The sequence below is a fragment of the Methylobacterium sp. M6A4_1b genome, from assembly GCF_053345175.1.
On the sequence record NZ_JBKEZQ010000005.1, the window covers coordinates 111,852 to 167,604 of the forward strand.

Genomic DNA, 55,753 nt, shown 5'->3' on the forward strand with positions numbered 1-55,753 from the left:
GCCACCGCCTCGACGAAGCGGATGGTGGCCTGGACGCCGATCGGAACGATCTCGACCATCGGCTGTCCGAAGGTCTTCTGGAGATGCAGACCGGCGGCGCGGGCGATCTCGGGATAGAGCACGACGTTGAAGTCGGCCGCGCCGAGGCGTCCGAGATCGGCCGGGGTCGCGCCGAGCGGGGCGGTCACGTTCACGTCGATGCCGAGCGCCCCGAGGATCTTGGTGATCTCGACGAGGTCGTCGCGATGGCGGAAGCCCAGCGCGGTCGGGCCGAGGACGTTGCAGAGGGGGCGGCGCCCCTCGCGGGGCGTCGGCGTGCCGCCGGCGAGCGCCCGGACGAGGCGGTAGAAGGTCTCCGAGGCGCCCCAGTTCTCCTTCTTCTGGTAAGCCGGGAGCTCCAGGGGAATCACCGGGATCGGCAGGGCGAGGGCGCGGGCGAGGCCGCCCGGATCGTCCTGGATCAGCTCGGCGGTGCAGGAGGCCCCGACGATCATCGCGTCCGGACGGAAGCGCTCGTAGGCTTGCGCCACGGCATCCTGGAAGATCGCGGCGGTGTCGGCGCCGAGGTCCCGGGCCTGGAAGGTGGTGTAGGTCACCGGCGGGCGGGCGTCACGCCGCTCGATCATGGTGAAGAGCAGGTCGGCGTAGGTGTCGCCCTGCGGGGCATGCAGCACGTAGTGCAGGCCCTTCATCGCGGTGGCGATCCGCATGGCCCCGATATGCGGCGGGCCCTCGTAGGTCCAGAGCGTCAGCTGCATCGCGTCAGACCTCCAGCCGGGTGCGGCGCTTCAGCGGGCGCGCGAAGAGTTCGGCGAGGTCCCCGGCCTGGTCGTAGCCCTGGATCGGGGTGAACAGCAGCTCGATCGACCACTTGGTCGCCAGACCCTCGGCTTCCAGCGGATTGGCGAGACCGAGGCCGCAGACCGTGAGGTCGGGCTTCTCCGCGCGGCAGCGGTCCATCTGCGCATCGAGGTTCTGGCCCTCCACCACCCGGGTGCCGGCGGGCAGGAGCGCAAGCTCGGGCGCATGGTGCTGGCGGTGCAGGTAGGGCGTGCCGACCTCGATCAGTTCGGCGCCCATCTCGCGCGAGAGGAACCGGGCGAGCGGCAGTTCGAGCTGCGAATCGGGGAAGAAGAACACCCGCTTGCCCGCGAGCCGCTCCCGGTAGAGGTCGAGGGCGACCGCGGCCCGGGCGCGCCCCGGAGCGGTGACGCGCGCGAAGCGCTCCGCCGGCACGTCGAAGGCCTCGGCGGCGGCGGCGAGCCAGCCGGTGGTGCCCTCCGAGCCGAGGGGGAACGGCGCGGCGATCCGCTTGGCGCCGCGCGCCTCGAGGGCACGGGCGGTCTCGGCCAGGAACGGCTGGGCGAGGAGGATTCGGGTGTTGCGCCCGACCGTCGGCAGGGACCCGGCGCGGCGCGCCGGCAGGAAGGCCACCTCTGCGATGCCGAGATCGGCGAACAGGCGGGCGAACTGGTCCTCGACGACGTCGGCCAGCGCCCCGACCACGAGGAGCGCGGGCGCGGCGGTCTCGGCTGCGGCGCTCTCGGCTGCCCGCGGCATTTCGGGGACGAGGGCGGCGAGGCAGGCATCCTCGCCCTGCGTGAAGGTGGTCTCGATGCCGCTGCCCGAGTAGCTCAGCACGCGCACGTCGGGATGAAAGCTCTGCGACAGGCGCTGGGCCGCGCGCGACAGGTCGAGCTTGATCACCTCCGAGGGGCAGGAGCCCACGAGGAACAGGAGGCGGATGTCGGGGCGACGCTCGATGAGGCGGCACACCACCCGGTCGAGCTCCTCGTTCGCGTCGACCAGGCCGGCGAGGTCGCGCTCGTCGAGGATCGCGGTGGCGAATCGCGGCTCGGCGAAGATCATCACCCCGGCGGCCGACTGGATGAGGTGCGCGCAGGTGCGCGAGCCGACGACGAGGAAGAAGGCGTCCTGGATCTTGCGGTGCAGCCAGACGATGCCGGTGAGCCCGCAGAACACCGCGCGCTGGCCGCGCTCCTGGCGGATGTCGCAGCCCGTCTCCAGAACGGGAGCCGTAAGATCGGGGATCGGGGCGTGGGCGTTCATCGCGCGGCCTCCGCGAGGAAGCCGGCCGGTACCGCCTGGAGCCGGGCGGCCCGGAGCTTGAGCACGAACTGAGCGGCGTTGACGGCGTAGGATGCGTAGGCCGCCAGCGCCAGGAGCATCAGCCCGCCGGTGTCGAGGGCGCCGGTCGCCAGCGCTACGAGGTAGGCGCTGTGCACGGCCAGCACCAGCATGCTGACCATGTCCTCCCAGTAGAAGGCCGGCGCGAACAGGTAGCGGCCGAACACGGCCTTCTCCCAGATCGAGCCCGTGACCATGATCGCGTAGAGGAGGAGGGTCTTGACCACCACGGAGGCGTTCGCCGCCGTCGCACCCTCGCCGGTCCACAGGGTGCGCAGGACGAGCCCGAGACTCACGGCGAACACGAGGAATTGAAGCGGGGCGAGAACGCCCTGGACGAGCGTCCAGCGGGTCGCATCGCGACGGGCGCGCTGCTCGGCGTCGTAGAGAGGCCGCCTTGGCTTGTCCGCGCTCCGGATCATCCTGTCCGCCCCCCTTTCGGAGCCCCTCGCGACGAGGTCGCCGGGTCTCATTGGAGCGAGGTTAGGAAGGCGGTCCACGAGTGTCAAGCCAGCTTTACGTCAAAAGCCGATGACACACGGAATGCAAAATAGTTATAGCGGCCGTATTGAAAAAGCGCATTTCGAGCGTATCGTGCAGCTTCGATGCAGGGAAAGCATAGCTGTCCCTCCCCGGCGCCGGGGTACCCAGGCGTGTACTCCGACGCCCCGGAATTCGACGCGAAAGATCGAACCGACACGAAGCCGTCAGACACATTGGGAGGGACCAATGGATGATGTGAGGCAATTCGGTGATCGATTGCGTTACGAACCATCCAGCCGGGATGTCGCAGACCTGTGCGAGGCTGGAATCAGTGCCCAGCTCGCGGTTTTCGGGCAGGCGATCCGCCTGCAGCGGGACCTCGCGCGCGTCGTCGAATCCGAGATCATTCCGCGTCTGATGCTGGCCCACCGGGTCGAGCCGGCGCCCGAACCCACGGACGTGCTGCCGAACGAGGAGCAGATCGCGGCCTTCACGGCGCTCATGCTCGATCCGGCCGGCGACGACCTGGAGGCTCGGCTCGCCGATCTGCTGGCGAGCGGCCTCGGGACAGACAGCCTCCTCCTCGATCTCCTCGCCCCGACGGCCCGCCATCTCGGCACGCTGTGGGAAGAGGACCTCTGCGACTTCGTCGAGGTCACGCGCGCCATGGGCCGGCTGCAGCGGATCATGCGGGAAGTCACCAGCCGTTTTCGCAACGAGCCGGAGGCTCCCCCCGTCGACCGGAAGATCCTGTTGCTGCCCTGCCCCGGAGATTCCCACAGGTTTGGCCTGACCGTGGTGGAGCAGTTCTTCCGCGAGGCAGGCTGGTCCGTGACCTGCACGGTCTCTCAGCCGGAGGAGGACAGCCTCCGGTGCGTCCGCGAGGAATGGTTCGACATCGTCGGCCTGTCCCTCGCCTGCGAGACCCTGTTCCCGGCCATGACCGAGACCGTGGCGGCCTTGCGCCGGAACTCCCGGAACGATGCGCTTCGGGTGATGGTTGGAGGTCCAGCCTTCGCGGCGAATCCCGACAGCTTCCGGCGCGTCGGAGCCGATGCGAGCGCCGGCGACGCCCGCTCGGCCCTGTCCGTCGCAGAATGCCTGCTTGATCTGCCAGTCAGACCCTGCTGAAAGACGTACCCGATCGCATTAGCCTCTCTCCGTTCCATCCTGCCCGACCACATCCAGACGTGGTGACCCGTGACCAGCCTGGCGCTTCCTGCCACGAGCCATGCGCTTGCGGCGTTTCAGAATTCCCTCGGCCCCCTCGACGCGCAAGCGGCGGGATTACTGGTGGCTGCCGCGACGGACCTGTCCCTGGTCATCGACGCCGAAGGCGTGATCCGGGAGGCCACCTTCGGCAGCGCCGACCTCGCGGATGAGGGCTGCGACAGCTGGCTGGGTCGTCCCTGGGTCGACACGGTGACGGTCGAGAGCCGCCCGAAGATCACCGCCCTTCTCAAGGATGCCGCCCCGAACGCGGTCACGCGCTGGCGCCAGGTGAATCACGTTTCACCGACCGGCATCGACCTGCCCGTCCGTTATGCCGCGATGCGGCTGGCCAAGGACGGACAGATCCTCGTCCTCGGCCGCAACCTGCGCGCGATGGCGTCGCTGCAGCGGACCCTGGCCGAGACGCAGCAGGCGCTGGAGCGCGATTACCTGCGCATGCGCGGAGCCGAGACCCGTTACCGCCTGCTCTTCCAGCTCGGCTCGGAGCCGGTCCTCGTGGTCGACGCCGCGACGCGTCGGGTCACCGAAGTGAACCCGGCCGCTTCCCGCCTCATCGGACGCGCCGAGAAGCGGATCGTCGGTCAGGACGCCGTCGACCTGTTCGACGCGGTCGGCGCCCGCGACCTCGAATCGCTGTTCGCGGGCCTCCGGGTGACCGGGCAGGCCGCCGATCTCGAAGCCAAGCTCGGGCACGGACGCGGCGCGGTGCGCGTCTCCGCCTCGCTCTTCCGGCAGGAGAACGCCACCAGCATCCTGCTGCGCCTCGCCTCGCCGGAGCTGGTGGAGACCGGCGCGGCACGCACCGGTGCCGGTGCCCTCGACGTCCTGCGGAACCTGCCGGAGGGCTTCGTCGTCACCGACCAGTCCCGGCGCGTGCTCATGGCCAACCCGGCCTTCCTCGATCTGGTGCAGCTCGCCACCGAGGAGCAGGTTCGCGGCCGGCCGCTCGACACCTGGATCGGGCGCGAGGAATCGGAGGCCGCGGCGCTGTTCGCGACGCTGGTCCAACACGGCTCCGTCCGCCACTTCCCGACCCATATCCGCGGCGCCTACGGCAACATCGAGGACGTGGAGGTCGCCGCCGTCTCGGTGACGGGCGGCAGTCAGCCCTGCATCGGCTTCACCCTTCGCGCCACCCCCCGGCGGGCGGCGGCCGTGTCCGGCGGTCGCGATTTGCCGCGCTCGGCCGAGCAGATGACCGAACTCGTCGGGCGCGTCTCGATGAAGAACCTCGTGCGCGAATCGACCGATCTCATCGAGCGCCTCTGCATCGAGGCCGCCCTGCGGATCACCCGCGACAACCGCGCCTCGGCCGCCGAGATGCTCGGCCTGAGCCGGCAGGGCCTCTACGCTAAGATGCATCGCTACGGCATCGGCGACCTCGACGCACGGGACGCCGCCGACGAGGCGTGAGGCGTCGCGCCTGATCACAGAGCGCGACACCCCCCTTCCCGGTCAGCAATATCGTTCCCGGCGCGTCCCGCCTCACGACAATGTTGTAAATCAAACTTGACACTCTGGGGTGTGAAAAACTAGCGTCGTCTCCATGGCAACGCCTGCACCCAGCGCCCTCGTCGAGCTCCTGAAGCCGATCACATGGTTCGCGCCGATGTGGGCCTTCACCTGTGGCGTCGTCTCCTCCGGGGCCTCGCCCTCCGGGCAGTGGCCGGTGATCGCCGCCGGCGTGATCCTGGCCGGTCCCCTGGTCTGCGCGACCTCGCAGGCGGTCAACGACTGGTACGATCGCCACGTCGACGCGATCAACGAGCCGCACCGGCCGATCCCGTCCGGCCGCATGCCGGGGCGGTGGGGTCTCTACGTCGCCTTCGGCTGGACCTTCCTGTCGCTCCTCGTCGCCGCGACCCTGGGCCCCTGGATTCTCGGCGCCGCCCTTTTCGGCCTGGTTCTGGCCTGGATCTACAGTGCGCCGCCGCTGCGCCTGAAGCGCAACGGCTGGTGGGGCAACACGGCGGTCGCGCTCTGCTACGAGGGCCTGCCCTGGTTCACCGGGGCCGCCGTGATGGCGGCGGCCGTACCGGACTGGCGGGTGCTCCTCGTGGCGCTGCTCTATTCGGTCGGCGCCCACGGCATCATGACCCTCAACGACTTCAAGTCGGTGGAGGGCGACGGCCGCACCGGGATCCGGTCCCTGCCCGTGCAGCTCGGCACCCTGGGAGCCGCCCGCCTCGCCTGCCTCGTCATGGCGGTGCCGCAGATCGCCGTCATCCTCGGCCTCTTCGCCTGGAACCGCCCCTGGCACGGCACGGTGATCGCTGCCCTGCTGCTCGGGCAGTTCGTTCTGATGCGCCGCCTCCTCGCCGCGCCCCGCGAGCGGGCCGCCTGGTACAACGGCACCGGCACCACCCTCTACGTGCTGGGCATGCTGGTGGCGGCCTTCGCCCTGCGGCCCCTCGTCCAGGGGGGGCTGTGATGCCGAACCCATCCTTCGGCTGGCTCGCCATCGTCCGGCTCGGCCTCGTGCAGACGGCGCTCGGCGCCGTTGTCGTCCTCATGACCTCGACCATCAACCGCGTGATGGTGGTGGAGCTCGCCCTCCCGGCGATCGTGCCGGGCGGACTCATCGCCCTGCACTACGCGGTGCAGGTGCTGCGCCCGCGCTGGGGCTACGGCTCCGACCGCACCGGCCGGCGCACGCCCTGGATCATCGGCGGCATGGCGGCCCTGTCGCTGGGGGGCTTCGGTGCGGCCGTGGCCACCGCTCTCGCCGAGACGCACCAGACCGCCGGCCTTGCTCTGGCGGTGCTCTCGTTTCTCACGGTCGGCATGGGCGCCGGCGCCGCCGGGACCTCGCTCCTCGTTCTCCTCGCCACCGGCGTCGACGCGCGCCGCCGCGGGGCCGCCGCCACCGTGGTCTGGGTGATGATGATCGCGGGCTTCGCCATCACCGCGCCCGTGGCCGGGCATTTCCTGGATCCCTTCTCGGGCGCGCGGCTGATCGCGGTGTCCGGCACGGTCTCCCTCGTCGCGTTCACCCTGGCCGCCCTGGCCCTGCGCGGCGTCGAGCCGGCATCGCGCCCGTCGTCGGGTTCCGAGGCGGCCGAGAAGCGTCCCTTCCGCGAGGTGCTGGCACGGGTCTGGGCCGAGCCCGAATCCCGGCGCTTCACGGTCTTCATCTTCATGGCGATGCTGGCCTACAGCGCGCAGGAACTGATCCTCGAACCCTTCGCCGGCCTCGTCTTCGCGATGACGCCGGGGGTGACCACCAAGCTCGCGGGCCTGCAGCACGGCGGCGTGCTCGCCGGCATGCTCACCGTGGCGGGCGTGACCATGGGCATCGGCGGTCCGGTGCTCGGCTCCCTCAAGGTCTGGACCACGCTGGGCTGCGTCGGCTCGGCCTTCGCGCTGCTCGCCATCGCCGGGGGCGGCCTCGCGGGCGCCGACTTCCCCCTGCGGGTGCCGGTCTTCGTCCTCGGTGTGTTCAACGGAATCTTCGCGGTGGCGGCCATCGGCTCGATGATGGCGCTGGCCGGGGCCGGCGGCGAGGCCGAGCGCGGCACTCGGATGGGTGTCTGGGGCGCGGCCCAGGGCGTGGCCTTCGGGGCCGGCGGCTTCCTCGGCACGGTCGCGGTGGACCTCGCCCGCCTCGTCACGACCCGGGTCGTCGACGCCTATGCCAGCGTCTTCGCCGCCGAGGCGCTGCTCTTCGTCTTCGCCGCCGCCCTCGCCCTGCGCATCGCCCACGCTCCGGCGACGCAGGTGCCGCGCGGCCGGCGCCGCCCTTCGTCGTTCGAGGCATCGCTTTCCACGAGGTGAGATCATGGCTGCCGTCCGGGACACCGAGCTCGAGACCTACGACGTCGTGGTAGTGGGCGGCGGCCCGGCGGGCGCGACGGCGGCCACCGACCTCGCGCGGAGCGGACGGCGCGTCCTGCTCCTCGACAAGCCCGGACGGATCAAGCCCTGCGGCGGCGCGATCCCGCCCCGCCTGATCCGCGACTTCGCCATCCCCGACCACCTCCTCGTCGCCCGCATCCGCTCGGCCCGCATGGTCTCGCCCAAGGACAAGCGGGTGGACATGCCGATCGGCGACGGTTTCGTCGGGATGGTCGACCGGGCCGATTTCGACCCGTGGCTGCGGGAGCGCGCCGTCGCGGCGGGCGCGGTGCTCCGGCCCGCCACTTTCCGCCACATCGAGCGCGACGCGGACGGCGCCTCCGTGCACTACCTCCAGGACGGCTTTCCCCGCGCGGCGCGGGCGCGCCTCGTCATCGGCGCCGACGGGGCGAGTTCGCCCGTCGGCCGGGCGGAGATCCCCGGCCACGCCGCGATGCGGCAGGTCTTCGCCTATCACGAGATCGTCCGGCTGCCCGAGACGGGAGCCCACGACGTCGAGGCCACCCGCTGCGACGTCTACTACCAGGGCAAGCTCTCGCCCGACTTCTACGCCTGGGTCTTCCCGCACGGGGACACGGTGAGCATCGGCACCGGCAGCGCCCGCAAGGGCTTCTCCCTGCGCGGCGCGATCCGGGCACTGCGCGCCTCCACCGGCCTCGAAGGCGGCGAGACCGTCCGGCGCGAGGGCGCCCCCCTCCCCCTGAAGCCGCTGCGCCGCTGGGACAACGGCCGCGACGTCCTCCTGACCGGGGACGCCGCCGGCATCGTGGCCCCGGCCTCGGGCGAAGGCATCTACTACGCCATGCTCGGCGGCCGCCTCGCCGCGGAGGCGGCCCAGACCTTCCTCGCGACGGGGCAGGCCCGGTCGCTCGCCGGGGCCCGACGCGACTTCATGCGCCTGCACGGACGGGTCTTCCTGATCCTGCGGATCATGCAGGCGGTCTGGTACCGCAACGACGGTCTGCGCGAGCGCTTCGTCTCGATCTGCCGGGACCGCGACGTGCAGCAGCTGACCTGGGATTCGTACATGAACAAGGAACTGGTCCGGGCCAAGCCCGCGGCCCATGCGCGGATCTTCTTCAAGGACCTCGCACACCTGTTCCGCTGGGTCTCGCCATGACCCTCGACGGGGCGGGCGGCTGGGGACCGGCCGGCGTCGCCGCGGTCGCGGCGATCCTCGTGGCGCTGGCGGGCGGGCTCCTGACCACCACTGGGCCCTGGTACCAGGCCCTGCGGCGCCCGTCCTGGAAGCCGCCGGACTGGGCCTTCGGCCCGGTCTGGACCACGATCTTCACGCTCACGGCGGTCTCGTCCGTGCTCGCCTGGAATGCCGATTCGAGCGCGTCGGCCCGCACCGCCCTGATGATCGCCTATGCGGTCAACGCCGTGCTCAACATCGCCTGGAGCGGCCTGTTCTTCCGCCTGCGCCGGCCCGACTGGGCCTTCGTCGAGGTGCTGTTCCTCTGGCTCTCGATCGGGGTGCTCATCATTGTCACAGGGCGCGTCCACGGGATGGCTGCCCTTCTCCTGCTGCCCTACCTCGTTTGGGTCGGGGTCGCCGCCTGCCTGAACCGAGCGATCGTCCGCCTCAATGGCCCGTTCCGGAGCGCGTGAGCGATGGAGGCATTCCTTGCCAGCGGTCACTTGGTCGATGCCATCCTGCTCCTCGTCGCGATCGAGGCGCTGGGGCTGATCCTGTGGAGCCGTCGCACGCAGGGCACTTGGCCACTCGCCCTCCTGTGCAACCTGACCTCCGGCGCGGCCCTGATGCTGGCGCTGCGCTCCGCCCTGACCGGCGCCGGCTGGACCGTGATCGCCGGATGCCTGGCCCTGGCCGGGCTCGCCCACGTCACCGAAATGGCCCTGCGCCTCGGCCGCCTTCGGGAAACCCACGACACGCGCGCCTGACCGCCCCCGATCCCACAGACCCGGAGAGACGCCATGGAATATCGCCGTACCGCTCTCCGTCTTGGGACCGGCCTCGTTCTCGGACTGGGCGCCCAGGGCGTCTCGGCCCAAGGTGTCGCGGCTCAGGACGCCGATTTGATCAAGCGCGGTGAATACCTCGCGACCGCCGGTGATTGCGTCGCCTGCCATACCGCGCCGGACGGCAAGCCCTTCGCCGGCAACTACGTGCTCAACACCCCGATCGGGAAGATCCGCACGCCGAACCTGACCCCGGACCCGGAGACCGGGCTCGGCAATTGGAGCGCCGACGACTTCTACCGGGCCTTCCACGAGGGCATCACCAAGGACGGTTCCTACCTTTACCCGGCCTTCCCCTTCGCCTGGTACACCAAGGTCACGCGCGCGGATTCCGACGCGATCTTCGCCTACCTGAAGTCGCTGCCGGCGGTGCATGAGCCGCGCAAGCCCTCCGAGATCCCGTTCCCCTTCAACATCCGCACCGCGCTCATCACCTGGCGGACCGCCTTCTTCACGGCCGGCGAGTTCCAGCCCGACCCGCAGGCGAGCGCCGAGGTCAACCGCGGCGGCTACCTCGTCGAGGGGCTCGGCCATTGCGGCATGTGCCACAACGCCAACAAGATCGTCGGCAACAGCGGCCTGGCCGGCAAGCTCGGCGGCGGCGTCATCGACGGCTGGTACGCGCCCAACATCACGCCCGACGACCACACCGGCATCGGCGGCTGGAGCGACGAACAGGTCGTGACCTACCTGAAGACCGGCGCCGCCCCCGGGAACCAGCCCGGCGTCGCGGCCGGCCCGATGCGCCAGACGATCGAGGAATCGCTGTCGAAGATGACCGACGCGGACCTGAAGGCGATGGTGGCCTACCTGCGCACGCAGAAGGCCAAGGAGAGCTACAAGGTCAAGGACATCCAGGCCTTCAATCAGGCCGACGCTCCCGGCGCCGCGACCTATCTCAGCTACTGCTCCTCCTGCCACAAGCCGGACGGCAAGGGCGTCGAGGGGGCGATCCCGGCGCTCGCGGGCAACACCTCGGTGCAGGCGCAGGGACCCGAGACGGTGATCCGGGTCATCCTCGGCGGCCTCTCGGCCCAGAACGGCTACGCACCGATGCCGGCCATCGGCGCCGGCATGACGGACCGGGAGGTGGCGGACGTCACCGACTACGTCCGCAACGCCTGGGGCAACGCCGCCCCGGTGATCAGCGAACGCGGCATCGTCGCCAGCGCGCGCAAGGCGACCGAGACCATGCTGGCCGGCACCGCGCCCTGTGCCGAGATCGCGCAGCCGGACATCGCCAAGGCGGTGGCCGATTCGGGCGCGGCGCAGAGCCTCGCCGGACTCGATCCCGAGAACTTCATCCCGACGGTGAACGCGCTGCTGCCGAAGATCAAGGCGGCCGTTCCGGACGCCAAGGGCGACGACATCGTCAACGGGCTGACCACGGCCTTCTGCAAGGCCGGCCGCAACGATACGCGCTACGACAAGGCCGGCTGGCACGCCGTGATCGGCAGCTTCGCCAGCATCACCTACTCGCAGCTGAAGAACCCCGAGCGGAAAGCCGCCGGCATGGGCACGACGCCGGCCCCCTGAGGGGCCGATACCGGGATCCGATCGCGCGGGCGCGCCCGCGCGGCACAACCCGTCGCTCGCCCTTTCGATCCGGCCTTGGCCAAGCCCGCAGGGAAGCCGGGGCCGACCTCGGCGGAAACGCCTCCGGATTCCGTTCGGTTCGGAATCGGGAGACCCGACGGTGGTCCGTGCCGGTTCGGCAGCGGCAAACACGACGCTTTTCGCCGAAAGCCCGCGCCGCGACCGGTCGGGCCGAAGTCCGGTCCGGTCCGGTCCGCAGGACAGCGTCGGGCCGCCCCCGCCGTTCCTTCGCAGCGGATCGCAGCGGCCCGGACCGACGCCACCCTCCGCGACGGCAGGACGGTTTTTCAAAGTTCGGCCAATCTCTTGCGACAGGACGGCGGGAAGCCCGGAGAAACCCGATCATTTCGTCGGGTTCACGGACTCGATCGGGGACGTCGGCATGACCTTGAGCAGGAGAGACGTTCTTGCCGCAGCATCGACGCTGGTCGGCATCACGGAGGCCGGGGCAGCGCCGGGAAAGGCCGCCACGCCGAGCAATCCGGAACCGGCGGCACGGGCGACGGCGCCGAACGGGCCGTCTTCCAACGGGTATCGCGCCGTCGACAACAACGCCTTCGTCAACTTGGCGGGACAGCGATGGCAGGCGCAGACCGGCGCGCCCAATGGAGTTTCCGTGAACGACGCCGAAATGGTGCGGTTCGCGGCCAGGACCGGCGAGCGGGCGAGCTTCGATCCGCCCCGGAAGATCCGTGCGGAACTCTGCGGCCAGCAACGCTACGCGAAGGGCGAACCCATCCGGTTCTCCGGAGCGGTCACGGTCGACCGGGCCAGCCGGATCACCGGTACGGACTGGTGTTCGTTCATCCAGATCCACCAGGCCGACCCGGTCCGGTCGAACGGCCAATTCGCCATGGCCTCGCCCCTGTTCGCGGTCGACCTGAGCCTGGATCGATCCGGCAAACCGGTCCTGCGTGCGCGGGGCGAGACCGGGAAGGGCGAGCAGCGGACGTTCTCGCCGATGCGGATCCTCGGATCGGCGCCGTTCGCCTTCGGCGTCGAGCACAGCTTCTCGCTGGAGGCGACCGACGGTCACGGCGATATGGGACGGATCCGGTTCCTGCTCGATGGACGGCCGGTCTGCGACTTCAGCGGACCGACGGGCTACGAGTACGTGGATCTGCTGAAGGACGCGCTTCCCGGGCGGCAGCAGCTGACCGGCTCCTATCTCAAGATGGGCATCTACGCCGGCAAGTTCAGCGGCAACACACCGCCGCCCGACGTGTTCGTGGCCTATACCTTCCGGCGCCTGAAGACCGGTTGACCGGTCGGGACGGCGCGCGATCTCGCCACGGCCCGCCCCCCGGATTCCAGTCTGCGCGACGCCGGATCAGCCGGCCGTGGTGATGATGAGCGGGCCGTTTCGGGTCGCCACCACCGTATGCTCGTACTGGACCGTGAACGCGTTCGGCCGGCTGTAGAGGGTCCAGGGGTCGTCGCCGTCCTCGGCGAACTCGGCGCCGAGGGAGAGGAAGGGCTCCACAGTGAAGACCAGACCCTCCGTCGCGATCCGCCGCTCGGAGGCGTCGGGCCAGGTGGCGATCTCAGTCGGCTCCTCGTGGAGGGAATGGCCGACGCCGTGGCTGGCGAGGTTGCGCACCAGGGTGTAGCCGTTTCGCCGCGCGAAGGCGCCGACCGCCTGACCGATGGCGGCGATCGGCTTGCCGGTGCCGACCTGGCGCAGGCCGGTCCACATGGCCCGCCGCCCGTCCTTGCACAGCCGCTCGACCGCACGGGTCACGGGCGGCACGGGGAAGGAGGCGCCGGTATCGGCGAAGTAGCCGTCCTTCTCCGCGGAGACGTCGATGTTGACGAGGTCGCCCGGGTTGATCCGGCGGGGACCCGGGATGCCGTGCGCGATCTCCTCGTTGACGCTGATGCAGGTGGCTCCGGGAAAGCCGTAGGCGAGTTCCGGCGCCGGGCGGGCGCCGGAGGCTTCCAGGAGCCGGCGCCCGATCGCATCGAGCTCCAGCGTGGTCATCCCGGGCTCGATCGCGCCCCCCATCGCCTCCAGCGTGTTGGCGACGATGCGCCCGATCCGCTTCAGGGCCGCCAGGTCGTCGTCGCCCGCTACCGTCATGTCGCTGTTCCTCAGGGGCCGCCCGGAGAGGCCGGCCGCTCGCGCGTGCTCACTCGTCGGAAATCCCATAGCCGACCTGCCGCGCCGGGACGAAGCCGCGTTCGTCCGGGGCGGTGCCGCGGCTTGCGGATCGCGCCGGATCGCGTCACCAGCACGTCGATGGTCCATCCCGCCCCCGTCGCCGCATCCGACCTGCCCATCGAGGCCGCCCTTCCGGCCCTGCGCGCGGCGCTTGCCGGCGGCCCCGCCGCCGTACTCGTCGCCCCCCCGGGTGCCGGCAAGACCACCCGTGTGCCCCTCGCCCTCCTCGACGCGCCCTGGCTGCGGCCGTCCGACAAGATCATCCTGCTGGAGCCGCGCCGCCTCGCGGCCCGGGGCGCCGCCGAGCGCATGGCCGCAACCCTCGGCGAGCGGGTCGGCGACACCGTCGGCCTGCGGGTCCGCCTCGGCTCGAAGATCTCGGGCCGCACCCGGATCGAGGTGGTCACCGAGGGCGTGTTCACCCGGATGATCCTCGACGATCCGGAGCTGACCGGCATCGGCGCGGTCCTCTTCGACGAGTTCCACGAGCGCTCCCTCGACGCGGATCTCGGCCTCGCCCTCGCCCTCGACGCGCAGGGCGCCCTGCGCGAGGACCTGCGCCTCCTCGTGATGTCGGCGACCCTCGACGGCGCCCGGGTCGCCGGCCTCCTCGGCGCGGCCCCGGTGATCGAGTCGGAGGGGCGCGCCTACCCGGTCGAGACGCGCTACTGGGACCGCGACCCGAACCGGCGGATCGAGGACGTGATGGGGGAGGCCATCCTGCGGGCCCTGCGCGCCGATCCCGGCTCGGTGCTGGCCTTCCTGCCGGGCCAGGGCGAGATCCGCCGGGTCGCGGCGCTGCTGGCGGACCGGGTCGACGACGCCACCGAGATCGCGCCGCTCTACGGCGCGCTGACGCCCGCCGAGCAGGACCGGGCCGTCGCACCCGCGCCGGCGGGCCGTCGCAAGGTGGTGCTCGCCACCAGCATCGCCGAGACCTCGCTGACCATCCAGGGCGTGCGCATCGTCGTCGATTCCGGCCTGTCGCGCGTGCCCGTCTACGAGCCCGGCCTCGGCCTGACCCGCCTCGTCACCGCACGGGCCTCGCGCGCCTCCGTCGACCAGCGCCGGGGACGCGCCGGCCGCACCGAGCCGGGGATCTGCCACCGCCTCTGGGCGGAGGCGGCCACCAACGCCCTCGAACCCTTCACCCGCCCGGAGATCCTGGCCGCCGATCTCGCGGGCCTGGTGCTCGACTGCGCCGCCTGGGGGGTCTCCGAACCCGCGACGCTCGCCTTCCTCGACGCCCCCCCCGCCCCCGCCCTGGCCGAAGCGCGGGCGATGCTGCGCGACCTCGGCGCGATCGAGGCGGACGGGCGCCTCACCGAGACCGGCCGCGCCCTGCGCGCCCTGCCCCTGCCACAGCGCCTCGCCCGCATGGTCGTCGGCGCGGCGGGATACGGCATGGCCCGGGCGGCGGCCGATCTCGCGGCGGTGCTGGTCGAGCGCGGACTCGGCGGAGACGACACCGACGTCACGCAGCGGGCGGAGCGCTTCGCCCGCGACCGCGCCCAGCGGGCCGCTGACATGCGCCGCCTCGCCCAGGGCTGGGCGCGGCAGGCGGAGGGCTTCGCCGCGCAGCGCGCGGGCGCGCCGGCCGGGCTCGACATGAGCGAAGCCGGCCCGCTCCTCGCCCTCGCCTATCCCGACCGCGTCGCGCGCGCCCGGGGCCGCGACGGCGAGTTCGTGATGGCCAACGGACGGGCCGGGCGGGTCGACGGGGCCTCCGCCCTGGCCCGCGCGCCGTTCCTCGTGGTCGCGGAGATCACCGGCACCGCCGCTCAGGGGCGCATCCTCGCGGCGGCCCCGATCACCCTGGACGCGATCGAGGCCCTGTTCGGACCGACGATCGAGGCGACGACGCAGGTCGCCTTCGACCGGACCGCGCGCGCCCTGCGTGCCCGGTCCCTGCGGCGCCTCAAGACCCTGACCCTGGGAGAGCGCACCCTGCCGGTTCCGGCGGACCTCGCCTCGGCGGAGATCCTGGCGCGGGGCGTCGCCGAGATCGGCCTCCCGGCCCTGCCCTGGACACCGGCCCTGACCCAGTGGCGCGCCCGCCTGCGCTTCCTGCGCGAAGCCGATCCCGAGACTTGGCCGGACCTTTCCGACGCCCGCCTTCTCGACACGATCGCGGCATGGCTGGCGCCCGAGATCGTCGGGCGCACCAGCCTCGACGCCATCGGCGCCGACGACCTGACGCGTGCCCTTCAGGCGCTGCTGCCCTGGAACCTGCGCGCCCGGCTCGACACGGAGGCGCCGACCCATGTCGAGGTGCCCACCGGTTCGCGGATCGCCCTCGACTACGAGGCCGAGGGAGGGCCGGTGCTCGCCGTGCGGGTGCAGGAGCTGTTCGGGCTCGAACGCCACCCGAGCATCGCCGCCGGGCGCATCCCGCTGGTCCTGCACCTGCTCTCGCCGGCCTCCCGGCCGATCCAGATCACCCGCGACCTGCCGGGGTTCTGGCGCGGATCATGGAGCGCCGTGCGCTCGGAGATGCGCGGGCGCTACCCACGCCATCCCTGGCCGGAGGATCCGGTCGCGGAACCGCCGACCCGGCGCGTGAAGCCGAGGGGCACGTGATGCCGCGTCTGCGGGCCGTCCTCGCGCTCTACGACCCGCGCGGGCGGCTCGCGGCGCCGGCCTACCGGCACCGCCTGATCCGGACGCTCCTCCTCGGTTTCGGGCTGCTCTGCCTCGGCATCTGGCTCGCGAGCCTCGGCCTGCGCTGGGCCGGCTTTCTCGCCGTCGCCGGCATCCTGCCGGTGACGGCCGCGATCGCGATCCAGACGATCCGGCGCCTGCACGACCGGGATCGCAGCGGCGGCTGGCTCGCGGTCTATGTCGTGGCGGAGGCCGTCAGCGTGCTGCCCCTGGAGCGGGCCGTGGACACCCATCCCCTCCCCGTCATCGGCCTGGTGCTGGCGATGCTCGGCTTCTTCGTGTGGTTCTTCGTCGAGACGGTCGTCCGATCCGGGAGCCCCGGCGCCAACCGCTACGGCCCGGACCCCCGGGAGCCGTGAGCGCTCAGGCCGCGCGGCGGGCGGCGAGGACGATGCGGGCAGCGCTTCGGCTCGGCGGCTCGTCGTCGGGCAGGCGCATCAGGCCGTCGATGCGGGCGAGTGCGGCCACCTGCGCGTCCCGCGCCGGCTCCCCGGCGAGCAGCGGTGCGACGGCGTCGGCGAGGCGCGGAGCGGTGCACTCGGCCTGGATGAACTCGGGCATGGCGTTCTGGCCGAGGATCAGGTTCGGCAGGACGATCGTGGGCACCTGGATGAGGCGGCGGGCGACCGCCTCCTCGATCCGCGAGACCTTGTAGGCGACCACCATCGGCACGCCGGCCAGGGCGAGTTCGAGCGTCACCGTTCCGGAGGCGGCGAGGGCCGCCCGCGCCCGGCGGAAGGTGGCGTACTTGGCCGCCTCGCCGTGGACGAGAGTGACCGGGCTGTCCCAGCCGAGGGCGAGGCGCTCGATCAGGGCCCTGTGCCGGGTGACGGCCGGCAGGACCGCCTCGATCGGTCCGAAACGCGTCGTGAGCCGGGCCAGGGTGGCCCCGAAGACCGGCATCAGGCGCTCGATCTCGGAGCGGCGCGAACCGGGCAGGATCACCAGCACCGGGCGCCCGGCCATGCGGGCCTCGGCCTCGGCGCCGCTCGGCCGAAGCTCTGCGAGTCGCTCGATCAGCGGGTGGCCGACATAGGTGCAGGCCGGGCCGTTCAGACGACGGTGCGCCTCCGGCTCGAAGGGGAGCAGAGCGAGAACGTGATCGATGAAGGGCCGCATCTTCGCCGCCCGCCACGGACGCCAGGCCCAGACGCTCGGCGAGACGTAGTCGACGATGGGCAGATCCGGCATCCGCTTGCGCACCCGGGAGGCGACCGCATGGGTGAAGCCGGGACTGTCGATGATGACGAGCACGTCCGGCCGGGCCACGACGACGTCGCGAACGGTCTGGCGGATGCGCCGCAGCAGGGTGCGCAGGCGGGCGGCCACCGGCAGGTAGCCCATCACCGCCACGTCATCGATGGGAAAGAGGGAGGCGAACCCCTCCGCCGCCATGGCCTCGCCGCCGACGCCGCCGAAGCGGATCGGCCGATCGGAGAGTTCGCGCAGGCCGCGCATCAGCTTGGCCCCGAGCTGATCCCCGGAATCCTCGCCCGCCACCAGCCAGACCGTCCGCTCGCTGCGCGGTTCGCTCATGAATCCGATCCCGTACGGGCCTCCGGCCCGGCCGCCTGGACGCTCAGGCCGAGAAGGAACAGGCCCGCCCGGTCCGCGGCCGCGATCGTGGCCGGACGGTCGATGATCAGGGTGAAGCCCGCCTGGATCGCCAGGCCGGCACAGCCCGCCGCCGCCGCGTTGACGACCGTGCGCGGGCCGATCGCCGGCAGGTCGACGCGCAGGTCCTGGCCTGTCTTGGCGCATTTCACCAGAACGGTGCCGGCCTGGGCGCTGCCATAGCCGAAGGGCCGGCGACCGAGCATCCGTGCCCGCGCCAGCATCCGGTCGGTCCCCTCCGGGCCCTCGACCGCCAGAGCCCGTTGCCCGACGACGACGGTGGCCTGGCCGACATCGAAATCCGACAGGGCCGCCAGCAGGGACCGCCCCGTGGCGATGGACTCGCGCGCCGTGGCATCGGGCGCGTGCCGGCCGAGCAGGCCCTCCGGACTGAGGAGGTCGGGCGCGACTTCGTGGACGCCGACCACGCCGTGACCATGGTCTTCCAGGAGCGCCAGCGCTCCGCGCAGGAGGCGGTCGTCGCCTCCGTCCGAGATGGCCTTCAGGGCATCGCGATTTCGCAGGGCCGCGGCGGCGTTGAGGATCGCGGCCGGGTTCGGCCGCGACACGCCGCCGGCCGGGACCACGCTCACCGGCCCCCAGGCCTTGAGGATCGCCAGGATGCCGGCGATGTCGAGGAGGTCGACGGTGGCCTCCGCACGGGCGCGCATCGCCCGCTCGGCGAAGCCGCGGATCGCGAGCACCCGGAACGGGCGTCCCGCCCGGTCGAGGGAGGCGGCGACGAGCTCCGGCAGGCGGCCGGCGCCCGCCACCAGGACCAGCGCCGCCGGAGCGGGCGCGATGCGCGCGGCCGGCGCCGGGTTCGCGCTCAAGCGGCGCTCGGCGTCTCGCGCGGAGTGCACAGCGAACGCTTGCCGCCCGCGCGGATGAAGGCGACGATCTCGGCCACGGCCCGGTGGGTCTCGAACTCCGCGGCGACGTCCTCCAGGCGCTCCATCAGCGTGCCCTCGTTGGCGAAGAGCGAGCGATAGGCCCGGCGCAAGGCGTGGATGTCCTCGCGGGCGAAGCCCCGCCGCTGCAGGCCGATGATGTTCAGGCCCGACAGGTAGGCGCGATTGCCGAGGGCCATCCCGTAGGGGATGCAGTCGTTCTCCAGGCCGGAGAGCCCGCCGACGAAGGCGTGGGCGCCGACGCGCGCGAACTGGATCACCGCGGCGCCGCCGCCGAGGATCGCGTAGTCGCCGACGCTGCAATGGCCGGCGAGCATGACGTTGTTCGAGAACACGACGCCGTTGCCGACGCGGCAATCATGGCCGACATGGGAATTGGCGAGGAAGGTGCAGTTGTCGCCCACCGTGGTCTCGAGACCGCCCCCGGCGGTGCCGGGGTTCATGGTCACGCCTTCGCGGATCAGGCAATCGGCGCCGATCGTGAGGGTGGACGCCTCGCCCTTGAACTTCAGGTCCTGCGGCGGATGGCCGATGGAGGCGAAGGGATAGAGCCGGGTCCGGGGACCGATCGTGGTCTGGCCCGCCACCACCACGTGGCTGACCAGCTCGCAGCCCGCCCCGAGGGTGACGCCCGGGCCGACATGGCAGAACGGACCGATCCGGACGTCCTCGCCCAGGGTCGCGCCGTCCTCGATCACCGCGCTCGGGTGGATCTGCGCGGCGGTGCTCACTCGGTCACCAGCATCGCGCCGATCTCGGCCTCGGCGACGAGGGTGCCGTCGACCCGCGCCTCGCCGCGGAACCACCACATGGTGCGCCGGTGGTTCATCTTCGTCATGTGGTAGCGGACGGTATCGCCGGGCACGACGGGCTTGCGGAACTTGCACTTGTCGATGGTCATGAAGAACACCTGCTTGGCGCGCAGGTCGTCGCCCATGATGTGCCGGCAGCAGATGGCGCCGGCGGTCTGGGCCATGCCCTCGATCAGCAGGACGCCGGGGAACACCGGCAGGCCGGGAAAGTGTCCGGTGAATTGCGGCTCATTGATCGTGACGTTCTTGATCCCGATGCAGCTCCGGTCGCCGTCGATCTCGATGATCCGGTCGATCATCAGGAAGGGATAGCGGTGCGGCAGGAGTTCCAGAACCTTCTGGATGTCAGCCGAGCCGAGTTCACGCGGCATGTCGTTCATCGCTTGCATTACCTTACTGCGCGTCTGCGCCCCCGCCGCCCCGCCTCGTTCCCGTTCGCCGTCAGACCTGGAGGATGCGCCTTCATTCGGCAGAAGGACCGCGGATGCAAGCCCTCAGGCATGCCCGCAGGAACGAATGCGACGCTCTTCGGTCGTCTCAGCGCGTGAACCGGAGTGACGGATCGCCACGTTTCCAACGCTCCGCGCAGGCTATCGCGTCAGTAGAACTCCGACGATCTTGACCTCGGCGCGGCTCGCCCCAGAATGCATTCGCGCCGACGCAGCAACCGCCTTCGTCCGACGACTTCCCTTGCCGAGAACAAGACCTGATGGTTTCGTCTGAGATGGATTTGCTCGCCCGCAGTGAAACCGTGGAACCTGAAAGTAGCCGAGTCTCGACGGGCAACAACGTTCAGGCACTCCGTCCCGGCGACGTCATCATCTCCGATCGGCTCGCGGAACGCCCGGCCAAGCCGACGGATGTCGGCGCCATGGCGGAGGCCCTGGCCGAGATCGCGCCCTGCCTGGTCCCGGACCCGGGTGCGGCCGGGCGAGCCATCCTCGCCGCGGTCCTCCGGCTCTGCGGATGCGGCTCGGCCGGCCTCAGCCTCGTCGAGGCGGATTCCGATGCGCTGGTCTGGAGCCGCGTCGCCGGCCTTCTCGCGGACCAGGCCGGCCTGCGCCTTCCCCCCGATCCCGATGCGGGCCGCTGCTGCATCGCGGCGGGCGCCACGATCCTGGTGAGCCGTCCCTTCGCCGGGCTCGCGGACGATGCGCGCGCGCCCCTGCTCGAAGGCCTGCTCACGCCCCTGCGCGACGGCACCGGACAGGCCCTCGGCGTGCTGTGGGCCGTCCATCACGACGTGACCGCCCGTTTCGACGCGGAGGATGCGCGGATCCTCGAGCAGTTCGCCGGACTGCTCGTTCTCGCCCTCAAGGCCCCGGACGATCCCCGATCCTCTCCGATGGCGAAATCCGTGCGCACGGCGCGCCCCTCCGCCCGGGCGGAGGCTGCGGAAAATCCGTTCATCCGCAAGTTGCACGGCTTCGTACCGCTCTCCGCCGCCGATCGCGAACATCTGCATCGGCTCACGGAGAATGCGGTCCCGGTGCCGGCCCGGACGGACCTCATCCGTGAGGGCGACCGTCCCGGCGGGGTGTTCCTGATGATGGAGGGGGTGGCCTGCCGCTACCGACGGATCGGCGCGGCGCGGCGCCAGGTGACCGCCTTCCTGCTGCCGGGCGATTTCTGCGACCTCGACGTCGCCCTGCTCAGCCGGATGGACCACACCATCATGACCCTGACGGAGGGGCGGGTCGCGCGACTCGACCGTTCGACCATTCTCGACTTGACCGGCAATCATCCCAACATCGCGGCGGCGTTGCGCAAGACCACCCTGGTCGACGAGGCGACCCTGCGCGAATGGCTGGTCGGGCTCGGGTCGCGGACCCCGATCGAGCGGATCGCCCATCTCTTCTGCGAATTGCAGGCCCGGTTCGAGGTCGTCGGGCTGGCAGGTCCGCAGGGTTTCCCGCTGCCCCTGTCGCTGTCGGACCTCGCCGACGCGACCGGCCTCTCCGGCGTGCACGTGACCCGGGCGATCCGGGACCTCTCCGGCCGTGGTTTCGTCGCCCAGGCCGCCGGGATGCTCGTCATCCGCGATCCCGGCGGGCTGAAGGCGCTCGCCGGCTTCGGCGGCGACTACCTTCACCTGGAGGACCGGCACCCGCGCGGCTGAGGCTCAGGCCTTCGGCTCGTCCCCGCCGGTGGAACGCTCGGCCAGACGCGCCAGCGTGGTCAACTCGCGGAACCAGGCCCGGACCGGCTTAGCCGGGGTACCGCCCCAGCGGCTGCCCGGGGGAACGTCGCGGTTCACGTTCGACGACCCGGCGATCTGCGAACCCATGCCGATGCGCAGGTGACCGACGACGCCGACCTGCCCGCCGAGGACGACGAAATCCTCCAGCGTGGTCGAGCCGGAGATCCCGACGCCCGAGACGATGACGCAGTGGCGGCCGATGACGACGTTGTGCGCGATCTGCACCAGATTATCGATCTTGGTCCCCTCGCCGATCACCGTGTCGCGGCTGGCGCCGCGATCGATGGTGGTGTTGGCGCCGATCTCGACATCGTCCTGAACGATGACCCGGCCGATCTGCGGCACCTTCAGGTGCCCGCCCGCGCCCATGGCGAAACCGAACCCGTCCTGGCCGAGGCGCGCGCCCGGATGGACGATGACGCGGTTGCCGAGGAGAGCGTGGGTCAGGGTGGCGCCGGCGCCGATGCTGCAGTCCCGTCCGATCCGGACATGCGGACCGATGCTGGCGTTCGGGCCGATCACCGTTCCGGAGCCGATCTCCGCGCCGGGACCGATGACGGCGCCCGGATCGACCTGCACACCGGGCTCGAGGCGGGCCTCGGGATGGATGTGCGCCCCCGGCGCGACGCCGGCGGCCCCGAAGAGCGAGCCCGGCCGCATCGCCTCCGGATGGAGGCGCGCCAGCAGGCCCGCATAGACCCGGTAGGGGTCGCGCAGGACCAGGGCCACGGTCTCGGCCGGAACCCGCGGGGCGAAGCGCGGTGAGACGAGGCAGATCCCGGCCCGCGTCGCGGCGAGCGCGTCGCCGTACCGGGCATTGTCCATGTAGGCGACGTCCCGCGGCGTGGCGGATTCCAGCGGCGCGGCGCCGGTGATCAGGCCCGCCGGGTTCGCGCCTTCGGGAAGCGGAACGCCAGCAGCCTCGGCGATGGCGCCGAGGCTGAGGGTGGTGGTCGCGGAGAAGAAGATCGGATCTGACATGCCGTCACAACGCGCCGCCTCCCCGAAAGGAGGCAGCGCTCCGGGTCAGAACCGCGAGCCGCCGGAGAACCGGAAGGCCTGCAGCTGGTCCTTGCCGACGCGGCCGAGGTAACTGCCGGCCGCATCGTAGGCCTTGACACCTTCGTCCTTCGAGAGGGCGTAGGCGTAGTCGAAGCGGATCGGACCGAGCGGCGAGTTCCACAGGATCGATGCGCCGACCGAGGAGCGGATCGTCATCTTGTCGCGAACGTTCACGCACTCGGGTTCGACGCCGATGGTGTTCTGGTTGAAGTTACAGGCTCCACCCGGCGCGATGCCGTTGATGAAGGCGTCGCCGTTCACGTTGAACTGCGTGCGGCCGTTATAGCCGAACAGCGTACCGGCATCGGCGAACACCGCACCCTTCAGGCCGAGATCCCGCGGCACGCCGGGGAGCGGGAACTGAACTTCGACGGTGCCGCCGAAGTAGGTCGAGCCGCCGATGGCGTTCGAACGGCTGTCGCTGATGCCGACGTCGCGCGGACCGATACCGTTGGGCGCGAAGCCGCGGATCAGCGACGGGCCGAGGAAGAACTGGTCGGTGATGCGCAGCGGCTGATCGTTCAGCGCCGTGATGTGACCGCCCTGGAAGCGGACGAAGCCGACCACGTCCTCGTAGAGCTCCTTGTAGTACCGGGCGTCGCCGGTCACGCGGAAGAACTTCGAGTCGCCGCCGAGGCCCGCGACATCGGGCTTCAGCTCGGCGTAGAGGCCGTTGCGGGGCGAACCCAGGTTGTCGAGGGTCGAGTAGGCGAGCGTCAGGCCGGCGAGCGAGGTCAGCGTGCTGCCCTGCGAACCCTTGAGCGCGATCGAGGCTTCGCCGTCGAAGGCGCAGGAGGGGTAAGCGGCCTGCTCGCCCGCCGCACCCGTCGCACGCGTGCCGTTGGTCAGCAGCGTGTAACCGGGGATCGGGTTCGAGCAGTCGTTGTACGGCCGCTTGACCGTGTTCGGGACCTTGAGCTCGGTGTTGTAGAGCGAGTACCGCATCGTGATGCCGAACTCTTCCGTGATCGGCAGGCCGACGCGGAGCTGCCCGCCGTAGACGGTGGTCTCGTAGCGCGAGTAACGGGTCTGGTCGCTGTACTTGTAGAAGGCGTCGAAGCCGGCGGCGAGACGATAGCCGAGAAAGTACGGCTCGGTGAACGAGAAGTCGAAGCCGCGCGAGTACTGACCGCCGGTGCCCGCCACACGAACGTACTGGCCGCGACCGAGGAAGTTCGACTCCGAGATCGAGACCTCGCCGATGATGCCGTCCTGGGTGGAGTAGCCGCCCGCCACCGAGAACGAGCCCGTGGGCTGATCCTCGACGTCGATGTTGATGATCACGCGGTCGGCCGAGGAGCCCGGCTCGTTGGAGAAGCGCACCTTCTTGAAGAAGCCGAGACCGTTCAGGCGACGCTCGGCCCGGTCGGTCAGCACCCGGTTGTAGGCGTCGCCCTCGGTGATATCGAGCTCGCGCCGGATGACGTAGTCGCGGGTGCGGGTGTTGCCGCGGATGTTGATGCGCTCGACGTAGACGCGCGGGCCGTCCTCGACCACGAAGCCGAGGGCCACGGTGTGGGTGGCGCGGTCGCGCTGGCCGGTGGGACGCACCTGGGCGAAGGGGTAGCCCTGGCGGCCGACCTGGTTGGTCACGCCGTTGAGCGTGCGCTCCACGTCCTCGGCGTTGTAGACGTCGCCGACCTGGGCGCGGATCTCGCCGTCGAGGACCTGGGTGTCGAGGCCCGGCAGGCGGGAATCGATCGCCACGGCGCCGACGCGGTACTGCTCGCCCTCATCGACGGTGACGGTGACGACCCAGCCGGCGTCGCCTTCGCCCTCGACGTAGCGGGCATCGGCGTTCACGACGCGGAAGTCGGCGTAGCCGTTCTTGAGGTAGTAGCGCCGGACGATGTCGAGGTCGTTGGTGATGCGATCGGGATCGTAGACGTCGGAGGTCTTGATGAAGCTGAGGAAGTTCATCTCCGAGGAGGACATCAGCTCGCGCAGCTTGGACGCCGAATAGGCGTTGTTGCCGACGAAGTTGATCGCCTTGATGCCGGTCTTGTCGCCTTCCTCGATGACGTAGATCACGTCGAGGCGGCCGTTCGGCAGGTCCACCGTCCGGAACGTCACCTTCGCGGTGCCGCGGCCGGCACGGCGGTAGACTTCCTTGATGCGCTGGATGTCGGCCTGAACCACGGCCTCGCTGAAGGCGCCGCGCGACTTTGCCTCGACCTCGCCTTCGAGGGTGGCCTTCTCGATCTTCTTGTTGCCCTCGAACACCACCCGGTTGATCAGGTTGTTCTCGCGGACGCTGACCACGGTGCTGGCGCCGCTGCGCGAGACCTTGACGTCGGAGAACATGCCGCTCGCCAGCAGGTTGCGGCGGGCTTCCTCGGGCGATCCGGAGGCGGTCCCGGTCACGTAGGACCGGATGGTGTCGGCATCGACACGCTTGTTACCCTGGACGACGATCTGCTGCGCCTGAGCGGTTCCGCCGAGAACGAGGCCAGCGGCCGCCGCGGCGACTAGGACGATGGTCTGTTCCGCCGACTTACGCCGGCGCTTCCCCGTCATCGACATCATGTAATCGCCCGTCTCTTTATATCTTCAGCGCGAGTTTGCACCCGCAGCCAGGCACCCGTTTTCCGGGCGTCCTGACACCTGGTCCCAAGCTCAGCTTCTATCGGGATTCCCCCGTTAAGCAAACGCCGGGGGGTCCCGCTCACTGGGGATTTTGGGGAGACGTGGCCTTCCGGTCACTTAACGCCCCGGCCCGATCGTCGAACACGGTCAACAAACGGTTGCGCGCGAAACCCGGAGGTTCCGCGCGCGAGGTCGATTGTGGTTAAGATCGAGGCCTTTGCGTGTCCCGAAGCGGGACTTTGCCCGGAATTCCCAGCCCAGGCTCAGGTCCCCCGCGCACCCCAGGAGGCGCCGAGATTGAGGATGTCGTTCCAGGCCGCGAACAGCATGAGGAACAGGACCAGGGCGAGCCCGATGCGGAAGCCGATCTCCTGGGCCCGTTCGCTGAGCGGACGCCCGCGGACCGCCTCGAAGGCGTAGAACAGCAGGTGCCCGCCATCCAGCAGCGGTACGGGGAAGAGGTTGAGCAGGCCGATCGAGACCGAGAGCAGCGCGATCAGCCCGATCAGGCCTCCGAGACCGCCGCTCTGGGCGACGGCACCGGAGACCCGGGCGATCCCGATCGGTCCGGAGAGCTGGTCGGGTGATTCCCTCCCGGTGACCAGCTTGCCGATGTAGTCGATGGTCCGGTCGACCACGAAATAGGTCTCGTAGGTGCCGAGGCCGAGGGATTGCAGCGGGCCGTAATGGACGAGCTTGGCCTCGTTGGCCTTCGGCCCCTGGATGCCGAGGCGGCCGAAGCGATGGCGACCGAACGGCGTCACGTCCTCCTTGCGTTCCGGAACGGCCACGAGTTCGCGCGTCTCGCCGGCGCGCTCGACCGTGAAGGTGAGGCTGGAGCCGGCCGCGCCCGAGACCGTGCGCTGCATGTCGGTGAAGCTGTCGACCCGCGATCCGCCGATGGCGCGGATCACGTCGCCGGGCTCGAAGCCGGCGCGGGCGGCGGCGCTGTCGGGCATCACCGCCTCGACGCGGGCCGGCGTCTCGTAGCGGCCGCCGAAATAGATGGCGCCGGAGAAGAGCGCGATGGCGAGGATGAAATTGGCGATCGGCCCGGCGGCGACGATCGCGGCGCGCTTGGGCAGGGACTGCGTCGGGAAGCTCGTCGCCCGCTCCTGCGGGGTCATGCGTGCCACGGCCTCCGGGTCCGGCACGCTGGCGCCGTTGGCGTCGCCGTGGAACTTGACGTAGCCGCCGAGGGGAATCGCCGAGAGCTTCCAGCGCGTCCCGTGGCGGTCGTTGAAGCCGAACAGTTCCGGTCCGAAGCCGAGGGAGAAGGCGTGGACGCCGACGCCGCACCAGCGGCCGACCAGGAAATGTCCCATCTCGTGCACGAAGACGACGATGCTCAGCACGATCAGGAAGGGGATCACGGCGCCGAAGAAACCGCTCGCCGTGCCGCCCATGGCGTTCAGGAAGTCCATTGGTCGATCCTCTCGGCCTCCCCCGGGGCCGTTGCTCCGCTGTAGCAGATCGGGTGCGGTGGACGCGAACGCAAACCATCCGCCCCGGATTTGCGGTCACAGGGGCGACCCGCGCAGGCCCGTCCCCACTTTCCCGGCGACAGGGTAAAGAGCCGGGCACGCGTCGGATGGCGGATCGCGCGCGTCATACCAGACCGCGACGGGCGTGACTCGTCGAGCTCTGCCCGCGCGGCGGCGCGGCGGCGGCCGTCCGCCGGATCTCGGTGAGACGGACCTATGGGTCAGGCTCTCCGAGACCGAGTATCAGTGCCCGCCGCCCGCGCCGGCTGCCGCGCGGGGCCGCCGGATGAAGGGCACGGCGCAGGCCATGGCCACGAACAGGAAGGTCAGCACCAGGAACACGTCGGTGAAGCTCATCACCAGCCCCTGGAGGCGCACGGTGTTCATCATCGCCTTCAGCGCCATCGCGTCCGCATTGCCGCCGAGCACCTCGAATTGCCGGCGCGTCATCTCCAGCCGCTCCAGGACGGCCGTGTTCGTCCAGGTGAAGCGCTCGTGCAGCCGGGCGAGGTGAAGGTCCCAACGGTCGTTGAGCACGGTGTTGATGAGCGCGAGGCCGACGGCGCCGCCGAGGTTGCGGGTGAGGTTGTAGAGGCCGGAGGCGTTCTTCATCCGGGCCGGCGGCAGGGTGCCCAGCGCGATGTTGTTGATCGGGATCATGCACAGCATCAGCGAGCAGCCGCGCAGGATCTGCGGCACCAGGAGTTCCCAGAAATCCCAGTCCTTGGTCAGGCCGGTCACCATCCAGGTGCCGGCGGCGAATCCCAGGAAACCCAGCCCCATCATCAGGCGCGGGTCGACCTTGCCCGAGAGGCGTCCGGCGATCGGCGCGGTGGCGAACATGCAGAGGCCCGAGACGAACATCGTCTCGCCGATCTGCAGCGCCGAGTAGCCGCGCACCCGCCCGAGATAGACCGGGTAGAGGTAGGTCAGCCCGTAGAGGCCGATCCCGAGCACGAAGCTGAAGACGCAGCCGGCCGCGAAGTTGCGGTCGGAGAAGGCGCGCAGGTCGACGATCGGCTCGGCGGCCGTGAAGGCGCGGTAGAAGAAGGCCGGGCCGGCGGTCAGGCAGACGACCGCGCAGGCGAACACCGCCTCGTCGGCGAGCCAGTCGTGGTTCGGCCCCTCCTCCAGCACGTATTCGAGACAGCCGAGCATGAGCGCCATGAAGACGAGGCCGAACCAGTCGAAGCGCTTGAAGAGGGCGAGATTGGGCTCGTCGAAGTCGACCAGCAGGTAGGTGGACACCGTGACAAAGATCCCCGGCACGACGTTGATGAGAAACAGCCAGTGCCAGTCGAACAGGTCGGTGAGATAGCCGCCCACCGTCGGCCCGATGGTGGGGGCCAGCGTCGCCACGAGGCCGATCATCGGCGAGACGATGGAGCGCTTCGAGGGCGGGAAGATCGTGAAGGCCGAGGCGAACACCGTCGGGATCATGCCGCCGCCGATGAAGCCCTGCGCGGCGCGCCAGACGATCATCTCGTTGATCGAGGTCGAGGTGGCGCACATCAGGCTCATCAGCGTGAAGCCGCCGGCCGAGACCACAAACATCCAGCGCGTCGAGACCACCCGCGACAGGAAACCGGAGAGCGGGATCGAGATCACCTCGGCGATGAGATAGCTGGTCTGGACCCAGGGGATCTCGTCGCCCGAGGCCGAAAGGCCGGCCTGGATCTCGGCCAGCGACGCCGAGACGATCTGGATGTCCAGGATCGCCATGAACATCCCGAAGACCATGCAGACGAACGCCACCATGCGGCGGCGGTCGAGCGGCGGCTCGATGGCCGGTGCGGCCGGTCCGGGGGCGGCCGGTCGGAGGGCGGCTGTGGCGGCCATCTGCGGAACCTGTTTCTAGCGCCGGAAAGCCGTGTGGACGCGGTCGCCCTCGGCCGCCTCCGCCCCCGCGCGGGTATCGACCCGGACCGTGACGGAGAGGCCGGGGCGCAGGATGCCCTCGCGAGCGACGTCCGCCGGCACGCGGACCCGCACCGGCAGGCGCTGGACGATCTTGGTGAAGTTGCCGGTCGCGTTGTCGGGCGGGAGCAGGCTGAAGACCGAACCGGAGGCGGGCGACAGCGACTCGACCTCGCCGACGATGTCGCGATCGGGATAGGCGTCCACCGCGATGTGGACGCGCTGGCCCGGATGCATGCGCTCGACCTGCGTCTCCTTGAAGTTGGCGTCGATCCGGACGCTCTCCAGGGGCACCAGGGCCGCGACGCGCGAGCCCGGCGAGACGTAGGCGCCGGCCTCGACGGCCTTGTTGCCGATCACGCCGTCGAACGGCGCCCGGATCGTCGTGAATTCGAGGTCCCGCTCGGCCCGCGCTTCGGCCGTCCGCAGCTCGGCGGCCAACCCCTCCGCCTCCTTCCCCTGGGCCCGCAGAACCTCCACGTTCGCCCGCATGGCGACGAGCGAGGCTTCCGCGCCCTTCACGGCGGCATCGGTGCGATCGCGGTCGGCCCGCGCCTGCTCGATGCGCGCCTTGGCGACGAAGTCGACCTTCTCGAGCTGCTGCTGGCGGGCATAGTCGGCGGCAGCCCGCACCGAGTCGGCCTTGCTGGCGTCGATCTGAGCCGAGGCCTGGAGCATCTGCGCCTGGGCGGCCTCGACCTGCCGGGCGATGCGGGCGATGGCCGCCTGCTGCGTCGCCAGCTTGTCGTGCGCGGCCTGGGCGGCCAGACGATAATCGCCGTCGTCGAGCCGGGCGATCACGTCGCCCTTGCGCATCAGCTGCCCGTTCACGACCGGGACGGCGGCGAGATAACCGGGCACCTTGGCGGCCAGGACCGAGATGTCGGCCTGCACGTAGGCATCGTCGGTGCTGACGAAGAAGCGCCCGACCGTCCACCAGTCATGGACCTTGTAGGCGCCGCCGCCGACGGCGGCGAGGAGCAGGGTCGCCAGGACGAGCTTGCGCGTCCGCCGCGGCTTGACGGGGACCTCGGCCGCTGCGGTCGCGACGACGGCGGGCGTTCTCGACGCGTTCGTCTCCGCCGCCTGAGGCGCGGATGCCGTCCCGGTCGGCGCGACCGCATCGGCCCGGGCCGGTTCGGCCTCAAATCGGTCGTCCTCGCGCAGGCTCATGGCGTCGATCCGGCTCTCGTAGGCGATTGACCGAACCGTTCGGTCATTTTCCGAGCCGCAAACTCTGGCGCGGCCCGGCACAGTCCGATATGATGACCGAACCGTTCAGTCAATCGAGAACAAGACCATGCCGAGCGCGGAAACCACCCTCGATGCGCGGGAGCGCACATCGCCCGACACCGACAAGCGTCGTCAGATCCTCGATGGGGCGCGCGCGGTCTTCATGGCGGCGGGGTTCGATGGCGCCAGCATGGGCGAGATCGCCAAGGCGGCGGGCGTCTCGAAGGGAACCCTCTACGTCTACTTCGACAGCAAGGAAGCCCTCTTCGAGGCCCTCGCGCTCGCGGAGAAGCGCGGGCTCGCCGAGGTGCTGTTCCGGCTCGATGCCGACGATCCCGATGTGCGGAGCGTGCTCACGCGCCTGGGACGCAGCTACCTCGCCGAGATGGTCCGGCCCGAGCACGTCACGGTGATCCGGATGGTCATCGGCGCCTGCGAGAAGTTCCCGCGTCTCGGCCAGGCCTTCTTCGAAGCCGGACCGGTGCAGGGCACGACGCGGCTCGCCGCCTATCTCGACGCCCAGGTCGCGGCGGGGCGCCTGCGCCCGGCCGACACCGACCTCGCCGCGCGCCAGTTCCTGCAGCTCTGCCAGGCCGGACTCATGACCCGGCTGCTCTTCAATGCCGGCGACGGCGTCGCGCAGACGGAGATCGAGCATCACGTCGGCGAGGCCGTGCGCGTGTTCCTGGCGGGCTACAGCCCGGAGGCCTGACGGGCGCTCAGGCCGCCGCGACGGTCTGGCTGCTCCAGCGTCGGACTTCGGCATCGATGGCCAGGGCCTCGTCGACGTCCCCGGGCGCGGTGCGGTACTGGCCGGCGAAGTGCTCACAGGCGCGCTCGACCAGGTCGGCGATGCCGTAGAAGCCGATCGCCCCCTTGATGAAGGCTGCCACCGCGATCTCGTTGGCCGCGTTCATCACGGTGGGAGCGGCACCGCCGGCGGCGAGCGCCGCCCGGGCGATGCGAAGGCACGGGAAGCGGGACTCGTCGGCCGCCTCGAAGGTCAGGCTGCCGGCGGCGGCGAGGTCGAGATGGCGCCCGCGCGCGATCGTCAGGCGCTCCCCGAGGCCGAGGCAATGGGCGATCGGCACCCGCATGTCCGGCATGGCGAGGCCCGCCGTCACCGCGCCGTCGCGCCAGTAGACGAGGCCGTGCACGATCGATTGCGGATGGACGATGACGTCGAGCCGCTCCGGCTCCAGGGCGAAGAGATGGTGCGCCTCGATCAGCTCCAGCCCCTTGTTCATCAGGGAGGCGGAATCGATGTTGATCTTCATGCCCATCGACCAGGTCGGGTGGGCGGCGGCCTCCGTGGGCGAGGCGCTCGCGATGCGCTCGCGGGTCCAGGTCCGGAACGGGCCGCCCGAGGCCGTGATCGTCATCTTCGAGACGTCGTCGAGGCGGCCGTCTCCCAGCGCCTGGGCCAGGGCGTTGTGCTCGGAATCCACCGGCAGCAGGGTGGCGCCGTAGCGCTTGGCGTCGCGCATGAAGGCGTCGCCGGCGCAGACCAGGCTCTCCTTGTTGGCCAGCGCCACGGTGCGGCCGAGCTTGAGCGCCTCGTGCGTCGGGCGCAGGCCGGCGGCCCCGCTCACCGCCGCCACGACGATGTCGGCGTCGCGGGCGACGGCCTCGAGGACGGCGCCCTCCCCGGCCCCGTTGCGGATATCCGTATGGGCAAGCGCCGCGCGCAGCGCCGGACCGGCGGATTCGTCGGCCAGGGCCACGAAATCGGGCCGCAGATTGCCGGCGAGCCGGGCGATGGCCTCGACATCGCGCCCCGCGACCAGACCGCCGATGCGGAAGCGGTCGGGATGCTGCAGCAGCAGGTCGATGGTCGATTGGCCGATGGAGCCGGTGGCGCCGAGGATGGTGACGGTCAGCAACGGAAGGGTCCTTCAGGCCGCCACGAAGCGGCGCGCGATGAGATACAAGGCGGCCAGGACGGCGACGGCGAAGAAGCCGTCGAGGCGATCCATGACGCCGCCATGGCCGGGAATGGCACGCCCCGAATCCTTCACGCCGTAGCGGCGCTTCAGGGCGGACTCCACGAGATCCCCGCCCTGGCTCAGGATCGAGGCGACGGCGCTCACGAGGGCGACCGCGACGAGCGAGGTGGTGGCGAGGTCGCTCCAGCCATGGCCGCGCGCGACCATCACCAGGGCGACACCGGCCAGCGTACCGGCGGCGAGGCCCCCGAGGGCGCCGGACCAGGTCTTCTTCGGGCTGACCCGCGGCATCAGCTTGGGGCCGCCGAAGGTCCGGCCGGTGAAGTAGGCGATGATGTCGGTGGACCAGACCACCGCGAACATCCAGGCCGGGCCGAGGATGCCGATGGCGGGATCGTCGCGCAGGGACGTGGGCACCAGGGCGATCACCGCCGAACTCGCGAGGCCCGCCAGGGCACGCCCCCGGCCGGCGCCGCCGCGCGCCGCGACCGTGACGAGGAGGGCGCCGACCGCGCCGACCGCCAGGGTGATTCCGGTGTCCGCGTCGCCGTGCAGGCACAGGACGAGGCCGAACAGGGTCGCGGCCGTGAGCGCCAGCACGAGGCGCCGGGGCGCGACCGCGCTCATGCCGATCCATTCGGCCGCGAAGACGATGCCGGCGGCGAGCCAGATCACCGCGAAGGGCCAGCCGCCGAGGACCAGGGCCGAGAGCACGATGGCGCCGAGCAGGATCGCCGACACCAGCCGGGCCTGGAACTCGCGGCCCGCGAAAAGGCCGCGTTGCGAGGCGGGGGACGCCTCTCCGGGCGCCATGATCAGCCGACCTTGCCGCTGAGGCCGCCGAAGCGGCGGTCGCGGCGATGGTATTCGTCGATGGCGGCGCGGAAGGCGGCGTGGTCGAAGTCCGGCCAGAACTCCGGCACGATCACGTACTCCGCATAGGCCGTCTGCCAGGTGAGGAAGTTCGACAGGCGCTGCTCGCCGGAGGTGCGGATCACGAGGTCCGGGTCCGGGATGCCGGTGGTGTCGAGGGCGTCCGTGAGGACGCCGAGGTCGATCGCGTCGGGCGCCAGCGTCCCGGCCGCCACGGCCCGCGCGAGGTTGCGGACGGCGCGGAGAATTTCCTGGCGGCCGCCGTAGTTGAAGGCCACGATCAGGGTCAGGCCGGTATTGGCGCGGGTGCGCTGCTCGGCCTCGTCGAGCAGGCCGGCGATGTCCGGCGGCAGCCCCTCGCGCGCGCCGATGATGCGGATGCGGACGTTGTTGCCGTGCAGATCCGCCAGGTCGCGGCGGACGAAGAGCTTCATCAGGCCCATGAGGTCGGCGACCTCGGCGGGCGGACGGCGCCAGTTCTCCGAGGAGAAGCTGTAGATCGTCAGATAGCGCACGCCGAGTTCGATGGCGGAGCGCACCGCGCGCCGCACGGCCTCGACGCCGCGCCGGTGCCCCTCGACCCGGGGCAGGCCGCGGCCGGCGGCCCAGCGGCCGTTGCCGTCCATGATGATGGCGACGTGGGCCGGCGCCGGCGCGACGGCGGGCACGGGAGCGCCCGGATAGACCACCGCGGCGTCCGATACGCCCAGCGTGGCCTCCGTGCCGTGCACCCTCGCCGCCTCGATCTGACGCGCGCCCTCTGAGCGACCCAACGCGCTTCTCCCCCAACCGTCACTCGTGTCGATCACACGTGGTCCTCATCCCCGATGCGGGAACTCAGACCTGCATGATTTCCTTCTCCTTGGCGGCGAGCACGCCATCGATCTCGGCGATGAACTGATCGGTGGCCTTCTGGACCTCGCCCGCCTGGCGCTTCTCGTCGTCCTCGCTGATGGCGCCGTCCTTCTCGAGCTTCTTGAGATGGTCGAGCCCGTCGCGGCGAACATGGCGGACGGCGACGCGCGACTCCTCGGTGTACTTGTGCGCGACCTTGACCATCTCCTTGCGGCGCTGCTCGTTCATTTCCGGAACGCGCAGGCGGATCGTCTGGCCTTCGGTCTGCGGGTTCATGCCGAGGTCGGACTCGCGGATCGCCTTCTCGACGGCGCCGATCATGCCGCGGTCCCAGACCGAGATGCTGAGGAGGCGCGGCTCGGGGACACTCACGGTCGCGACCTGGGACATCGGCATCATCGCGCCATAGGCATCGACCTGGATCGGATCGAGGATGCTGGGCGTCGCCCGGCCGGTGCGAAGCGATCCGAGATCGCCCTTCAGCGAAGCGACGGCGCCCTGCATGCGACGCTTGATGTCATTCAGGTCGAATTCTGGAATGGCTGCCATGCTGAACTATCCCGACGCGAACTTGAGGGAATGGGTCGGGCCGCCGGGGCCCGTTCGTGGGCCTCAATGAACCAAAATCCAGTAGGTCGCAAATGGCGTTCACGCCGTTTGGGCAGGAAACGCTTTCGGGCGGTCGACCGTCCTCCCGCCCACGCCTTGGCCGCGGCGCGAACCGCAGGGCCGGAGCGCTGCACGAAGTGGTTTCCCCCGACTTCGACGAAGGCCCGCGGGAGGCCGGCGGCGCCGGCGAGCGACATCCGGGTCGGGTCGGGCATCGGTTCGGGGCCGTCGCGGAGGTAGAGGGTGTCGAGGGGCTCGGAATGTCCGGCGTAGCCGACGGTTCAACCCCGGAAGTCCTGCCTAACCCGGAAGTCCTGCCTAACCCGGAAGTCCTGCCTAACCCGGAAGTCCTGCCTAACCCGGAAGTCCTGCCTAACCCGGAAGTCCTGCCTAACCCGGAAGTCCTGCCTAACCCGGAAGTCCTGCCTAACCCGGAAGTCCTGCCTAACCCGGAAGTCCTGCCAGCCCCGGAAGTCCCGCTGCTCGATCGCACGCGCCGCGATCAGCACCATTCCCTTGTGGCGGCTATCGGCCGCAAGAGTCCGGAACCGGTCCGAAAGGGTGACCGCCTCTCCCTCCATGGCCTTGAGGAAGAACGTCTCGTTGAAGACCGATGCGGCAGTGACGCCGGAGGCGCGGTCGTAGCGGCTGCACGAGGCGAGGATGTCCCGCGCCATGTCGCGCTCCCCCGCGCAACGTCAGAACGTTATGACTGGAGAGGACGGTCCGCGAGAGAGACATCGACCGTGCTCGGCGACCGCTCCACGTGGTCGCAGGCGGTCTGACGCGGCGGCACATCCCAAAGGTCTCGACAAAGACCGAGAGGCCGTCGACGGAAGACCACGGTGACTTCCGGAGACTTCAGCGTTCGCGACGCGGAACCTGCCGGCCGAGCGACGGCGAGAGCCGCTTACGGGACGACCTGGGTCGCCGGCGCGCTTCCCGTCAGGATCGCCAGGATCGAGCTCGGCGCATGGACCGAGCCGACGACGATCGACAGGCGGCTCTCGCGGGCGAGGGCGAAGGCCGCGGTGTCCATCACCTTGAGGTCGCGCGCGATGGCCTCGTCATGGGTCAGGCGGTCGTAACGCGTCGCGGTGGGGTCGCGGTTCGGATCGGCGGAATAGACGCCGTCCACCTGCGTCGCCTTCAGGACGGCATCGCAGCGCAGCTCGGCCGCCCGCAGGACGGCGGCGGTATCGGTCGTGAAGTACGGGTTGCCGGTGCCTCCGGCGAGGACGACCACCTGTCCCTTGTCGAGGTGATGCAGGGCGGGCTGGCGGGCATAGGTCTCGCAGATGGTCGGCATCGACACCGCCGACATCGTGCGGGCCGGAACACCCGCGGCGTTCAAGGCGGTCTCCAGGGCCAGGGAGTTCATGACGGTCGCCATCATGCCGAGCGAATCACCGGTGGCGCGGTCGATCCAGCCGGCGGCCGAGATGCGCGCGCCGCGGATCATGTTGCCGCCGCCGACCACCAAGGCGATCTGCACGCCCGCCTCGCGGGTCCGGGCGATGTCGTCGGCGATGCCCGCCAGGGTCGGGGGATGCAGCCAGTACCCGTCGGGAGCGGCCAACGCCTCGCCGGAGAGTTTCACGAGGACGCGGCGAAACGGTGTGGTCTCCGGCATCGAGCCAGTCCCCTCTAACCCGGCCTGGATCAGGTCGGAGAGCCAATCGGAAGCGGAGGGGTGTCTAGCCCAAGGGAGGCCGGAACGTCGAGGGGCGACGGCATCGCTGCCGCCGCCCCTCCTGACAATTCGCCGCTTTCCTGCCGGCTCCGTCCCGAGGCGGCGGGAACCGGCAGGGAGGGGCTCAGCCGCGCGCGGCGGCGGCCACCTCGGAGGCGAAATCGGGTGCCTCTTCCTTCTCGATGCCCTCGCCCAGGGCGTAGCGCACGAAGGCGGTGAGCTTGACCGGCGCGCCGGCCTTGCCCTCGGCCTCCTTCAGGACCTGGCTGATGGTCTTCGAGCCGTCATGCACGAAGGGCTGCTCCAGGAGGGTGACCTCCTTGTAGTAGCTCTTCAGCCCGCTCTCGACGATCTTGGCGAGCACGTTCTCGGGCTTGCCGACGTTCTTCTCGCGCAGGATGTTGATCTCGCGGTCGAGGGTCGCCTGATCGACGCCGGCGGAGTCGAGCGCCACCGGATTGGTGGCGGCGACGTGCATGGCGATCTGGCGGCCGAGGGCGGAAAGCACCTCGACATCGCCCTCGGACTCCAGCGCGACGAGCACGCCGATCTTGCCGAGGCCGTCGACCACCTGGCCGTGGACGTAGGAGGCGATCACGCCCTTGGTCACGTCGAGCTTGGCGACCCGGCGCAGGGTCATGTTCTCGCCGATCGTGGCGATGAGGTTGGCGAGGCTCTCCTTGACCGTGGTCGAGGCACCGGGGAACGTGGCGGCCTCGAGGCCTTCCAGCGTGCCGTCGGTGTCCAGGGCGAGCTTGGCGGCTTCACGGGCGAAGGCCTGGAAGCTGTCGTTGCGGGCGACGAAGTCGGTCTCGGAATTCACCTCGACGATCGCGGCGTGGTGGCCGGCGGATTCGACGGCGACCAGGCCCTCGGCGGCCACGCGGCCGGCCTTCTTGGCGGCCTTGGCGAGGCCCTTCTTGCGCAGCCAATCGACCGCGGCTTCGATGTCGCCGTCGGTCTCGTTGAGCGCGCCCTTGCAGTCCATCATGCCCGCGCCGGTCTTCTCGCGGAGCTCTTTCACCAATGCGGCGGTGATGTTGGCCATGGCGGGTCCTTTCCGTGTCCTGTCGGAACCCGAACCCTCCCGCGGGGGAAGCCTTCGAAGCGCCGACGTTTCTTGAGGGGGTAAGTCTTTGAAGCGACTGAGCCCGGCGCTCAGGGCAAGCGCCGGGCTTCAGGAAGCAATGTCCGATCTGGCGATGGCGGCCCGATGACGGGCCGCCGAAGCAGGATCAGGCCGCGGCGGCAGCCTCGACGAAGCCACGGGCCTGGTCGACCCAGCCGTCGCGGACGATGCGGCCGTTCAGCTTCAGGTCGGCGTCGACCTTGGTGACGTCGTCGGCGCTCATGGAGGCCAGCTGCCAGTAGTGGTAGATGCCCGCCTCGTTGAGCTTCTGCACGATCTGCGGGCCGGCGCCGTGGAGCTTCGACAGGTCGTCGGGCGCGCCGCGGGGAGCCGAGAGCAGCTCGAAGTGCTCGGTCGACTCGACCAGGGCGGCGACGTCGGCCTGGTTGACCGAGCCCGACTCGACGGAGGTCGCCGCGTCGTCGTTGGCCGGCAGCTCCTCGGCGACCGGCTCCTCGGAGGCGCCGAGATCGACGCCCATCGAGCCCTGGCCACGCGAGATGCCGTCGATGGCCGCGCGGGCGATCAGGTCGCAGTACAGGGCGATGGCGCGGCCGGCGTCATCGTTGGCGGGGACGACGTAGGTGATGCCGTCCGGGTTGCAGTTGGTGTCGACGATGGCCGCCACCGGGATGCCGAGGCGCTGGGCCTCCTTGATCGCCAGCTGCTCCTTGTTCGTGTCGATCACGAACAGCAGGTCCGGCACGCCGCCCATGTCCTTGATGCCGCCGAGCGCCTTCTCGAGCTTGTCCTTCTCGCGGCCGAGCATCAGCCGCTCCTTCTTGGTGAGGCCCTGGGCCCCGCCGTCGAGGGTCTCGTCGACCTTGCGCAGACGCGCGATCGAGCCCGAGATGGTCTTCCAGTTGGTCAGCATGCCGCCGAGCCAGCGGGAGTTGACGTAGTACTGGGCCGAGCGCTTGGCGGCTTCCGCGATGGTGTCGGCGGCCTGACGCTTGGTGCCGACGAACAGCACGCGGCCGCCCTTGGCCACGGTGTCGCTCACCGCCTGCAGGGCCTGGTGGAGGGCCGGCACGGTCTGGGCGAGGTCGATGATGTGGATGTTGTTGCGCGTCCCGAAGATGTAGGACTGCATCTTCGGGTTCCAGCGGTGAGCCTGGTGTCCGAAGTGGGCGCCGGCCTCGAGAAGCTGACGCATGGTGAAATCGACGGCCATGTCTTTGTACTCTCCGGTTGATACCGCCGCGGAGGAAGCGATCGCGTCCTGGGGGACGACGACCACCGGAAACGCCTCATTCAGGCATGAGGCCGGCTCCGCGTGTGGAATGGGCGGGGCCTTAACAGAGGCGGCCGTCGGAGGCAAGGATTTCGAAACGGCACCGGCAGTGGCAGAGACTGAAGCTCAGATCCGATCGTTCCGCTGAAACCAAAGAAAGATGACGCTTCCGCCGAGGAAGACGGGTCCGAGGAGAAACCACGGGATCAGCGTCGGCCAGAGCACCGACAGATCGGTTTCGATCAGACAATTGGTTCGGTGGAAGCGCCGCCCTCCAGAGCACAGGGTCGCACCCCACAGGATCGTGCTGAGCAGCATCCAGTGGGCGAAGCCCCAGATCGCGATGAGGCCGCAGACGAACGCCGTGTCGCCCCGGCGCCGATTCGCGACCCCGGGCTGCTCCGACCCGGCCGGAGGAGGCTCACCTTCGACCATGGCGGAGGGCGTCCCGCGTCGATGCTATCGAATCGACGCCGCGATCGCCTGCTGGATGCCCAGGATGTTGGCGCCCCGCTTCAGGGTCTTGCGGATCGGCTCGGCCCGGCCCGACACCCAGATCGCGAGCTCGGAATCGAGATCGAAGCTGCCCGCCGTCTCCACGGAGAACGCCGTGATCGCCCGGTAGGGCACGGTCAGGTACGAGACCTTGCGGCCGGTGATGCCCTGCTTGTCCACCAGGATCAGGCGGCGGTCGGTGAAGACGATGAGGTCGCGGATGATCCGGAAAGCGACCTGGACCGGCTCGCCCGGGGTCAGGATGCCGGCGAGTTGCTCGTTGACCTCGGCGGGCGTGAGGTCGCTGCCGTGGCCGAGCAGTCCATCGAGAAATCCCATCGCGCGCCGTATCCCCCTGAAGCCCCGCCTCGCCTATGTAGGGGCGCGTGCGCCGTTCCGTCAGGGCGCAGGTCCGTGTCCGGAGTCCGCCTCGATGTCCTCCCCCGCCTCCCGGCCGAGCCGCCTCCGGCTCGGCGTCAACATCGACCACGTCGCGACCGTCCGGAACGCCCGCGGCGGCACGGCGCCGGACCCGATCCGCGCCGCCCGCGAGGCGGTCGCGGCCGGCGCGGACGGCATCACGGCGCATCTGCGCGAGGATCGCCGGCACATCCGCGACGCCGACATGGAGACGCTGGCGCGCATCCTCGCGGTGCCGCTGAATTTCGAGATGGCCGCCACCGACGAGATGATCGGGCTGGCCATTCGCCTGAAGCCGCACGCGGCCTGCCTGGTGCCGGAGAAGCGCGCGGAGCGCACCACCGAGGGCGGCCTCGACATCGTCGGCGCCCACGATTCGCTCCTGCCCCGCATCGCGCGCCTGTCGGAGGCCGGCATCCGGGTCTCGCTCTTCGTCGAGCCGGACGAGGCGGTGATGGACGCGGCGCGGCGCCTCGGCGCGCCCGTGGTCGAACTCCACACCGGCAGCTATTGCGAGGCGGTGGCCGAGGGCGACGCGGAGCGTACGGCGCACGAACTCGATCGGATCGCCCGGGCGGCGGCCTACGGGGCCGGGATCGGCCTCGAGATCCACGCCGGCCACGGGCTGGCCCTCGACAGCGTCGGTGCGGTGGCGGCCCTGCCGGAGATCGCCGAACTCAACATCGGCCACGCCCTGATCGGCGAGGCGATCTTCGTCGGCCTCACCCGAGCGATCCGCGACATGCGCCGGGCGATGGACGAGGCCCGCGCATGATTCTCGGCATCGGCTCGGACCTCTGCGACATCCGCCGGATCGAGAAGTCGCTGGACCGCTACGGCGAGCGCTTCACCCACCGGGTCTTCACCGACGGCGAGCGGGCCAAATGCGACGCCCGCGCGGCCCGCGCCCCCTCCTACGCCCGGCGCTTCGCCGCCAAGGAGGCCTGCGCCAAGGCGTTGGGCACGGGCATCGCGCGGGGCGTGTTCTGGCGCGACATGGAGGTGGTGAACCAGCCGGGCGGGCGGCCGACCCTTCGCCTCACGGGGGCGGCGGCCGAACATCTCGCGGCGATGACTCCGGCCGGGCATGCGCCGAAGCTGCACGTCACGCTCACCGACGACCCGCCGATGGCTCAGGCCTTCGTGATCATCGAGGCGGTGCCGGACAGCACGGCGAAGTCCTAGCCGACGAGGCCCCGCGTTGCGGCGCCTTTCCGCATGGTCTATGCCGCCGGTCGACCGTCGACGACGGAAGCCGCCGGGAATCCGGGTGCCGGCGTCGATCCGGAGATGGCAGCCAGATGGAACGTGCCCGCGTGGACCAGCAGACCAAGCATGACCTGAAGGCCGCCGACACCGGCACTTGGGCGAGCATCAAGGAGACGCTGAAGGTCGGCGGACAGGCGCTGCTGATCGCCCTCGTGGTGCGGACGCTGCTGTTCCAGCCCTTCAACATCCCGTCCGGTTCGCTGGTGCCGACGCTTCTGATCGGCGATTACCTGTTCGTCTCGAAATATTCCTACGGCTACTCGAAGTACTCCCTGCCCCTGAGCGAGTACCTGCCCTTCACGGCCGATGGACGGATCTGGGCGGCGGAGCCCAAGCGCGGCGACATCGCGGTGTTCAAGCTGCCGAAGGACAATGCCACCGACTACATCAAGCGGGTCATCGGCCTGCCGGGCGACAAGGTCCAGATGAAGGCCGGGCTGCTCTACATCAACGACGTGCCGGTGAAGCGCGAGAAGATCGCGCCCTTCGAGACCACCGGACCCTACGGCGAGCAGGCCAAGGCCGAGCAGTATCTCGAGACCCTGCCCAACGGCGTCACCCACCGGGTGATCGAGCGCGACGGCGACAACGGCTACTGGGACAACACCGAGCCCTACACCGTGCCGCAGGGCCGCTTCTTCATGATGGGCGACAACCGCGACAACTCGACGGATTCGCGCGATCTCGCCAATGTCGGCTTCGTGCCGTTCGAGAACTTCGTCGGCCGTGCGGAGATGATCTTCTTCTCCATCGACGAAGGCACCCCGGCGTGGCAGATCTGGAACTGGCCGGCGAAGGTGCGCTGGAACCGACTTTTCACGACCATCCACTAGGGCGTTACGCATTGTGACCGAAGAGGGGCGTCCCTCCAGCCGGGCGCGGCGCGCGCCCCGTCCGAAGCCCGACCTCGCGGTGCTCGAGGCCCGGATCGGCCACGCCTTCGCCGACCCGAAGCTGCTCGCCCAGGCGCTCACCCACGTGAGCAAGGCCGGCGGCAACGGCCGCCTCGGCAGCTACCAGCGCCTGGAATTCCTCGGCGACCGCGTCCTCGGCCTCGCCATCGGCGACCTGCTCTACGAGGCCTTTCCGCGGGCCGACGAGGGCGAACTCTCGCGGCGCCTCGCCGGCCTCGTCCGGCGCGAGACCTGCGCCGCCGTCGCGACCGCCTGGGACGTCGGCCCGCACCTCGCCCTCGGCCCCGGCGAGGTCCAGAGCGGCGGGCGGCGCAACCAGACCATCCTCGCCGACGTCTGCGAGTCGATCCTCGGCGCCGTGTTCCTCGATGCCGGCTACGCGGTCGCCAAGGGGATCGTCAACGCCGCCTTCACCCCCGACACCGACACGGCGGCCCCGCGCGGCCGCGACGCCAAGTCGGCCCTGCAGGAATGGGCGATGGCCCGTGCCCTGCCGATCCCGGTCTACGACGTGGTCGAACGCTCCGGCCCCGACCACGCGCCGGTGTTCCACATCGCGGTGCGCGTCGAGGGGTTGGAGGCCGGCATCGGCGTCGGCCCCTCGAAGCGTCTCGCCGAGCAGGAGGCCGCCCGCCTCGTGCTCGAGCGCGAGATCACCGGCCCCGATCCCTCACGAAGCAAGGAGACGTCGGCGGACGTCGCCGAAGGACATGCCCCAGATGCCTGACGACGATGTGCCCGACGACGATTTCGACGGCGACGACGACTTCGCCCCGCCGCCGCTGCGGCCGCTGCCCGCGGTGACGATGCCGGAGAACACCACCGCGGGCTTCGTCGCCCTGATCGGGATTCCCAATGCCGGCAAGTCGACGCTGCTGAACAGCCTCGTCGGCACCAAGGTCTCGATCGTCTCGCGCAAGGTGCAGACCACCCGCGCCCTGGTGCGCGGCATCGTCATGCACGAGACCGCGCAGATCATCCTCGTCGACACCCCCGGGATCTTCGCGCCGAAACGGCGCCTGGACCGCGCGATGGTGCATTCGGCCTGGAGCGGCGCCTCGGATGCCGACGCCGTCTGCCTGCTCATCGACGCCCGCAAGGGCGTGACCGAGGAGGTCGAGGCGATTCTGGCCAAGCTGCCGGACGTGAAGCGTCCCAAGGTGCTGATCCTCAACAAGATCGACCTGATCCCGCGCGACCGCCTGCTGGCCCTCGCGGCCTCCCTGAACGAGCGCATCCCGTTCCAGCACACCTTCATGGTCTCGGCCCTGAACGGCGACGGCATCGAGGCGCTGAAGACGACCCTGGCCGGCATGATGCCGAAGAGCCCCTGGCTCTACCCGGAGGACCAGGTCTCGGACGCGCCGATCCGGATGCTGGCCGCCGAGATCACCCGCGAGAAGCTCTACGACCGCCTGCACGAGGAGTTGCCCTACCGCTCCACCGTCGAGACCGACCAGTGGCAGGTGCGGCCCGACGGCTCCGTGCGCATCGAGCAGACGATCTTCGTGGAGCGCGAGAGCCAGCGCTCGATCGTGCTCGGCAAGGGCGGCCAGACCATCAAGGCCATCGGCCAGGCGGCCCGCCACGAGATCGCGGAAGCGGCCGAGCAGACGGTGCACCTCTTCCTGCACGTGAAGGTGCGCGAGAACTGGGCGGACGATCCGGCGCGCTATCGGGAGATGGGTCTGGAGTTCCCGCGCGGCTGAGCATGGGCTATGAGAAAGGGAGATCGACGCCGCGGCGATTCTTGTCGCGCGCTGGCCGAGCCTCCCGATTTCCTGTCACGCCCTGAGCCGTCGAGGCGCGCGCGCCGTCGCGCCGGATCCCGTTACGATGCCCACCATGCCTGTCTCGGAAGCCGTCTACGGCGCGCCGCCCCTGGAACTGGTGGAGGTGCCTCCGCACGCGGCGCAAGTCTCGCCGCTGAGCCCGGGGGCGGCCCGCCTCGAGGATCTGGAGCCCGGGAGCCTGGAGCGACTCGACGTGCTGGCGCCGGCCGGGACGATCGAGCGGCGCTACGTGCTGGCGCTCGGGCTGAAGGCCCTGCGGCCCGGCGGGCGCCTGACGGCGCTGGCGCCGAAGGATCGCGGCGGCAGCCGCCTGGCCAAGGAGATCACCGGCTTCGGCTGCACCGTTCAGGAGGAGGCGCGGCGCCATCACCGGATCTGCGTCGCCATGCGTCCGGAGGCGGTCGCCGGTCTCGAGGACGCCCTCCACGAGGGCGGCCCGCGCCACATCGACAACCTCGCCCTCTGCACGCAGGCCGGGATCTTCTCCTACGACCGCCTCGACCCCGGCACCGCCCTTCTCCTCGCCAACCTCCCGCCGCTCGCCGGCAGCGGCGCCGATTTCGGCTGTGGCCTCGGCATCCTGGCCCGGGCCGTCCTGAACTCGCCGAAGGTGACGGCCCTGACGCTGATCGACCTCGACCGGCGCGCCATCGAGATGGCGGCACGCAACGTCGGCGATCCGCGCGCCACGCTGCGCTGGGCCGACATCCGGGCCGGCGGCCTCGGCCTCGCCCGCCTCGACTTCGTGGTGATGAACCCGCCCTTCCACGATGGCGGGGCCGAAGACCAGGCCCTCGGCCAGGTCTTCATCGGCCGGGCGGCGGAAGCCCTGCGGCCCGGGGGCAGCCTCTGGCTCACCGCCAACACCCACCTGCCCTACGAGGCGCCCCTGAAGGCGGCCTTCAAGAGCGTGGAGCTGAGGGCTTCGGCCGGCGGCTACAAGATCTACGAGGCGCGCCGGTGACGCGGCCGGCCAAGATCGCGCAGCTGCGCCTCGACCGGCTGCTCGCCAACATGGGCTACGGCTCGCGCCGGGAGATCGCGCTCCTCACCCGCGCCGGGCTCGTGGTCCTGGACGGCACCGCCCTGCGCGATGCCGACCAGCGCATCCCGGTCACTCCGGACCTCGCGCAGCGGATGACCGTCGACGGCGAACGCCTCGACCCGCCGCCCGGCCTGACCCTGATGCTGCACAAGCCGCTCGGCGTCACCTGCTCGCACAAGGAGGCGGGTCCCCTCGTCTACGGCCTGCTGCCCGAACGCTGGCGCCGGCGCGACCCCGCCCTCTCGACGGTCGGTCGCCTCGACAAGGAGACCTCCGGGCTCCTGCTCCTCACCGACGACGGCGCCCTGCTGCACCGGGTCATCGCGCCGAAGGCGAACGTGGCCAAGCGCTACCGCGTCACGCTGGACCGCCCCCTGACGGGCGACGAGGGCGCCATCCTCGCCTCCGGCACGCTGATGCTGGAGGGCGAGGAGAAGCCGCTCCTGCCGGTCGATTTCGAGGCCGAGGGCGAGACCGGCGCGACGGTGACCTTGCACGAGGGGCGCTACCATCAGGTCCGGCGGATGTTCGCGGCGCTGGGCAACCACGTCACCGCCCTGCACCGCGACCGCGTCGGGGGCCTCGGCCTCCCGGACGACCTGGCGCCCGGGGAGCACCGCGTCCTCGGCGAGGCCGCGATCGCCGCGATCTTCGCGGGCGACGCGGCCTGATTGATTCGCTTGCGTCGACCGGTCGGCGGTCCGCGAAGATCGCCCCGCCTTGCCAAGCCCCCCCGACTCGTTTATGCGCCACCCCTCGCGTTCGCTCCGGCTGGGGGCTGAACGGACGGTGCCGATTCCATCGGCACAGGGCCTGACCCTGAAGAGGGTCTTCCCGTCGTCCCGTGTCTCCGCCTTCGATCAACCGCTCGGGCCTTCAAACGGCTCGAAGGGCTTGGCGCCGGGCGATTGCGTATGAACCGGCCCGACGCTCCCTTTCCCGCACGTTCCGCGTGCCGTCGGGTCCCTTTGGATATGAAGGGCCCGTTAATGCCTCTCTACGAACACGTCTTCCTGGCGCGCCAGGACGTGACGGCCCAGCAGGTCGAGACCATGGTCGAGACCTACAAGGGCGTCATCGAAGCCAATGGCGGCAAGGTCGAGAAGATCGAGATGTGGGGCGTGAAGTCCCTCGCCTACCGCATCAAGAAGAACCGCAAGGCGCATTTCACGCTCCTCAACGTCGACGCCCCCCCGGCGGCGCTCGCCGAGATGGAGCGCCAGATGCAGATCTCCGAGGACGTCCTCCGCTTCATGACCGTCCGCGTCGAAGAGCTCGAGTCCGAGCCGTCGGCGATGATGCAGAAGCGCGACCGCGACGACCGCAAGGATCGTGAGCGCGGCCGTCGTCGTGACGACGAAGGCTTCGGCGGCGGTGGTGGATTCGGCGGCGACCGCGATCGCGGCGACCGTGGTGATCGCGGCGACCGCCCCGAGCGCAGCTTCGGCGGGGAGGCTTAAGTCATGGCATTTGGTGCTGGACCCGGTGCGCCCGCCGCTGGCGGAGCTGGTGGTGGCGGTGGTGCCGGCGGCGGACGCCGCCCCTTCTTCCGTCGTCGGAAGACCTGCCCCTTCTCGGGCGCGAACGCGCCCAAGATCGACTACAAGGACGTAAAGCTCCTGTCGCGCTATGTCTCCGAGCGCGGCAAGATCGTGCCTTCGCGCATCACCGCGGTGTCGGCCAAGAAGCAGCGCGAGCTCGCCCAGGCGATCAAGCGCGCCCGCTTCCTCGGCTTCCTCCCCTACGTGATCAAGTAAGACCGCTCGCCTCGGTCCGGGCCTTCCGGACCGAGGCATCGGCGCATGCCCGGCATGCGCATTCGTACCGGCCCTCGAGATCGGGTGCCGGGAGTCGTTGGGGCGACAAGGTTCGCCTCTAACCCTGCCCGGAACGGGACAGCGGGACAGCGGGATTGATGACACAGTTTCTCGGCATCGGTATCGGCGCGGGCCTCGTCTCCGCCCTCCTCTTCGGCGTCCTGCTGAAGGCGACGGCGCTCGCGATCCTGCTCTACCTGCTCGCCCCGCTCCCGATCCTGATCGTGGGGCTCGGCTGGAGCCACCGGGCCGCCCTGGTCGCCGCCGTCACCGGCGCCCTGGCCCTCGCCCTCGTGGTCCAGCCCTTCCTCGGCCTCGGCTTCTTCGCCTATCTCGCCCTGCCCGCCTGGTGGCTCGCCTATCTGGCCCTGCTCGGCCGCGCGAACGCCGACGGGACGATGGAATGGTACCCGACCGGGCGCCTGCTCGCCTGGACCGCCGGAACGGCCGGCCTCGCCTTCGTCGCGATCGCGGTGATCGCCGCACCGAACTACGAGACCTTCCAGTCCCAGCTGCGCGGCATGACCCGGACGCTGATCGACGTCCGGGCCGACCGTGCCGCAAATCCGGGCGCCCCCGTCCAGAAGCCGGCCGCGCCCGAGGCGGACACCAAGATTCCGGCCGAGCCGGGTCCGCAGGATCCCGCCGAGGCGACCCGGACCGAGGTCGCCAATGCGCTGGCCGCCATCGCACCGGGCCTGGCCACCCACGGCCTCACGGTCCTTCTGACCTTCTATCTCTGGGCGGCGGCCCGCATCGTGCGCATCTCGGGGCGCCTGCTCCGCCCCTGGCCGGACCTCGCCGCGACGATGATGCCGCGCCGCGTGATGGCCGTGCTCGCGAGCGCGATGCTGCTCGCGCTGGTGCCGGGCTATCCGGGCGTGCTCGGCATCGCCGTGGCGGGGGCGCTCAGCGCCGCCTTCGCGATCCAGGGCCTCGCCGCCTTCCACGACCGCAGCCGCGGCCGGCCCGGGCGCCTCGCCCTGCTGTTCGGCCTCTACCTGATCCTCTTCTTCACCCAGGGCATCGCCCTCCTCGCCCTGACCCTGTTCGGCATCGCCGATACCGCCCTCGACCGCCGCCGTCCCCGCGACGCGGCCGGACGACCCTGATCAACCAGAAACCCAAAGGACGAACACCATGGAAGTCATCCTCCTCGAGCGCGTCGCCAAGCTCGGCCAGATGGGCGAGACCGTGAACGTGAAGCCGGGCTACGCCCGCAACTTCCTCCTCGCCCGCGGCAAAGCTCTGCGCGCCACCGAAGGCAACAAGAAGCACTTCGAGACCCAGCGCGCCCAGCTCGAGGCCCGCAACCTCGAGCGGAAGTCCGAGGCGCAGTCCGTCGCCGAGACCCTTGAGGGCAAGAGCTTCGTGCTCATCCGCCAGTCGGGCGAGACCGGCGTGCTCTACGGCTCGGTCTCGACCCGCGACCTCGCCGACGTCGTCACCGCCGACGGGTTCACCGTGGGCCGCGACCAGTTCGCCCTCAACCAGCCGATCAAGACCCTGGGCCTGCACACCGTTCCGGTCGTGCTGCACCCCGAGGTCGAGGTCAGCATCACGGTGAACGTCGCCCGTTCGCCGGAAGAGGCCGAGCGTCAGGCCCGCGGCGAGTCGACCACCGAGCGTGAAGCGTTCAACCTCGACGACCTCGGCCTCGAGGTCGGCGCCGCCCTCGCCGAGGCCGGCGACGACCGCGAGTAATCGGGTCACAGCTCGGTGAACAATGGGGATGACCGCCCTTAGCGGTTGACTAGTTCCTTGTTTGTTCCAGCATGGACGCCCGTCATCCGCGAGGATGGCGGGCGTTTCCGCGACCGGTCCCCGTGCTCGCCCCGCCCAGGCAGGGGGCCACGACGGGACGAGAGGCCGCAAAGCGCGAATCGGCTAAGGTTCGGCTAACCATGCCGGCGCCATGGTCGGGCGGTAGCGACGTGCGGCGGCGGACCACCGCGCGGACGATGAATCGACGAGTCGGAGCCTCGAATCAGCCCATGGCCCTGCCCAACGCCCTGACGGCCAACCTTCAGCCCGTCGCGCAGGAATTCCGCGTCGCGCCCCACAACATCGATGCCGAGCAGGCCCTGCTCGGCGCGATCCTGGTGAACAACGACGCCTATTACCGGATCTCGGACTTCCTCCTGCCCGAGCACTTCATGGAGGACGTCCACCGCAAGATCTTCGAGGTCGCGGCGCAGCTCATCAAGGCCGGCAAGCTCGCCACGCCGATCACCCTGAAGACCTATCTCGGCGACGCCGATCTCGGCGGCCAGACGGTGATGCAGTACCTCGCCCGCCTCGCGGCCGAGGCCACCACCGTGATCAACGCCGGCGATTACGGCCGGACCATCTACGACCTCGCCATCCGCCGCCGGCTCATCACCATCGGCGAGGACCTCGTCAACGGCGCCTACGAGGCGCCCGTCGAATCCTCCCCCCGCGACCAGATCGAGGGGACGGAGCGGCGGCTCTACGAGCTCGCCGAATCGGGCAAGTACGACGGCGGCTTCCAGAAGTTCTCCGACGCCCTGACGGCCGCGGTCGACATGGCCGCCAAGGCCTACCAGCGCGAGGGCAAGCTCTCGGGCGTCGCCACCGGCCTGACCGACCTCGACGCCAAGATGGGCGGCCTGCAGCGCTCGGATCTCATCATCCTCGCGGGCCGCCCGGCCATGGGCAAGACCTCGCTCGTCACCAACATCGCGTTCAACGTCGCCAAGGCCTACCAGGCCGAGAAGCTGCCGGATGGCCGGACCGAGACGAAGAACGGCGGCATCGTCGGGTTCTTCTCCCTCGAAATGTCGGCCGAGCAGCTGGCGACCCGCATCATCGCCGAGCAATCGGGCGTGCCGTCCTACAAGATCCGCCGCGGCGACATCCAGCCGGCGGAGTTCTACAAGATCACCGATGCCGCCCGGGACATGCAGACGATCCCGTTCTACATCGACCAGACCGGCGGCATCTCGATCGCGCAGCTCGCCGCCCGCGCCCGCCGCCTGAAGCGGCAGAAGGGCCTCGATCTGCTCATCGTCGACTACCTGCAGCTGCTCTCGGGCTCGGGCAAGCGCAGCGACAACCGCGTGCAGGAGATGACCGAGATCACCACCGGCATGAAGGCCCTCGCCAAGGAGCTGGCCGTGCCGATCATCGCCCTGTCGCAGCTCTCCCGTCAGGTCGAGAACCGCGAGGACAAGCGCCCCCAGCTCTCGGACTTGCGCGAATCGGGCTCGATCGAGCAGGACGCCGACGTGGTGATGTTCGTGTTCCGCGAGGAATACTACGTGAACAACAAGAAGCCTCGCGAAGGGACGGAAGAGTTCTTCGCCTGGGAGGCCGAAATGAACCGCGTCCACGGCAAGGCCGAGGTCATCCTCGGCAAGCAGCGCCACGGCCCCACCGGCACGGTCGAACTCCAGTTCGACGCCAACATCACCCGCTTCTCGGATCTGGCGCAGTCCGACCGTCTGCCGGAGCAGCACATGTGATGCGCGCACGGCCCGACGCTCGTGGTCGCGCCCGATTTCAGAACGGACGGCTCGCGATCGATGGGGAATCCCCGTAATCTCCGCGCGGGTCTCGACGGGTCCGATCGGTGTTCCCCTGAAGAGCGGGAGGCGTGACGGTGGCACATCCGAAGCGAGCAGACGCCGCTCTGCAGACAGGTACGCCCTATGACGTGGACCTGGCCGACTGGGCGATGGAGCAGGCGGAGCATCTGCGGACACGCACATGGTCGGCCCTCGACCTCCGGCATCTCATCGACGAGGTGGAAGCGGTGGCGCGGACGGAACGCAATGCTCTCGCGAGCGCGCTGCGGGTCGTCCTGCTCCACATGCTGAAATGGGATCATCAACCGGGTCGCCGGACCCGCAGTTGGGCGACGTCCATCCGCGTGCAGCGCCTCGCTGCGGAGGAGCGGATGGAGGACAGCCCCAGCCTGCGGGGACAATGTGACGAGGTTCTGACCCGGGCTTATCGTCGGGCGCGGATCGAGGCCGCAGCCGAAACAGATCTTCCGGAGAGCGCGTTCCCGATGGAATGCCCCTACACCGTCGACGAGGTCATGACCCGAGACTTTTCCTGGCCACAGGCCGACCGCGAGAAGGCGCTCGAGCCATCTTAAGCCCTCCTTCGCTCGAGCGTTTCTCGATGGCGCGTTTCAGCCACGGCGCCGCACTCACCATTGATCTCGCGGCCATCGCGGAGAACTGGCGCCACCTCGCCGCCCAGGCGCCGGAGGCGGCCTGCGCCGCCGTGGTCAAGGCCGATGCCTATGGCTGCGGCCTCGCCCGGGTCGCGCCCATCCTGTGGGCGGCCGGCTGCCGGACGTTCTTCGTCGCCCATCTGGGCGAGGGGGTCGCGGCGCGGGCCGTGCTGCCGGAGGCCACGATCTACGTGCTGAACGGCCTCCTGCCCGGCCTCGGCCCGGACTTGACGGCGCACGACCTGCGGCCCGTCCTCGGCAGCCGCGAGGAACTCGCCGAATGGGGCGCCCTGGCGCAATCCGCCGGACGGACCCTGCCGGCGGCCCTGCACGTCGACACCGGCATGAACCGCCTCGGCCTGCCCGTGTCCGACGCCCTGGCGCTCTCGGGTGACCCGCTGATCGAGCAGGCCGGCGTCGCCCTGCTGATGACCCACCTCGTCAGCGCGGAACTGGCGAGCGATCCGGTCAATGCGCGCCAGATGGCCGAGTTCGCGTGCGTTCGCGCCGCCTATCCGGGTGTCCCGGGCTCCTTCGCCAACTCGTCGGGAATCTTCCTCGGCGAGGCGGCGCATCACGACCTCCTGCGGCCCGGCTACGCCCTGTTCGGCGGCAACCCGACGCCGTGGAAGCCCAACCCGATGCGTCCGGTGGTGCGCCTGGAGGCGCGGGTCGCGCAGATTCGCGACGTCGCCCCCGGGGAGACCTGCGGCTATAACGGCCGCTGGCGGGCGCCCGAGCCGCGGCGGTTGGCGACCCTGTCGCTCGGCTACGCCGACGGCTATCCGCGCGCGGCGAGCGGACGCGGAATCGCCCTGGTCGACGGCGTGCGCTGTCCGATCCTCGGGCTGATCTCGATGGATCTCATCATCCTCGACGTGACCGACGCGCCGAGCGTGCGGCGTGGGGCGACCGCCACCCTGATCGGCGACGGGCTCGACGTCGACACGGTCGGACGGGCCGCCGGCACCATCGGCTACGAGATCCTGACGGGCCTGGGTTCTCGCTATGTTCGCCATTATGTGACAGGACACGACGCCTGAGACCTGCCTGACGGGGCGGCGTCGGATCGTCCCTTCCAGCGGAATCGCGATGGCCAAGATCCAACAGACCTTCGTCTGCCAGTCCTGCGGGGCGGTCTACAATCGCTGGCGCGGCCGCTGCGAGGCCTGCAACGGCTGGAACACCATCGTCGAGGAGACCGGCGCCACCGGCCCGCAATCGGGTCCGGTCAAGACGCGCCCGAGCCGGGCCCGCGGCCGGGTCTTCGCCCTGGAAGGGCTCACCGGCGAGGTGAGGCAGGCCCCGCGCATCCCCTCGGGCATCGGCGAGCTCGATCGCGTCACCGGCGGCGGCTTCGTGCGCGGCTCGGTGATCCTTCTCGGCGGCGATCCCGGCATCGGCAAGTCGACCCTGCTGATGCAGGCCTCCGCCGCCATGGCCCGCACCGGCGAGCGCGTGGTCTACATCTCGGGCGAGGAGGCGGTGGCGCAGGTGCGCCTGCGCGCCGAACGCCTCGGCCTGTCCTCGGCCCAGGTCGAACTCGCGGCCGAGACCAACGTCGAGGACATCGTCGAGACCCTGTCGCAGGGACGGCCCCCGGCGCTCGCGATCATCGACTCGATCCAGACCATGTGGACCGAGACGGTGGAATCCGCCCCCGGCACGGTCACGCAGGTGCGCGGCTCCGCCCAGACCCTGATCCGCTTCGCCAAGACCACCGGCACGGCGGTGATCCTCGTCGGCCACGTCACCAAGGACGGACAGATCGCCGGCCCCCGCGTGGTCGAGCACATGGTCGACGCCGTGGCGTCGTTCGAGGGCGACCAGGGACACCATTTCCGCATCCTGCGCGCGGTGAAGAACCGCTTCGGACCCACCGACGAGATCGGCGTGTTCGAGATGACCGATATGGGGCTGGCCGAGGTGCCGAATCCCTCCGCCCTGTTCCTCGCGGGGCGCGACCACGCCGCGCCGGGCACCGCGGTGTTCGCCGGCATGGAGGGCACGCGGCCCCTGCTGGTGGAGATCCAGGCCCTCGTCGCCCCCTCCTCCCTCGGCATGCCGCGCCGGGCCGTGGTCGGCTGGGACCCGAACCGCCTGTCGATGGTGCTGGCCGTGCTGGAGGCCCATGGCGGCATTCGCCTGGGCACCCACGACGTCTACCTCAACGTGGCGGGCGGCCTGCGCATCTCCGAGCCGGCCGCCGACCTCGCGGTCGCCGCGGCCCTGGTCTCGTCCCTGTCCGGGGCGACGCTCCCGCCCGAGACGGTCTATTTCGGCGAGATCGGCCTCTCCGGCGCGGTCCGCCCGGTGGCGCAGGCGCCGGCCCGGCTCAAGGAGGCGCTGAAGCTCGGCTTCGCCAAGGCCGTCATGCCGCAGGGACGGGGCGAGGGCGGCGACGGCGCCCTGTCGACGGAGGCCCTGCGCCACATCGCCGACATGGTCGCGGGCATCGCCAGCAACGGCCCGCGCCGGGGCGTCCAGCGGCGCGGCCACAACCCGCCCGATTACGGCGACGACGATTAGGCCTCGAGGCGGAACGGGTTGAAGTCGGTGTCGCGGTCGTCCGCATCCTCGCCCTCCTGCCGCTTCAGCCAGCGGATCAGCGGCGGGCTCAGCGGCAGGGCGACGATTTCCCAGAGCACCTTGAGGAACCAGGCGCCGAGGCCGAGGCGGATCAGGTCCGGCGCCGCGAAGGTGCCCGCGAAGGCGATCGTCACGAACAGCGCGGTGTCGAGCGCCTGTCCGAGCACCGTCGAGGCGACGAGCCGCGCCGCCAGGTGCGCGCCGGCGAAGCGCAGCTTCAGCTTGGCCAGCACGTAGGCATTGGCGAATTCGCCGACGAGGTAGGCGGCCATGCCGGCGAGTGCCAGGCGCGGGGTCGCCCCGAGCACGGCCTCGAAGGCGGCCTGATGCGGCCAGAACGGCGCCGGCGGAAGCGCCGCCGCGATCGTGTAGCTTACGATCCAGACGATCTGCGCCGCGAAGCCGGCCCAGACGACCCGGCGGGCGCTGGCATAGCCATAGACCTCGGTGAGGATGTCGCCGAACAGGTACGAGAGCGGGAAGACGATCACCGCCGCGCTGAAGGTGAGGCCGCCCAGGGAGACGATCTTGCCGGCCAGGATCAGCGAGACGATCAGCACGCCACTGAACATCCCCGCGATGGGCACGAGGTATTGCCGTCCGGAAACGCGCGACGATGCGGTCATGTCACCCTCGCGCCGCCGAGACCACGCGCCGGACCCTGGCGGGATTGGGCCTTCACGCCAGGGTGACGGCCGAGTTTCCGCAGGATATACAGGGCCGCGGCCGGGGGAAGCCGCACGATCCGGTCATCGTCGCCGCTCCGCCCCATGAAGTGACAATCCTCAGAGATGCCGTTCTCCGTTCTCGATCTCGTCGTGCTGGGTATCGTCGTGGTCTCGGCGCTGTTGGCCGCCGTGCGCGGCGCGACCCGCGAAGTGCTCGCCATCATCGCCTGGGTCGCGGCCGCCGCCATCGCCTGGAAATTCCATCCGCTGCTGCTGCCCACCGTCAGCCAGCACGTGACCAACCCCACCGTCGCCCTGGTGGCCTCGATCGCCGCGATCTTTCTGCTGACGCTGATCGTAGTGTCCATCATCACCGTGAAGGTGTCGGACATGATCCTCGATTCGCGCATCGGCGCGATCGACCGGTCTCTGGGCTTCCTGTTCGGGGCCGGCCGCGGCTTCCTCATCTGCGTGATCGGGTGGGTGTTCCTGGCCTGGCTGGTGCAGGGCAAGATGCCGCCCTGGGCCTCGGAGGCCCGCAGCCGCCCGATGCTGGAGAAGTCGGGCGATGCCCTGGTGGCGCAGCTGCCGGAGAATCCGGAAGGTCTGCTCAAGCAGTTCAAGAAGTCGAAGGGCGAGACCCCGGCCGATCCCGTCGAGCCGCCGGAGGGCGAGGTCCCGGCCCAGCGCCGCACGGAAGGCCCAGCCACGCCCGCCCCGCGACGCTGACCTGCGTCGGCGCGCGCTTGGTCGCGGCGCCGAGGCCGACTACATGACGGTCATCTGACGGTGCCTGGACGGGGATTCGTGCGGGGCCAAGCAGGGAACGACATCATCATGTCTGTAGCCAAGTCGAGCGCCCGCCCCCCCGTCGAGGTCGTGGACGGGCTCGACCGCGACGGCGATACGCTGCGCGAGGAGTGCGGCGTCTTCGGCATCTTCGGCCATCCGGATGCCTCGGCCATCGTCGCCCTCGGCCTGCACGCCCTTCAGCACCGTGGCCAGGAGGCGGCCGGCATCGTCTCCTTCGACGGGGCCGTATTCCATTCCGAGCGCCGGCCCGGCCTCGTCGGGGACTCGTTCTCGGACCGCTCCACCATCGAGCATCTCGAAGGCCCGGCCGCCATCGGGCACGTGCGCTACTCGACCACCGGCGGCACCATCCTGCGCAACGTGCAGCCGCTCTTCGCCGAACTCGCCAGCGGCGGCCTCGCCGTCGCCCATAACGGCAACCTGACCAACGCCCTGTCGATCCGCCGCGACCTCGTGCGCGACGGCGCGATCACCCAGTCGACCTCCGACACCGAGGTGATCCTGCATCTGGCCGCGCGCTCCCGGGCGCCGCGCATCGTCGAGCGCTTCACCGAGGCCCTGCGCCAGATCGAGGGCGCCTACGCCATCGTGGCCCTGACCAACAAGAAGCTCATCGGCGCCCGCGATCCGATGGGCATCCGCCCCCTGGTGCTCGGCGAACTCGACGGCCGCTACATCCTGGCCTCCGAGACCTGCGCCCTCGACATCATCGGCGCCAAGTTCATCCGCGACGTCGAGAACGGCGAGATCGTGGTGATCTCGGAAGAGGGCATCGAGTCGATCCGCTTCGCCCCGGCGCAGCCGATGCGCCCGTGCATCTTCGAGTACATCTACTTCGCCCGGCCGGATTCGGTGGTGAACGGCAAGAGCGTCTACGCCGTGCGCAAGAACATCGGCCACGAGCTCGCCCGGGAGTCGGCCACCGCGGCCGACGTGGTCATCCCGGTGCCGGATTCGGGCGTGCCGGCGGCACTGGGCTTCGCGCAGGAGACCGGCCTGCCCTTCGAGATGGGCATCATCCGCAACCACTATGTCGGGCGCACCTTCATCCAGCCGACCCAGTCGGTGCGCGAACTCGGCGTGCGCATGAAGCACTCGGCCAACCGGGCGGTGGTGGAGGGCAAGCGCATCGTCCTCGTCGACGACAGTCTCGTGCGCGGCACCACCTCGGTGAAGATCGTGCGCATGATGCGCGAGGCCGGCGCCCGCGAGGTGCATTTCCGGATCGCCTCGCCGCCGATCACCTACCCGGACTTCTACGGCATCGACACCCCGGAGCGGGAGAAGCTGCTCGCCGCCACCCACGATCTCGAGGGCATGCGCCGCTACATCGGCGCCGATTCGCTGGCCTTCCTGTCCATCGACGGGCTCTACAAGGCCATGGGCGAGGCGCGCCGCGACGAGGCCTGCCCGCAATACACCGACCATTGCTTCACCGGCGACTA

General features: G+C 70.3%; 54 protein-coding genes (2 of these 54 only partly in view). 30 read left to right on the forward strand and 24 right to left on the reverse strand.

Annotation, left to right across the window (positions count from 1 at the left end):
• The 3 genes in view from bchB to bchF are tightly spaced (at most 4 nt apart) and all read right to left on the reverse strand, a layout consistent with a single transcriptional unit that may run on beyond the window.
• Nucleotides 1-758, reverse strand: the 5' portion of a protein-coding gene (gene bchB, locus ACLBWX_RS07345) for a ferredoxin:protochlorophyllide reductase (ATP-dependent) subunit B (RefSeq protein WP_447676415.1). Its footprint begins 820 nt before the window's first position; the window shows 758 of its 1,578 coding nt (coding positions 1-758); its start codon is at nt 756-758; its stop codon lies off the left edge, out of view.
• Nucleotides 759-762: 4 nt separating this feature from the next.
• Nucleotides 763-2,070: a ferredoxin:protochlorophyllide reductase (ATP-dependent) subunit N gene (locus ACLBWX_RS07350; RefSeq protein ID WP_447676416.1), complete on the reverse strand. Its 1,308-nt coding sequence runs from the start codon at nt 2,068-2,070 to the stop codon at nt 763-765.
• On the reverse strand, nt 2,067-2,570 hold the full coding sequence (gene bchF, locus ACLBWX_RS07355) for a 2-vinyl bacteriochlorophyllide hydratase (protein WP_447676417.1): 504 nt from the start codon (nt 2,568-2,570) through the stop codon (nt 2,067-2,069). The genes ACLBWX_RS07350 and bchF overlap by 4 nt, the downstream gene beginning before the upstream one ends.
• A 337-nt stretch (nt 2,571-2,907) precedes the next feature.
• On the opposite strand from bchF, the gene ACLBWX_RS07360 reads away from it, so the two are divergent.
• From ACLBWX_RS07360 to ACLBWX_RS07400, 9 genes are all read left to right on the forward strand, one after another.
• Nucleotides 2,908-3,762 (forward strand): cobalamin B12-binding domain-containing protein, encoded by an 855-nt coding sequence (locus ACLBWX_RS07360; protein WP_447676418.1) that lies wholly within the window; start codon nt 2,908-2,910, stop codon nt 3,760-3,762.
• 69 nt (nt 3,763-3,831) lie between these two features.
• Nucleotides 3,832-5,277: a transcriptional regulator PpsR gene (ppsR, locus tag ACLBWX_RS07365; RefSeq protein ID WP_447676419.1), complete on the forward strand. Its 1,446-nt coding sequence runs from the start codon at nt 3,832-3,834 to the stop codon at nt 5,275-5,277.
• A 133-nt stretch (nt 5,278-5,410) separates the two neighbouring features.
• Nucleotides 5,411-6,295: a chlorophyll synthase ChlG gene (chlG, locus tag ACLBWX_RS07370; protein ID WP_447676420.1), complete on the forward strand. Its 885-nt coding sequence runs from the start codon at nt 5,411-5,413 to the stop codon at nt 6,293-6,295.
• Nucleotides 6,295-7,638 (forward strand): BCD family MFS transporter, encoded by a 1,344-nt coding sequence (locus tag ACLBWX_RS07375; protein WP_447676421.1) that lies wholly within the window; start codon nt 6,295-6,297, stop codon nt 7,636-7,638. Before chlG ends, ACLBWX_RS07375 begins: the two co-directional genes overlap by 1 nt.
• A 4-nt stretch (nt 7,639-7,642) precedes the next feature.
• Nucleotides 7,643-8,839, forward strand: coding sequence for a geranylgeranyl diphosphate reductase (locus ACLBWX_RS07380; RefSeq protein WP_447676422.1), 1,197 nt, complete (start codon nt 7,643-7,645; stop codon nt 8,837-8,839).
• Nucleotides 8,836-9,333, forward strand: a complete 498-nt coding sequence (locus ACLBWX_RS07385; protein ID WP_447676423.1) for a TspO/MBR family protein — start codon at nt 8,836-8,838, stop codon at nt 9,331-9,333. Before ACLBWX_RS07380 ends, ACLBWX_RS07385 begins: the two co-directional genes overlap by 4 nt.
• A gap of 3 nt (nt 9,334-9,336) precedes the next feature.
• On the forward strand, nt 9,337-9,627 hold the full coding sequence (locus tag ACLBWX_RS07390) for a hypothetical protein (RefSeq protein ID WP_447676424.1): 291 nt from the start codon (nt 9,337-9,339) through the stop codon (nt 9,625-9,627).
• 33 nt (nt 9,628-9,660) lie between these two features.
• The gene (locus ACLBWX_RS07395) at nt 9,661-11,241 is read left to right on the forward strand and encodes a c-type cytochrome (RefSeq protein WP_447676425.1); all 1,581 of its coding nucleotides are present in this window, start codon (nt 9,661-9,663) and stop codon (nt 11,239-11,241) included.
• 160 nt (nt 11,242-11,401) lie between these two features.
• Nucleotides 11,402-12,565 (forward strand): heparin lyase I family protein, encoded by a 1,164-nt coding sequence (locus tag ACLBWX_RS07400; RefSeq protein WP_447676426.1) that lies wholly within the window; start codon nt 11,402-11,404, stop codon nt 12,563-12,565.
• Nucleotides 12,566-12,631: 66 nt separating this feature from the next.
• Here the strand turns inward: ACLBWX_RS07400 and map are convergent, their stop codons facing one another.
• Entirely contained in the window at nt 12,632-13,381 is a 750-nt protein-coding gene (map, locus tag ACLBWX_RS07405) for a type I methionyl aminopeptidase (protein ID WP_447676427.1), read from the reverse strand.
• Nucleotides 13,382-13,540: 159 nt separating this feature from the next.
• Here map and hrpB point away from each other — a divergent pair, with 159 nt between their 5' ends.
• Nucleotides 13,541-16,042: an ATP-dependent helicase HrpB gene (gene hrpB / locus ACLBWX_RS07410; protein WP_447676538.1), complete on the forward strand. Its 2,502-nt coding sequence runs from the start codon at nt 13,541-13,543 to the stop codon at nt 16,040-16,042.
• Nucleotides 16,042-16,482: a DUF805 domain-containing protein gene (locus ACLBWX_RS07415; RefSeq protein ID WP_447676428.1), complete on the forward strand. Its 441-nt coding sequence runs from the start codon at nt 16,042-16,044 to the stop codon at nt 16,480-16,482. Before hrpB ends, ACLBWX_RS07415 begins: the two co-directional genes overlap by 1 nt.
• 4 nt (nt 16,483-16,486) lie before the next feature.
• Here ACLBWX_RS07415 and lpxB read toward each other — a convergent pair whose 3' ends face one another.
• Genes lpxB through fabZ form a run of 4 tightly spaced genes read right to left on the reverse strand, consistent with a single transcriptional unit; the run spans nt 16,487 to nt 19,831 of the window.
• Nucleotides 16,487-17,659 (reverse strand): lipid-A-disaccharide synthase, encoded by a 1,173-nt coding sequence (gene lpxB / locus ACLBWX_RS07420; protein ID WP_447676429.1) that lies wholly within the window; start codon nt 17,657-17,659, stop codon nt 16,487-16,489.
• Nucleotides 17,656-18,570, reverse strand: coding sequence for an LpxI family protein (locus ACLBWX_RS07425; RefSeq protein ID WP_447676430.1), 915 nt, complete (start codon nt 18,568-18,570; stop codon nt 17,656-17,658). The genes lpxB and ACLBWX_RS07425 overlap by 4 nt, the downstream gene beginning before the upstream one ends.
• Nucleotides 18,567-19,379: an acyl-ACP--UDP-N-acetylglucosamine O-acyltransferase gene (gene lpxA, locus ACLBWX_RS07430; protein WP_447676431.1), complete on the reverse strand. Its 813-nt coding sequence runs from the start codon at nt 19,377-19,379 to the stop codon at nt 18,567-18,569. The genes ACLBWX_RS07425 and lpxA overlap by 4 nt, the downstream gene beginning before the upstream one ends.
• Entirely contained in the window at nt 19,376-19,831 is a 456-nt protein-coding gene (gene fabZ, locus ACLBWX_RS07435; RefSeq protein ID WP_447676539.1) for a 3-hydroxyacyl-ACP dehydratase FabZ, read from the reverse strand. Before fabZ ends, lpxA begins: the two co-directional genes overlap by 4 nt.
• Before the next feature lie 353 nt (nt 19,832-20,184).
• Between fabZ and ACLBWX_RS07440 the strand changes: the two genes are divergently transcribed.
• Nucleotides 20,185-21,579 carry a helix-turn-helix domain-containing protein gene (locus ACLBWX_RS07440; protein WP_447676432.1) on the forward strand — a complete coding sequence of 465 codons (1,395 nt, stop codon included), beginning with the start codon at nt 20,185-20,187 and terminating at the stop codon, nt 21,577-21,579.
• A gap of 3 nt (nt 21,580-21,582) precedes the next feature.
• On the opposite strand, the gene lpxD is transcribed toward ACLBWX_RS07440, so the two are convergent.
• The 5 genes from lpxD to ACLBWX_RS07465 form a co-directional block, all read right to left on the reverse strand.
• The gene (lpxD, locus tag ACLBWX_RS07445) at nt 21,583-22,641 is read right to left on the reverse strand and encodes a UDP-3-O-(3-hydroxymyristoyl)glucosamine N-acyltransferase (RefSeq protein WP_447676433.1); all 1,059 of its coding nucleotides are present in this window, start codon (nt 22,639-22,641) and stop codon (nt 21,583-21,585) included.
• 45 nt (nt 22,642-22,686) lie between these two features.
• Nucleotides 22,687-25,248 (reverse strand): outer membrane protein assembly factor BamA, encoded by a 2,562-nt coding sequence (gene bamA / locus ACLBWX_RS07450; protein ID WP_447676434.1) that lies wholly within the window; start codon nt 25,246-25,248, stop codon nt 22,687-22,689.
• A gap of 323 nt (nt 25,249-25,571) precedes the next feature.
• Nucleotides 25,572-26,732: an RIP metalloprotease RseP gene (rseP, locus tag ACLBWX_RS07455; RefSeq protein ID WP_447676435.1), complete on the reverse strand. Its 1,161-nt coding sequence runs from the start codon at nt 26,730-26,732 to the stop codon at nt 25,572-25,574.
• 303 nt (nt 26,733-27,035) lie between these two features.
• Nucleotides 27,036-28,631, reverse strand: coding sequence for a DHA2 family efflux MFS transporter permease subunit (locus tag ACLBWX_RS07460; protein ID WP_447676436.1), 1,596 nt, complete (start codon nt 28,629-28,631; stop codon nt 27,036-27,038).
• A 15-nt stretch (nt 28,632-28,646) separates the two neighbouring features.
• Nucleotides 28,647-29,882: an HlyD family secretion protein gene (locus ACLBWX_RS07465; protein ID WP_447676437.1), complete on the reverse strand. Its 1,236-nt coding sequence runs from the start codon at nt 29,880-29,882 to the stop codon at nt 28,647-28,649.
• A gap of 127 nt (nt 29,883-30,009) precedes the next feature.
• Between ACLBWX_RS07465 and ACLBWX_RS07470 the strand changes: the two genes are divergently transcribed.
• Nucleotides 30,010-30,654 (forward strand): TetR/AcrR family transcriptional regulator, encoded by a 645-nt coding sequence (locus ACLBWX_RS07470; protein WP_447676438.1) that lies wholly within the window; start codon nt 30,010-30,012, stop codon nt 30,652-30,654.
• 7 nt (nt 30,655-30,661) lie between these two features.
• Here the strand turns inward: ACLBWX_RS07470 and dxr are convergent, their stop codons facing one another.
• From dxr to ACLBWX_RS07520, 10 genes are all read right to left on the reverse strand, one after another.
• Nucleotides 30,662-31,825, reverse strand: a complete 1,164-nt coding sequence (dxr, locus tag ACLBWX_RS07475; protein ID WP_447676439.1) for a 1-deoxy-D-xylulose-5-phosphate reductoisomerase — start codon at nt 31,823-31,825, stop codon at nt 30,662-30,664.
• A 12-nt stretch (nt 31,826-31,837) separates the two neighbouring features.
• Nucleotides 31,838-32,701 (reverse strand): phosphatidate cytidylyltransferase, encoded by an 864-nt coding sequence (locus tag ACLBWX_RS07480; protein WP_447676440.1) that lies wholly within the window; start codon nt 32,699-32,701, stop codon nt 31,838-31,840.
• Nucleotides 32,702-32,703: 2 nt separating this feature from the next.
• Entirely contained in the window at nt 32,704-33,534 is an 831-nt protein-coding gene (locus tag ACLBWX_RS07485; protein ID WP_447676441.1) for an isoprenyl transferase, read from the reverse strand.
• A gap of 64 nt (nt 33,535-33,598) precedes the next feature.
• A complete protein-coding gene (gene frr, locus ACLBWX_RS07490; protein WP_447676442.1) occupies nt 33,599-34,165 on the reverse strand; it encodes a ribosome recycling factor in 567 nt (188 codons plus the stop codon).
• Between the two features lie 341 nt (nt 34,166-34,506).
• Nucleotides 34,507-34,902 carry a BLUF domain-containing protein gene (locus ACLBWX_RS07495; protein WP_447676443.1) on the reverse strand — a complete coding sequence of 132 codons (396 nt, stop codon included), beginning with the start codon at nt 34,900-34,902 and terminating at the stop codon, nt 34,507-34,509.
• Nucleotides 34,903-35,135: 233 nt separating this feature from the next.
• Nucleotides 35,136-35,858, reverse strand: a complete 723-nt coding sequence (pyrH, locus tag ACLBWX_RS07500; RefSeq protein ID WP_447676444.1) for a UMP kinase — start codon at nt 35,856-35,858, stop codon at nt 35,136-35,138.
• Nucleotides 35,859-36,042: 184 nt separating this feature from the next.
• Nucleotides 36,043-36,966 (reverse strand): translation elongation factor Ts, encoded by a 924-nt coding sequence (tsf, locus tag ACLBWX_RS07505; protein ID WP_447676445.1) that lies wholly within the window; start codon nt 36,964-36,966, stop codon nt 36,043-36,045.
• A gap of 187 nt (nt 36,967-37,153) precedes the next feature.
• Nucleotides 37,154-38,221 (reverse strand): 30S ribosomal protein S2, encoded by a 1,068-nt coding sequence (locus ACLBWX_RS07510; protein WP_447676446.1) that lies wholly within the window; start codon nt 38,219-38,221, stop codon nt 37,154-37,156.
• A 186-nt stretch (nt 38,222-38,407) separates the two neighbouring features.
• Nucleotides 38,408-38,599 carry a hypothetical protein gene (locus ACLBWX_RS07515; protein ID WP_447676447.1) on the reverse strand — a complete coding sequence of 64 codons (192 nt, stop codon included), beginning with the start codon at nt 38,597-38,599 and terminating at the stop codon, nt 38,408-38,410.
• Nucleotides 38,600-38,740: 141 nt separating this feature from the next.
• A complete protein-coding gene (locus tag ACLBWX_RS07520; protein WP_447676448.1) occupies nt 38,741-39,115 on the reverse strand; it encodes a PH domain-containing protein in 375 nt (124 codons plus the stop codon).
• Between the two features lie 94 nt (nt 39,116-39,209).
• Here ACLBWX_RS07520 and ACLBWX_RS07525 point away from each other — a divergent pair, with 94 nt between their 5' ends.
• The 15 genes from ACLBWX_RS07525 to radA all read left to right on the forward strand — a co-directional run bounded on the left by ACLBWX_RS07525 (nt 39,210) and on the right by radA (nt 52,767).
• Nucleotides 39,210-39,971: a pyridoxine 5'-phosphate synthase gene (locus ACLBWX_RS07525; protein WP_447676449.1), complete on the forward strand. Its 762-nt coding sequence runs from the start codon at nt 39,210-39,212 to the stop codon at nt 39,969-39,971.
• Nucleotides 39,968-40,381 carry a holo-ACP synthase gene (gene acpS, locus ACLBWX_RS07530; RefSeq protein ID WP_447676450.1) on the forward strand — a complete coding sequence of 138 codons (414 nt, stop codon included), beginning with the start codon at nt 39,968-39,970 and terminating at the stop codon, nt 40,379-40,381. The genes ACLBWX_RS07525 and acpS overlap by 4 nt, the downstream gene beginning before the upstream one ends.
• 116 nt (nt 40,382-40,497) lie before the next feature.
• On the forward strand, nt 40,498-41,298 hold the full coding sequence (gene lepB / locus ACLBWX_RS07535; protein WP_447676451.1) for a signal peptidase I: 801 nt from the start codon (nt 40,498-40,500) through the stop codon (nt 41,296-41,298).
• A gap of 13 nt (nt 41,299-41,311) precedes the next feature.
• A complete protein-coding gene (gene rnc, locus ACLBWX_RS07540) occupies nt 41,312-42,106 on the forward strand; it encodes a ribonuclease III (protein WP_447676452.1) in 795 nt (264 codons plus the stop codon).
• Nucleotides 42,099-43,088 (forward strand): GTPase Era, encoded by a 990-nt coding sequence (gene era / locus ACLBWX_RS07545; RefSeq protein ID WP_447676453.1) that lies wholly within the window; start codon nt 42,099-42,101, stop codon nt 43,086-43,088. The genes rnc and era overlap by 8 nt, the downstream gene beginning before the upstream one ends.
• Nucleotides 43,089-43,215: 127 nt before the next feature.
• Nucleotides 43,216-44,136: a class I SAM-dependent methyltransferase gene (locus ACLBWX_RS07550; RefSeq protein ID WP_447676454.1), complete on the forward strand. Its 921-nt coding sequence runs from the start codon at nt 43,216-43,218 to the stop codon at nt 44,134-44,136.
• Between the two features lie 14 nt (nt 44,137-44,150).
• A complete protein-coding gene (locus tag ACLBWX_RS07555; RefSeq protein WP_447676540.1) occupies nt 44,151-44,888 on the forward strand; it encodes a pseudouridine synthase in 738 nt (245 codons plus the stop codon).
• Nucleotides 44,889-45,206: 318 nt separating this feature from the next.
• On the forward strand, nt 45,207-45,677 hold the full coding sequence (rpsF, locus tag ACLBWX_RS07560) for a 30S ribosomal protein S6 (protein ID WP_447676455.1): 471 nt from the start codon (nt 45,207-45,209) through the stop codon (nt 45,675-45,677).
• Between the two features lie 3 nt (nt 45,678-45,680).
• A complete protein-coding gene (gene rpsR, locus ACLBWX_RS07565) occupies nt 45,681-45,974 on the forward strand; it encodes a 30S ribosomal protein S18 (RefSeq protein ID WP_447676456.1) in 294 nt (97 codons plus the stop codon).
• A 158-nt stretch (nt 45,975-46,132) separates the two neighbouring features.
• Nucleotides 46,133-47,146, forward strand: a complete 1,014-nt coding sequence (locus ACLBWX_RS07570; protein WP_447676457.1) for a DUF2232 domain-containing protein — start codon at nt 46,133-46,135, stop codon at nt 47,144-47,146.
• 28 nt (nt 47,147-47,174) lie between these two features.
• Nucleotides 47,175-47,738, forward strand: a complete 564-nt coding sequence (gene rplI, locus ACLBWX_RS07575; RefSeq protein ID WP_447676458.1) for a 50S ribosomal protein L9 — start codon at nt 47,175-47,177, stop codon at nt 47,736-47,738.
• Between the two features lie 290 nt (nt 47,739-48,028).
• The gene (locus ACLBWX_RS07580; protein ID WP_447676459.1) at nt 48,029-49,519 is read left to right on the forward strand and encodes a replicative DNA helicase; all 1,491 of its coding nucleotides are present in this window, start codon (nt 48,029-48,031) and stop codon (nt 49,517-49,519) included.
• A 137-nt stretch (nt 49,520-49,656) separates the two neighbouring features.
• The gene (locus tag ACLBWX_RS07585; RefSeq protein ID WP_447676460.1) at nt 49,657-50,157 is read left to right on the forward strand and encodes a DUF29 domain-containing protein; all 501 of its coding nucleotides are present in this window, start codon (nt 49,657-49,659) and stop codon (nt 50,155-50,157) included.
• Nucleotides 50,158-50,183: 26 nt separating this feature from the next.
• Nucleotides 50,184-51,281: an alanine racemase gene (gene alr, locus ACLBWX_RS07590; protein ID WP_447676461.1), complete on the forward strand. Its 1,098-nt coding sequence runs from the start codon at nt 50,184-50,186 to the stop codon at nt 51,279-51,281.
• A 49-nt stretch (nt 51,282-51,330) separates the two neighbouring features.
• Nucleotides 51,331-52,767 (forward strand): DNA repair protein RadA, encoded by a 1,437-nt coding sequence (radA, locus tag ACLBWX_RS07595; protein ID WP_447676462.1) that lies wholly within the window; start codon nt 51,331-51,333, stop codon nt 52,765-52,767.
• Here the strand turns inward: radA and ACLBWX_RS07600 are convergent.
• Nucleotides 52,764-53,453 carry a queuosine precursor transporter gene (locus ACLBWX_RS07600; protein WP_447676463.1) on the reverse strand — a complete coding sequence of 230 codons (690 nt, stop codon included), beginning with the start codon at nt 53,451-53,453 and terminating at the stop codon, nt 52,764-52,766. The genes radA and ACLBWX_RS07600 overlap by 4 nt on opposite strands.
• Nucleotides 53,454-53,618: 165 nt before the next feature.
• Here ACLBWX_RS07600 and ACLBWX_RS07605 point away from each other — a divergent pair, with 165 nt between their 5' ends.
• Nucleotides 53,619-54,224, forward strand: a complete 606-nt coding sequence (locus ACLBWX_RS07605) for a CvpA family protein (protein ID WP_447676464.1) — start codon at nt 53,619-53,621, stop codon at nt 54,222-54,224.
• A 108-nt stretch (nt 54,225-54,332) separates the two neighbouring features.
• A protein-coding gene (gene purF, locus ACLBWX_RS07610; protein WP_447676465.1) for an amidophosphoribosyltransferase crosses the window boundary here: on the forward strand, nt 54,333-55,753 show its 5' portion. Its footprint extends 70 nt past the window's final position; 1,421 of the gene's 1,491 nt are visible here — the first part of the coding sequence; it begins with the start codon at nt 54,333-54,335; its stop codon lies beyond the right edge, outside the window.

What these genes read in the sequence shown, in the direction of transcription:
- ACLBWX_RS07350 (WP_447676416.1), bottom strand. Translation starts at nt 2,070, where the DNA reads ATGAACGCCCACGCCCCGATCCCCGATCTTACGGCTCCCGTTCTGGAG.
- bchF (WP_447676417.1), bottom strand. Translation starts at nt 2,570, where the DNA reads ATGATCCGGAGCGCGGACAAGCCAAGGCGGCCTCTCTACGACGCCGAG.
- chlG (WP_447676420.1), top strand. Translation starts at nt 5,411, where the DNA reads ATGGCAACGCCTGCACCCAGCGCCCTCGTCGAGCTCCTGAAGCCGATC.
- ACLBWX_RS07375 (WP_447676421.1), top strand. Translation starts at nt 6,295, where the DNA reads ATGCCGAACCCATCCTTCGGCTGGCTCGCCATCGTCCGGCTCGGCCTC.
- ACLBWX_RS07380 (WP_447676422.1), top strand. Translation starts at nt 7,643, where the DNA reads ATGGCTGCCGTCCGGGACACCGAGCTCGAGACCTACGACGTCGTGGTA.
- ACLBWX_RS07385 (WP_447676423.1), top strand. Translation starts at nt 8,836, where the DNA reads ATGACCCTCGACGGGGCGGGCGGCTGGGGACCGGCCGGCGTCGCCGCG.
- ACLBWX_RS07390 (WP_447676424.1), top strand. Translation starts at nt 9,337, where the DNA reads ATGGAGGCATTCCTTGCCAGCGGTCACTTGGTCGATGCCATCCTGCTC.
- ACLBWX_RS07395 (WP_447676425.1), top strand. Translation starts at nt 9,661, where the DNA reads ATGGAATATCGCCGTACCGCTCTCCGTCTTGGGACCGGCCTCGTTCTC.
- map (WP_447676427.1), bottom strand. Translation starts at nt 13,381, where the DNA reads ATGACGGTAGCGGGCGACGACGACCTGGCGGCCCTGAAGCGGATCGGG.
- hrpB (WP_447676538.1), top strand. Translation starts at nt 13,541, where the DNA reads ATGGTCCATCCCGCCCCCGTCGCCGCATCCGACCTGCCCATCGAGGCC.
- ACLBWX_RS07415 (WP_447676428.1), top strand. Translation starts at nt 16,042, where the DNA reads ATGCCGCGTCTGCGGGCCGTCCTCGCGCTCTACGACCCGCGCGGGCGG.
- lpxB (WP_447676429.1), bottom strand. Translation starts at nt 17,659, where the DNA reads ATGAGCGAACCGCGCAGCGAGCGGACGGTCTGGCTGGTGGCGGGCGAG.
- fabZ (WP_447676539.1), bottom strand. Translation starts at nt 19,831, where the DNA reads ATGCCGCGTGAACTCGGCTCGGCTGACATCCAGAAGGTTCTGGAACTC.
- ACLBWX_RS07440 (WP_447676432.1), top strand. Translation starts at nt 20,185, where the DNA reads ATGGATTTGCTCGCCCGCAGTGAAACCGTGGAACCTGAAAGTAGCCGA.
- lpxD (WP_447676433.1), bottom strand. Translation starts at nt 22,641, where the DNA reads ATGTCAGATCCGATCTTCTTCTCCGCGACCACCACCCTCAGCCTCGGC.
- bamA (WP_447676434.1), bottom strand. Translation starts at nt 25,248, where the DNA reads ATGATGTCGATGACGGGGAAGCGCCGGCGTAAGTCGGCGGAACAGACC.
- rseP (WP_447676435.1), bottom strand. Translation starts at nt 26,732, where the DNA reads ATGGACTTCCTGAACGCCATGGGCGGCACGGCGAGCGGTTTCTTCGGC.
- ACLBWX_RS07460 (WP_447676436.1), bottom strand. Translation starts at nt 28,631, where the DNA reads ATGGCCGCCACAGCCGCCCTCCGACCGGCCGCCCCCGGACCGGCCGCA.
- ACLBWX_RS07465 (WP_447676437.1), bottom strand. Translation starts at nt 29,882, where the DNA reads ATGAGCCTGCGCGAGGACGACCGATTTGAGGCCGAACCGGCCCGGGCC.
- ACLBWX_RS07470 (WP_447676438.1), top strand. Translation starts at nt 30,010, where the DNA reads ATGCCGAGCGCGGAAACCACCCTCGATGCGCGGGAGCGCACATCGCCC.
- ACLBWX_RS07480 (WP_447676440.1), bottom strand. Translation starts at nt 32,701, where the DNA reads ATGGCGCCCGGAGAGGCGTCCCCCGCCTCGCAACGCGGCCTTTTCGCG.
- frr (WP_447676442.1), bottom strand. Translation starts at nt 34,165, where the DNA reads ATGGCAGCCATTCCAGAATTCGACCTGAATGACATCAAGCGTCGCATG.
- ACLBWX_RS07495 (WP_447676443.1), bottom strand. Translation starts at nt 34,902, where the DNA reads ATGGCGCGGGACATCCTCGCCTCGTGCAGCCGCTACGACCGCGCCTCC.
- pyrH (WP_447676444.1), bottom strand. Translation starts at nt 35,858, where the DNA reads ATGCCGGAGACCACACCGTTTCGCCGCGTCCTCGTGAAACTCTCCGGC.
- tsf (WP_447676445.1), bottom strand. Translation starts at nt 36,966, where the DNA reads ATGGCCAACATCACCGCCGCATTGGTGAAAGAGCTCCGCGAGAAGACC.
- ACLBWX_RS07510 (WP_447676446.1), bottom strand. Translation starts at nt 38,221, where the DNA reads ATGGCCGTCGATTTCACCATGCGTCAGCTTCTCGAGGCCGGCGCCCAC.
- ACLBWX_RS07515 (WP_447676447.1), bottom strand. Translation starts at nt 38,599, where the DNA reads ATGCTGCTCAGCACGATCCTGTGGGGTGCGACCCTGTGCTCTGGAGGG.
- ACLBWX_RS07520 (WP_447676448.1), bottom strand. Translation starts at nt 39,115, where the DNA reads ATGGGATTTCTCGATGGACTGCTCGGCCACGGCAGCGACCTCACGCCC.
- ACLBWX_RS07525 (WP_447676449.1), top strand. Translation starts at nt 39,210, where the DNA reads ATGTCCTCCCCCGCCTCCCGGCCGAGCCGCCTCCGGCTCGGCGTCAAC.
- acpS (WP_447676450.1), top strand. Translation starts at nt 39,968, where the DNA reads ATGATTCTCGGCATCGGCTCGGACCTCTGCGACATCCGCCGGATCGAG.
- lepB (WP_447676451.1), top strand. Translation starts at nt 40,498, where the DNA reads ATGGAACGTGCCCGCGTGGACCAGCAGACCAAGCATGACCTGAAGGCC.
- era (WP_447676453.1), top strand. Translation starts at nt 42,099, where the DNA reads ATGCCTGACGACGATGTGCCCGACGACGATTTCGACGGCGACGACGAC.
- ACLBWX_RS07550 (WP_447676454.1), top strand. Translation starts at nt 43,216, where the DNA reads ATGCCCACCATGCCTGTCTCGGAAGCCGTCTACGGCGCGCCGCCCCTG.
- rpsF (WP_447676455.1), top strand. Translation starts at nt 45,207, where the DNA reads ATGCCTCTCTACGAACACGTCTTCCTGGCGCGCCAGGACGTGACGGCC.
- rpsR (WP_447676456.1), top strand. Translation starts at nt 45,681, where the DNA reads ATGGCATTTGGTGCTGGACCCGGTGCGCCCGCCGCTGGCGGAGCTGGT.
- ACLBWX_RS07570 (WP_447676457.1), top strand. Translation starts at nt 46,133, where the DNA reads ATGACACAGTTTCTCGGCATCGGTATCGGCGCGGGCCTCGTCTCCGCC.
- rplI (WP_447676458.1), top strand. Translation starts at nt 47,175, where the DNA reads ATGGAAGTCATCCTCCTCGAGCGCGTCGCCAAGCTCGGCCAGATGGGC.
- ACLBWX_RS07580 (WP_447676459.1), top strand. Translation starts at nt 48,029, where the DNA reads ATGGCCCTGCCCAACGCCCTGACGGCCAACCTTCAGCCCGTCGCGCAG.
- alr (WP_447676461.1), top strand. Translation starts at nt 50,184, where the DNA reads ATGGCGCGTTTCAGCCACGGCGCCGCACTCACCATTGATCTCGCGGCC.
- radA (WP_447676462.1), top strand. Translation starts at nt 51,331, where the DNA reads ATGGCCAAGATCCAACAGACCTTCGTCTGCCAGTCCTGCGGGGCGGTC.
- ACLBWX_RS07600 (WP_447676463.1), bottom strand. Translation starts at nt 53,453, where the DNA reads ATGACCGCATCGTCGCGCGTTTCCGGACGGCAATACCTCGTGCCCATC.
- ACLBWX_RS07605 (WP_447676464.1), top strand. Translation starts at nt 53,619, where the DNA reads ATGCCGTTCTCCGTTCTCGATCTCGTCGTGCTGGGTATCGTCGTGGTC.